The organism is Pontibacillus salipaludis (genome assembly GCF_014642405.1).
Taxonomy (GTDB): domain Bacteria; phylum Bacillota; class Bacilli; order Bacillales; family BH030062; genus Pontibacillus; species Pontibacillus salipaludis.
In genome coordinates this window covers 1-57671 of the sequence record NZ_BMIN01000013.1, presented here as the reverse complement: position 1 = coordinate 57671, position 57671 = coordinate 1, and the positions used below count along the sequence as shown (strand labels likewise).

General features: G+C 40.5%; 52 protein-coding genes and 1 other annotated feature (1 of these 53 running past the window's edge). Of the genes, 49 read left to right on the top strand and 3 right to left on the bottom strand.

Annotated features, from left to right (window positions below; genetic code table 11):
- On the bottom strand, positions 1–964 hold the 5' portion of the coding sequence (locus IEW76_RS14040) for a nucleotidyltransferase (protein ID WP_188654866.1). 254 nt of this gene lie to the left of the window's left edge; the window shows 964 of its 1218 coding nt (coding positions 1–964); it begins with the start codon at positions 962–964; its stop codon lies beyond the left edge, outside the window.
- Positions 965–1220: 256 nt separating this feature from the next.
- On the opposite strand from IEW76_RS14040, the gene IEW76_RS14035 reads away from it, so the two are divergent.
- The 4 genes from IEW76_RS14035 (at position 1221) to IEW76_RS14020 (ending at position 3719) form a co-directional block, all read left to right on the top strand.
- Positions 1221–1733 carry a YceD family protein gene (locus tag IEW76_RS14035; RefSeq protein WP_036780823.1) on the top strand — a complete coding sequence of 171 codons (513 nt, stop codon included), beginning with the start codon at positions 1221–1223 and terminating at the stop codon, positions 1731–1733.
- 48 nt (positions 1734–1781) lie between these two features.
- Positions 1782–1955, top strand: a complete 174-nt coding sequence (gene rpmF, locus IEW76_RS14030) for a 50S ribosomal protein L32 (RefSeq protein ID WP_188654864.1) — start codon at positions 1782–1784, stop codon at positions 1953–1955.
- Positions 1956–2132: 177 nt separating this feature from the next.
- On the top strand, positions 2133–2894 hold the full coding sequence (locus IEW76_RS14025; RefSeq protein WP_188654861.1) for an enoyl-CoA hydratase/isomerase family protein: 762 nt from the start codon (positions 2133–2135) through the stop codon (positions 2892–2894).
- A gap of 345 nt (positions 2895–3239) precedes the next feature.
- Positions 3240–3719 carry an RsfA family transcriptional regulator gene (locus IEW76_RS14020; RefSeq protein WP_188654859.1) on the top strand — a complete coding sequence of 160 codons (480 nt, stop codon included), beginning with the start codon at positions 3240–3242 and terminating at the stop codon, positions 3717–3719.
- A gap of 33 nt (positions 3720–3752) precedes the next feature.
- Here the strand turns inward: IEW76_RS14020 and IEW76_RS14015 are convergent, their stop codons facing one another.
- Positions 3753–4235: an N-acetyltransferase gene (locus tag IEW76_RS14015; RefSeq protein ID WP_188654994.1), complete on the bottom strand. Its 483-nt coding sequence runs from the start codon at positions 4233–4235 to the stop codon at positions 3753–3755.
- A gap of 793 nt (positions 4236–5028) precedes the next feature.
- On the opposite strand from IEW76_RS14015, the gene IEW76_RS14010 reads away from it, so the two are divergent.
- From IEW76_RS14010 to IEW76_RS13795, 44 genes are all read left to right on the top strand, one after another.
- A complete protein-coding gene (locus IEW76_RS14010; protein WP_188654857.1) occupies positions 5029–5919 on the top strand; it encodes a ketopantoate reductase family protein in 891 nt (296 codons plus the stop codon).
- Positions 5910–6299: a DUF3397 domain-containing protein gene (locus tag IEW76_RS14005; protein ID WP_188654856.1), complete on the top strand. Its 390-nt coding sequence runs from the start codon at positions 5910–5912 to the stop codon at positions 6297–6299. The genes IEW76_RS14010 and IEW76_RS14005 overlap by 10 nt, the downstream gene beginning before the upstream one ends.
- 84 nt (positions 6300–6383) lie before the next feature.
- Positions 6384–8009, top strand: coding sequence for a bacillithiol biosynthesis cysteine-adding enzyme BshC (bshC, locus tag IEW76_RS14000; protein ID WP_188654854.1), 1626 nt, complete (start codon positions 6384–6386; stop codon positions 8007–8009).
- A gap of 178 nt (positions 8010–8187) precedes the next feature.
- A complete protein-coding gene (gene mraZ / locus IEW76_RS13995) occupies positions 8188–8619 on the top strand; it encodes a division/cell wall cluster transcriptional repressor MraZ (RefSeq protein ID WP_188654851.1) in 432 nt (143 codons plus the stop codon).
- 46 nt (positions 8620–8665) lie between these two features.
- Positions 8666–9625 (top strand): 16S rRNA (cytosine(1402)-N(4))-methyltransferase RsmH, encoded by a 960-nt coding sequence (gene rsmH, locus IEW76_RS13990; protein WP_188654849.1) that lies wholly within the window; start codon positions 8666–8668, stop codon positions 9623–9625.
- A complete protein-coding gene (ftsL, locus tag IEW76_RS13985; protein WP_188654847.1) occupies positions 9622–10002 on the top strand; it encodes a cell division protein FtsL in 381 nt (126 codons plus the stop codon). Before rsmH ends, ftsL begins: the two co-directional genes overlap by 4 nt.
- Before the next feature lie 15 nt (positions 10003–10017).
- Positions 10018–12288, top strand: coding sequence for a penicillin-binding protein (locus IEW76_RS13980; RefSeq protein WP_188654845.1), 2271 nt, complete (start codon positions 10018–10020; stop codon positions 12286–12288).
- Positions 12289–12372: 84 nt separating this feature from the next.
- The gene (locus IEW76_RS13975; RefSeq protein WP_188654843.1) at positions 12373–14331 is read left to right on the top strand and encodes a stage V sporulation protein D; all 1959 of its coding nucleotides are present in this window, start codon (positions 12373–12375) and stop codon (positions 14329–14331) included.
- A gap of 70 nt (positions 14332–14401) precedes the next feature.
- A complete protein-coding gene (locus IEW76_RS13970) occupies positions 14402–15868 on the top strand; it encodes a UDP-N-acetylmuramoyl-L-alanyl-D-glutamate--2,6-diaminopimelate ligase (protein WP_188654842.1) in 1467 nt (488 codons plus the stop codon).
- 17 nt (positions 15869–15885) lie between these two features.
- Positions 15886–17247, top strand: a complete 1362-nt coding sequence (locus IEW76_RS13965; RefSeq protein ID WP_188654840.1) for a UDP-N-acetylmuramoyl-tripeptide--D-alanyl-D-alanine ligase — start codon at positions 15886–15888, stop codon at positions 17245–17247.
- Between the two features lie 42 nt (positions 17248–17289).
- Positions 17290–18276 (top strand): phospho-N-acetylmuramoyl-pentapeptide-transferase, encoded by a 987-nt coding sequence (gene mraY / locus IEW76_RS13960; protein WP_036778450.1) that lies wholly within the window; start codon positions 17290–17292, stop codon positions 18274–18276.
- Positions 18273–19622, top strand: coding sequence for a UDP-N-acetylmuramoyl-L-alanine--D-glutamate ligase (murD, locus tag IEW76_RS13955; protein ID WP_188654838.1), 1350 nt, complete (start codon positions 18273–18275; stop codon positions 19620–19622). The genes mraY and murD overlap by 4 nt, the downstream gene beginning before the upstream one ends.
- A 64-nt stretch (positions 19623–19686) precedes the next feature.
- Positions 19687–20802 (top strand): stage V sporulation protein E, encoded by a 1116-nt coding sequence (gene spoVE, locus IEW76_RS13950; RefSeq protein ID WP_188654836.1) that lies wholly within the window; start codon positions 19687–19689, stop codon positions 20800–20802.
- A gap of 311 nt (positions 20803–21113) precedes the next feature.
- Positions 21114–22022, top strand: coding sequence for a UDP-N-acetylmuramate dehydrogenase (gene murB / locus IEW76_RS13945; RefSeq protein ID WP_188654834.1), 909 nt, complete (start codon positions 21114–21116; stop codon positions 22020–22022).
- A 117-nt stretch (positions 22023–22139) separates the two neighbouring features.
- The gene (locus IEW76_RS13940; protein ID WP_188654832.1) at positions 22140–22931 is read left to right on the top strand and encodes a cell division protein FtsQ/DivIB; all 792 of its coding nucleotides are present in this window, start codon (positions 22140–22142) and stop codon (positions 22929–22931) included.
- Positions 22915–23616 (top strand): DUF881 domain-containing protein, encoded by a 702-nt coding sequence (locus IEW76_RS13935; protein ID WP_188654830.1) that lies wholly within the window; start codon positions 22915–22917, stop codon positions 23614–23616. Before IEW76_RS13940 ends, IEW76_RS13935 begins: the two co-directional genes overlap by 17 nt.
- Positions 23617–23621: 5 nt before the next feature.
- Positions 23622–24341: a DUF881 domain-containing protein gene (locus tag IEW76_RS13930; RefSeq protein WP_188654828.1), complete on the top strand. Its 720-nt coding sequence runs from the start codon at positions 23622–23624 to the stop codon at positions 24339–24341.
- Positions 24341–24709 carry a small basic family protein gene (locus IEW76_RS13925; protein WP_188654826.1) on the top strand — a complete coding sequence of 123 codons (369 nt, stop codon included), beginning with the start codon at positions 24341–24343 and terminating at the stop codon, positions 24707–24709. The genes IEW76_RS13930 and IEW76_RS13925 overlap by 1 nt, the downstream gene beginning before the upstream one ends.
- Positions 24710–24909: 200 nt before the next feature.
- A complete protein-coding gene (gene ftsA, locus IEW76_RS13920) occupies positions 24910–26199 on the top strand; it encodes a cell division protein FtsA (protein WP_188654824.1) in 1290 nt (429 codons plus the stop codon).
- Between the two features lie 74 nt (positions 26200–26273).
- Positions 26274–27446, top strand: coding sequence for a cell division protein FtsZ (gene ftsZ, locus IEW76_RS13915; RefSeq protein WP_188654822.1), 1173 nt, complete (start codon positions 26274–26276; stop codon positions 27444–27446).
- Between the two features lie 796 nt (positions 27447–28242).
- Positions 28243–29166, top strand: coding sequence for a sigma-E processing peptidase SpoIIGA (gene spoIIGA, locus IEW76_RS13910; protein WP_188654820.1), 924 nt, complete (start codon positions 28243–28245; stop codon positions 29164–29166).
- A gap of 26 nt (positions 29167–29192) precedes the next feature.
- Positions 29193–29912: an RNA polymerase sporulation sigma factor SigE gene (gene sigE, locus IEW76_RS13905; RefSeq protein ID WP_036778497.1), complete on the top strand. Its 720-nt coding sequence runs from the start codon at positions 29193–29195 to the stop codon at positions 29910–29912.
- Positions 29913–30188: 276 nt separating this feature from the next.
- Positions 30189–31010, top strand: coding sequence for an RNA polymerase sporulation sigma factor SigG (gene sigG / locus IEW76_RS13900; protein WP_229721249.1), 822 nt, complete (start codon positions 30189–30191; stop codon positions 31008–31010).
- 228 nt (positions 31011–31238) lie between these two features.
- Complete coding sequence (locus IEW76_RS13895) at positions 31239–31508, top strand: YlmC/YmxH family sporulation protein (RefSeq protein WP_188654818.1); 270 nt, start codon at positions 31239–31241, stop codon at positions 31506–31508.
- Positions 31509–31581: 73 nt separating this feature from the next.
- Complete coding sequence (gene pgeF / locus IEW76_RS13890; protein ID WP_188654816.1) at positions 31582–32391, top strand: peptidoglycan editing factor PgeF; 810 nt, start codon at positions 31582–31584, stop codon at positions 32389–32391.
- 18 nt (positions 32392–32409) lie between these two features.
- Positions 32410–33090: a YggS family pyridoxal phosphate-dependent enzyme gene (locus IEW76_RS13885; protein WP_188654814.1), complete on the top strand. Its 681-nt coding sequence runs from the start codon at positions 32410–32412 to the stop codon at positions 33088–33090.
- Between the two features lie 15 nt (positions 33091–33105).
- Entirely contained in the window at positions 33106–33567 is a 462-nt protein-coding gene (locus IEW76_RS13880) for a cell division protein SepF (protein ID WP_229721244.1), read from the top strand.
- A gap of 8 nt (positions 33568–33575) precedes the next feature.
- Complete coding sequence (locus tag IEW76_RS13875; RefSeq protein ID WP_188654988.1) at positions 33576–33842, top strand: YggT family protein; 267 nt, start codon at positions 33576–33578, stop codon at positions 33840–33842.
- Positions 33843–33954: 112 nt separating this feature from the next.
- On the top strand, positions 33955–34728 hold the full coding sequence (locus IEW76_RS13870) for a YlmH family RNA-binding protein (protein ID WP_188654812.1): 774 nt from the start codon (positions 33955–33957) through the stop codon (positions 34726–34728).
- 150 nt (positions 34729–34878) lie between these two features.
- A complete protein-coding gene (locus tag IEW76_RS13865) occupies positions 34879–35394 on the top strand; it encodes a DivIVA domain-containing protein (protein ID WP_188654810.1) in 516 nt (171 codons plus the stop codon).
- Between the two features lie 49 nt (positions 35395–35443).
- Positions 35444–35676: a binding site (T-box leader), on the top strand.
- An 86-nt stretch (positions 35677–35762) separates the two neighbouring features.
- Positions 35763–38516: an isoleucine--tRNA ligase gene (gene ileS / locus IEW76_RS13860; protein WP_188654808.1), complete on the top strand. Its 2754-nt coding sequence runs from the start codon at positions 35763–35765 to the stop codon at positions 38514–38516.
- Positions 38517–38733: 217 nt separating this feature from the next.
- The gene (gene lspA, locus IEW76_RS13855; protein WP_036778520.1) at positions 38734–39198 is read left to right on the top strand and encodes a signal peptidase II; all 465 of its coding nucleotides are present in this window, start codon (positions 38734–38736) and stop codon (positions 39196–39198) included.
- Positions 39195–40100, top strand: coding sequence for an RluA family pseudouridine synthase (locus IEW76_RS13850; RefSeq protein WP_188654807.1), 906 nt, complete (start codon positions 39195–39197; stop codon positions 40098–40100). The genes lspA and IEW76_RS13850 overlap by 4 nt, the downstream gene beginning before the upstream one ends.
- Before the next feature lie 198 nt (positions 40101–40298).
- Positions 40299–40841: a bifunctional pyr operon transcriptional regulator/uracil phosphoribosyltransferase PyrR gene (gene pyrR / locus IEW76_RS13845; protein WP_188654805.1), complete on the top strand. Its 543-nt coding sequence runs from the start codon at positions 40299–40301 to the stop codon at positions 40839–40841.
- Between the two features lie 159 nt (positions 40842–41000).
- Positions 41001–42380, top strand: a complete 1380-nt coding sequence (locus tag IEW76_RS13840) for a solute carrier family 23 protein (RefSeq protein WP_188654803.1) — start codon at positions 41001–41003, stop codon at positions 42378–42380.
- Positions 42381–42553: 173 nt separating this feature from the next.
- Entirely contained in the window at positions 42554–43480 is a 927-nt protein-coding gene (locus IEW76_RS13835) for an aspartate carbamoyltransferase catalytic subunit (RefSeq protein WP_188654801.1), read from the top strand.
- The gene (gene pyrC / locus IEW76_RS13830; RefSeq protein WP_188654799.1) at positions 43440–44729 is read left to right on the top strand and encodes a dihydroorotase; all 1290 of its coding nucleotides are present in this window, start codon (positions 43440–43442) and stop codon (positions 44727–44729) included. The genes IEW76_RS13835 and pyrC overlap by 41 nt, the downstream gene beginning before the upstream one ends.
- Positions 44707–45813 (top strand): carbamoyl phosphate synthase small subunit, encoded by a 1107-nt coding sequence (locus tag IEW76_RS13825; RefSeq protein ID WP_188654797.1) that lies wholly within the window; start codon positions 44707–44709, stop codon positions 45811–45813. The genes pyrC and IEW76_RS13825 overlap by 23 nt, the downstream gene beginning before the upstream one ends.
- Positions 45792–49004, top strand: a complete 3213-nt coding sequence (gene carB, locus IEW76_RS13820; protein WP_188654796.1) for a carbamoyl-phosphate synthase large subunit — start codon at positions 45792–45794, stop codon at positions 49002–49004. The genes IEW76_RS13825 and carB overlap by 22 nt, the downstream gene beginning before the upstream one ends.
- Entirely contained in the window at positions 48998–49765 is a 768-nt protein-coding gene (locus tag IEW76_RS13815; protein ID WP_188654795.1) for a dihydroorotate dehydrogenase electron transfer subunit, read from the top strand. The genes carB and IEW76_RS13815 overlap by 7 nt, the downstream gene beginning before the upstream one ends.
- Positions 49765–50700, top strand: coding sequence for a dihydroorotate dehydrogenase (locus tag IEW76_RS13810; RefSeq protein WP_188654794.1), 936 nt, complete (start codon positions 49765–49767; stop codon positions 50698–50700). The genes IEW76_RS13815 and IEW76_RS13810 overlap by 1 nt, the downstream gene beginning before the upstream one ends.
- Entirely contained in the window at positions 50672–51388 is a 717-nt protein-coding gene (gene pyrF / locus IEW76_RS13805) for an orotidine-5'-phosphate decarboxylase (RefSeq protein ID WP_188654793.1), read from the top strand. Before IEW76_RS13810 ends, pyrF begins: the two co-directional genes overlap by 29 nt.
- The gene (pyrE, locus tag IEW76_RS13800; RefSeq protein ID WP_188654792.1) at positions 51375–52016 is read left to right on the top strand and encodes an orotate phosphoribosyltransferase; all 642 of its coding nucleotides are present in this window, start codon (positions 51375–51377) and stop codon (positions 52014–52016) included. The genes pyrF and pyrE overlap by 14 nt, the downstream gene beginning before the upstream one ends.
- Before the next feature lie 71 nt (positions 52017–52087).
- Positions 52088–52360: a hypothetical protein gene (locus tag IEW76_RS13795; RefSeq protein WP_188654790.1), complete on the top strand. Its 273-nt coding sequence runs from the start codon at positions 52088–52090 to the stop codon at positions 52358–52360.
- 666 nt (positions 52361–53026) lie between these two features.
- Here the strand turns inward: IEW76_RS13795 and IEW76_RS13790 are convergent.
- Positions 53027–54745 carry an Rqc2 family fibronectin-binding protein gene (locus tag IEW76_RS13790; RefSeq protein ID WP_188654788.1) on the bottom strand — a complete coding sequence of 573 codons (1719 nt, stop codon included), beginning with the start codon at positions 54743–54745 and terminating at the stop codon, positions 53027–53029.
- 92 nt (positions 54746–54837) lie between these two features.
- On the opposite strand from IEW76_RS13790, the gene IEW76_RS13785 reads away from it, so the two are divergent.
- Positions 54838–57498, top strand: a complete 2661-nt coding sequence (locus IEW76_RS13785; RefSeq protein ID WP_188654786.1) for a calcium-translocating P-type ATPase, SERCA-type — start codon at positions 54838–54840, stop codon at positions 57496–57498.
- Positions 57499–57671: the final 173 nt, after the last annotated feature.

The window sequence follows — 57671 nt, the reverse complement described above, 5'->3', positions numbered from 1 at the left end:
GTTCATTTTTCTTTGTGTTGGTTAGAATGTGGGTAATAGTCCGCTGAAGTCGTGTCCATGTATAGCGTTTGGTCTTAAGTAAATTCATCCACTCTTCAAATGTAGTAGCTTCTTGTATTGTATGCTTTAATCGAAATTCAAGTCCTTCTTCAACACCATGAAAGGTTCTGATCTCTTCTGGAGAAAGGGTAGTTAATTTATAGTGTAGCAACGGAAAATACCGCTCCCAGTAATGCCAGCCATTTGCCTTATCTCCATATTCTTTTAATAAATTTACTGAAGCAGGTGGCAAAGATCCTTCAGCTTCTGCAGTCATTTCTTGTTGCTTTAGAATGGATTTCCTTATACTCGTTGCGCTTGCAATTTTATGGGAAATCGTTTCATCGTGATAACCGCTTTTAGTTCGTTGTATGGTCATAGGGATGATTGGCAACTTGTAATCAAGAATGGTTTTAGTGTAACTAAAGCCTAATATATTATTTGGCTGAGTTAAGTCAATGGAGTCCTCTGACAAGCCAATTGCCTTATATGCATGTCGGCTAGCCTCTGGAAAAGAGTACCCTTGGTCTAAAAAATGGTGGAGTGAATCTTTGTAATACTCCTGATGACTATTTAAGTAATCATATGCCTTCGTAAAAGGAGTAATATCGCCTTGTTCGCTTCCGAAGCAGATGGTGTCTATACCGATTTCATGAAGAGTGAATACGGCACCTTTCGCAAATAAATCGCTATTTTGCACTGCAAATGCGTAGGGGAGTTCTAAAACGATATCGACCCCTTGAGACAATGCAATTTGAGCTCGGTGCCACTTGTCTATGATAGCTGGCTCTCCTCTTTGAAGGAAATTTCCACTCATTACTGCAATCATGCAATCAGCTCCAGATGCTTCTTTGGACTGCTTCAGATGATATTGGTGACCGAAGTGAAAAGGGTTATACTCAACAATAAGTCCACACGATTTCATGACGTTAAACCTCTTTCATATAGTATTTTCCGTTCATTTACTTAGTTACTATGATTATAAACTAACGAAATAGGGAAGCGAAATCAATAAAAAGGAGGCATTTTGTATGGTCTTACTTGCGTCACGGGTTAAGTTATGGCATAGTGAGAAGACTATAAAAGCGAAATGATAAAAGGCGATATTGCTGTAAAGAAAAAATGTTGACAAATTGTCTATTTCCTTTTAAAATAACTCTTGTTGCCTTGAGGTGATTAGAATGAAATTTGCTTTACAAAAATTAAAAGCAGCTGATCTAGAACCGGTAACGTTTGATGATCACGTTGACATTTCTGAACTAGAAGAAATGCCTAATGACATCCGATCCATACCTGATGTACATGTAAAGGGTGAAGCTACTCGTAATGGAGATACAGTTACTTTTCGTTTCTCTGTCTCTGGTACAATGACGCTCCCGTGTGCTCGTACATTAGCGGATGTGAAGTATCCGTTTTCCTTTGATGCGGTAGAAGTCTTCTCACTATCTCCTTATCATCAAGAAGGTGAAGATGAGATCCATGAAATTGCTGGAGAAGTTCTTGACTTAACGCCTTATATCAAGGAAAATGTAATATTGGAAGTTCCTTTGCAAGTGTTCGCTGATGACGAGGTGCTAGAGGATGCTCTTTCTGAGGGGCATGGCTGGCAGTTGGTCACAGAGGAGAAGCAAGAAGAAAAGGTTGATCCTCGCCTTGCAAAGCTTCAACAATTTTTAGATGATAACAAAGAGTAAGAGATCCATCACATACAATCTGGATCGTGCATGAAGGAGGTGTAACACATGGCAGTACCAAAGCGTAGAACTTCAAAAAAGGTTAAAAACCAACGTCGTACTCACAAGAAACTTCACGTACCAGGAATGGTAGAATGCCAAAACTGCGGTGAATACACTAAACAACACCATGTTTGCAAATCTTGCGGACAGTACAATGGTAAACAAGTTGTTGAACAATAAACCGTTCAAAAAAAGGGTGTCTCATAGAGGCGCTCTTTTTTTGTGCTCTATAAGGGTTTTCTGAGAGTCAATTCGTGTTATTTTAGCTTCTTATATAAAATATGTACTTGTAAAGTGCACGCTTACTTAAATAGTTTGGTAAAATAAAAGTAGAAATAATAGAAAAGAGGGAACAACATGAGTGAATATGTGAAGTGGGATTTATATGAGCAAGGTTATGGTATGATAACTCTTCACCGTCCTGAGCGACGTAATGCCCTTTCTTTAAATATGATTGAGGAGCTTCAAAGACTTTTAAGGGATGCAAGAGATCTTGATATAAAAGCATTGGTCATTACTGGAGCAGGTGATCAAGCATTTTGCTCAGGAGGAGACCTTAATGATTTTCATGCAGGTTTGTCTTCTCAAGAAGCTTTTAGTGCCCTTTATCCTATGAAAGAAGTGCTTTATGAACTATCTCGTTTTCCGGTACCTACTATAGCTTTATTAAATGGGCACACACGCGGAGGAGGTTGTGAACTAGCGACTGCATGTGATTTTAGATATGCTGCTGAGGGTTCCACAATCGGGTTTGTACAAGGAGATTTAGGGATATCACCTGGCTTTGGTGGTGGTGCGTTGCTGTACCAAAGAATTCACCCTTTAAAGGCTTATGAAATGCTTGTACAGTCCCGCGTTTATGATACCGTAGAGGCGATTCACACAGGGTGGCTACAAGGTACAATTCGTGAAGAGACAATAGCAGAAGATATTGACAATATTCTTCAACCGTTCTTAAGCAAGAATATTGATCAAGTGAAACATTTCAAGCAACAGTATGTGAAGCAACAAATCCCTATATCCATATCAGCTGATATGGATGATGAAGTAAGACGTTGCTCGAATCTGTGGGGAAATGAACAACATAAAGAAGCGGTTCAGGGTTATCAAAGGTCCTGATGATCTTTATTGGATTCACTCTTCGTGTGTTTGTTTAGTGACCTAGACACGGCGAGTAAGCAGCTGTTACAAATTAGTAACAGCTGCTTTTTTGTTCACATGAAGGTGGGATAGCCGAACTTCCTCTAATATCTCTTGGTTAAGCCAGTGTTTTTCATTGATGTCTAGCTCCGGCGGGGAGGGCCTAGCGAGATAAGACATCTCTCCTACAGAGGCTATCGCCTCTTTCGGAGAGCTGTCTTATCCGTACGGCCCTGGTCACCCCGCCTGCGCTTTTCTTAATTCCCTAGTCTATCTCTCCTATTAGTTGCATACATTTTTAGTACACGTGATAGGAGGGATAGAATGAATGCTACGAGGCAGGATGCTTGGACGCAGGATGAGGATGTTTTACTAGCTGAAACGGTTCTCCGTTATATACGGCTTGGGAAAACGCAGTTGGAGGCGTTTGAGGAGGTTGCAAAGAAACTCTCTCGCACTTCGGCTGCTTGTGGGTTTCGTTGGAATGCTACCGTTCGTAAACGATATGCAAAGGGGATTCAGTTAGCGAAAGAAGAAAGAAAAAGAGGCGGGACAGAAAGGGAAGAGGTAGCTTCTGCGGAGGATTCTATCACCTCCACTTTCTCCATAGATGATGCGATCTCTTTTTTAGAAACGATGAGACAAAATGTTTCTGGAAATAAGCCTGAATCTTCACATCAAGATATCTCTACGCTCTATGAAGAAAATCAGAAATTAAAAGATCAAGTAAAAAGGTATCATCAAGCGTGGGAAGAGATGGGGAAACTTTGGCAGTGGGTGCAAATACCGAAAGAAAAAGGCTGATCACCTTAGTGATCAGCCTTTTTTCTATAATTATTATGATGATGGAGTCTTTTCTGTGACTCCTGTAGGGGTCCAAATTAGAGGGTTTTCTCCTAAATCTCGCTCCATATCGTATTTTGCTTTTTGGAACCCCATCTTCTCCCAAAAACCATGAGAGTTAATACGAGGGTTTGTTTTAATCGGTAATTTAAAACTTTTGGCGAAGTCTACAAGTTTCTTGCCATACCCTTTATTTCGGTAATCGGGTAAGACTTCAAGCTTCCATAGTTCCAAGTAATCTTGAGGAGGCTCAAAGTAGTCATCATATCGAGATGAAACTTGATAAAGACTCATTCGGGCTACTAAAGCGTTTCCATAATAAACGCCATAAAATGGTGAAACGCTGTCATTTTCGATTATGTTACTTTGCAGGTCTTCTAGCATGGAGAGTTCTTGATTTCCGTATTCTTTAAATCGTTTAAATTCTTCTAACGTTTTAAAATTAACCACTAGTTTTTGAACTTGTATGGTATCCATCATTATAAAATCCCCCTTAAAACCTTAATTACTCTTCTCTATTATAATATAAAAATTTTCTGAATAAAATGATTGTTGTTCTTTTAGGGGGTAATGTTTTGGGTATGGTGTGATTTAACGCTACGAGTATAAGTAGTAACGTGTTTTATTACTTTAAAGATTTTTAGAGTCTTCAGCCCCCTTATGTGGAAAACACGAGTTGAGATCATGCTTCCGTTTGCTCAAATTGAGAATAAGGTGATTCGGGAAATCACTCGCTTTCCGCGGCGAGCTGGGAAGCCTCCTCGAACGCTTTCGCTCTCTGTGGGGTCTCCCCTAGGCTCCTACTGCCGCAGGAGTCTCGCAATTTCCCGAACCACCTTTACAATATATAGTGGGAACGGAAGCTGGCTAAATAAGAGGGGGGGCTGTGGAGCGTGGAGACTCCTGTAGGACAAAGAGGCTTTAAAAAGAAAGGGGAAGTTCGACTAAAACCCGTCTTGTGACAACGTCAAACGGACCCCACCTCGTGTGGGGCGGTCTGCGGAAAGCGACTCGTTCCCCAGACCCCCCTACTCCTCAATAGTCGTAACGGCGACACTCATAATACACCGTCTCAGCTTCTAGTCTTCAAGATCTCGGCCTTATGCTTGCAAAAATATAATAAAATGATCATCTCCTTTGCCCTATATAAGAAATAAGCTATTTTCTAAGGTCTACATAATAAATTTTTTTGCTAAAATGGGCATATAGGAGGAATTTAACCTCTTATTGTATAAAGATTAAGAATAGATAAACGTAAGAAGGTGGAGTAATGAGAGTAGCAGTAGTTGGGGCAGGGGCAATTGGATTGCTTTATGCAATCAGGACACAAGAAGCAGGACATGAAGTAACCCTTTATGTAAAAAGAGGACAACAAATGGATCTTATCCATAATAAAGGCATCCAATTAGATGATAGATCTAAGGTGTATGATATTCATATGAAAAATTCCATGGATTTAGATGATTCCTTCGATTTAATCATAGTTGCCACTAAGCAAACTCATGTTAAAGAAGTTATAGAGATCGTAAAGAAAAATGATATCTCCACCCCTCTTTTGTTCCTGCAAAATGGAATGGGACATATAGATTGCCTAGATGAAATGGCTAATTCAACAGCGGTTGGAATAGTAGAACATGGAGCAAGGAAGTTGAGTGATCGGACTGTAGCTCATACTGGTGTAGGTGTTACACGAATAGCTGGTATAACGATGAAGCAAGAAGATCTAATCACTTATAAAGAAGAGTTAGACTCTAGTCACTTCCCTTATAAAGTAGAAAATGATTGGTTTGAAGTCATGTCAGATAAGTTAATCATTAATGCAGTTATTAATCCGTTAACATCTGTATTTAAGGTTGCTAATGGAGAGGTTGTGAGCAATCCTAATCTATACCGTATTGCGAAACGTTTATGTGAAGAAGCATGCAATGTGCTTGGTAAGGTCGATGTTGAATATCATTTAAGCAGGGTTAAGAAAGTTGCGCTGCAAACAAGAGAGAATCACTCTTCTATGCTTGAGGACATTAAGAATGGTAGAAACACAGAAATTGAAGGGATTTCAGGTTATTTGTTAAAAAAGGCAAGTTACGAACTCCCTTATACCACATTTGTTTATGAAGGGGTAAAAGCCATGCAACAAATGAACAGGAGGGGATGCGAGTGAATCAAATGTTAGCCTATTTAGCAGCTGTTTTTATTACACTACCAGTACCGCTTACAATAATTATTTATATGATTATGAGAAAAACGGTAAAGAATAAGAAGAAATCATTGCATGTAACAGTAAACAGTATGACTTTGATTTATGTTTTAGCTGTACCAGCAACGTTATTTGTTATTTTTGAGCGCTCTTATATTAGTTATGTTTTCATTCTACTCATACTATTACTGAGTCTTTTTATTTTTCTCCAATGGAAAGTTAAAGAAGAGATTGTATTTAAGAAGGCATTTAAAGGATTTTGGCGCTTTAGTTTTTTACTCTTTGTAAGTTTGCACGTAAGTCTTACAATTTACGGACTAGCCTATCGACTTATGACTTTATGATGCCTTTTGAGTGAAATCCCTTCATCTTTTCGATACAATACGAGGGGAATACATAGATCATATTGAAAAAGGAGAAGGTTATCCATGCGGATCCAACCCATTACGTTACCATCACAGAATAAATTTATCCAACATTATCGTGCTCAGGAGCAGGAGCTATTAAATAAATTTCATTATAACCCATATAATCAAGAAGAATATGAAAGACGTGCGCTAGAATTGGATAGTCGCTCATTCCAGAGAGAAGAGTTGGCTGACCATCTTCAAGTTATTAATAAAAAATGGGGAGCGGGCGAAGCAACATTTTCAAATATCGAGCGATTAAGAAACCCTGAAAGTGTCGTTGTTGTTGGTGGCCAACAAGCAGGTTTGCTGACTGGGCCGTTGTACACGATTCATAAGATGATTTCAATTATTATAATGGCTAAAGAACAAGAAGAGGCCCTTGGGCGTCCTGTACTTCCCGTTTTTTGGGTTGCGGGGGAGGACCATGACTTTGATGAGATCAATCATATTTATATGCCGCAATCTCCAAGAATGAAGAAACATAAAATTCTTCAAAAGCAAATGAAAAAAGAAGCCATATCAGAAATGGAAATGGATGAAGAAGCCATACAATCCTGGCTTGATCGTTTATTTGCTGGTTTACATGAAAGTGAATATACAAATCGTCTCTATGATTTATTTAAGAGCGAATTGAAAAAGTCTACTACCTTTGTTGATCTTTTTGCACGAATTACGCATTCCTTCTTTAGCGAAGAAGGACTTGTTCTAATAGACGCTCAGAATGAAGATCTACGCCGTCTTGAGAGTAGCTATTTCCAAGAAATGATTAAGAAGCAACCTGAAATTAGTGAAGGTGTTGTAAGATCTCTACATCACACGGCGCAGCAAGGTTACGCCGTTAACCTTGAAGCGGAAGTTGATGATGGTCATCTATTTTATAAATGGAACGGGGAACGAACTTTATTAATGAAAGACGAAGAAGGGTATTGGCGAGGTAAGAAAGATGAAGTTTGTTTGAGTGAAGAAGAACTAATGCATATTGCTGAAACGAATCCCCACCTTCTTAGCAATAACGTAGTCACACGTCCTCTTATGCAAGACCTTGTACTTCCTTCTCTTTCCTTTATCGCAGGTCCCGGAGAGGTTGGATATTGGTCAGCGCTTAAGTCAGTATTTGAATCACTTGATATACAAATGCCTCCGGTGATGCCTCGTTTATCTTTGACACTGCTGGATCGTAAAAATGAAAAATGGCTTCGTCGTCATTTAATTGATGTAGAACGAGCAGTGAATGAAGGTGTTACGGAAGATAAAAGTAAATGGATTGCGATGCAGAGTTATCCTCCTATTGAAGAGTTGGCTGATGAAGTGAAACGCGCGATTGAAAGAGCACATCGTCCTCTAAAAGAAAAAGCTCATGAAATTCGTGATGATATTGGTCAACTAGCAGAGAAGAATTTATTCCATTTGTTTAGAGATGTGGAATATCTTCAAGAACGAATGGCTCAAGGCCTAGAAGAAAAGCACAGTAGAGAGTTAGAGGTGTTTGATCAAATTGATTTACGTTTACACCCAGAAGGTGGATTGCAAGAGAGAATATGGAACATCCTTCCTTTCGCGAATGAATATGGTCCTGATCTTCCAAAGCAACTTTTAAGGGGACAATATGATTGGAAGAAAGCTCACCACGTTATCTTTATGTAGAAGCATAAGTTTCTCCTTCTCTTATTAGAAATCCCTAAGACTTTTAAAAAAAATGATTAAAATAAAAAAATCCTGCCCAAAAAGGCAGGATTTTTTTTGTTACCAAAGAATATTTAAGTTAAAGTGGAGGAAAGTGGTGGGATGTGGTACGCTTGTGTGAGAAAGTGGGGCTATCTATATGTTTATGGGAGAATATCAACACAATATAGATACAAAAGGCCGAATCATCGTGCCTTCTAAGTTTCGTGAAGACTTAGGAGAGAAGTTTGTCATTACACGTGGTCTTGATAAATGCGTATTCGCATACCCACTTTCTGAATGGACCGTCATCGAAGAGAAGTTGAAAAAGCTCCCACTAACAAAGAAAGATGCTAGAGCATTTACTCGCTTTTTCTTTTCAGGTGCAGTTGAGTGTGAAGTAGATAAGCAAGGAAGAATTAATATTCCTTCCCCATTAAGGACATATGCAGCACTAGAAAAAGAATGTATTGTTATTGGCGTTTCTAATCGCGTTGAATTTTGGGCTAAAGAAGATTGGGAGACTTATTTTGAGGAATCTGAAGATTCTTTTGCAGAAATCGCTGAGAACATGATGGATTTTGATATTTAGCAAATAATATAACAACCAGAGAATCTAACTGAAAAGGAATGAAAGTATGTTTGACCATATTACAGTATTAAAGGAAGAAACCGTCACTGGATTAAACGTAGAACCGAATGGTATTTATGTCGACTGTACACTCGGTGGTGGGGGACATAGTGAGCGTATAGCATCTCAGCTAAGTGAAGAGGGCCGACTTATTGCTTTTGATCAGGATGAGGTAGCCTTGAGTGCTGCTAAAGAACGTTTAGCTCCCTACGAAGACCGAATTACATTTGTACATGCAAATTTCAGGGAATTGAAACAATCTCTTTTGGACCTTGGAATCGAAGAAGTAGATGGTATTGTTTTTGATTTAGGGGTATCTTCTCCACAGCTTGATGAAGATGAGAGAGGATTTAGTTATCATCAGGATGCACGTTTAGATATGCGCATGAACAGGGAACAGCCACTTAGCGCTTATGAAGTCATTAATGAATGGGATTACAATGACCTTGTCAGAATTTTCTTTAAGTACGGGGAAGAGAAATTCTCTAAACAGATTGCAAGAGGTATTGAGAAAAAACGTGAAGAAGCGCCAATTGAAACCACTACACAACTAGTGGACATTATTAAAGAGGCGATTCCAGCTCCTGCAAGAAGAAAAGGTGGCCATCCAGCTAAGCGTATTTTTCAGGCAGTGCGCATTGCTGTGAATGACGAATTAGGAGCTTTTGAAGACGCTTTAAAACAGGCGGCTGAAATGGTAGCAATGGAGGGTAGAATAGCTGTTATTACCTTCCACTCTTTAGAAGATCGTATATGTAAGCAAACGTTTAAAGAGTGGAGTAGTAATCCGCCTTTACCTAAAAGCATTCCAATCATCCCTGAGGACCAAAAGCCTCCGTTTGAATTAGTGAACCGAAAACCAATCATTCCAAGCGAAGAAGAATTAGAAGAAAATCGAAGAGCTCGATCTGCGAAATTAAGAGTTGCTAAGAAAATACGTCCATGGGAAGGGTGGAATAATGAATGAGTGCAGAAAAAGCGAAACAATTGCACCAACATGAAACAACAGAGCAAAGCCAAAGTCAAAAGCAGGTTAAAGTCCAGGTACATAAAAAGAGATGGATTACACCTGGTGAAAAATTCTTATACACAGTTGTAAGCAGCCTAGCGATCCTTTTTAGTGTGGTCGTCGTTTCATATTCATCATCGATTGATCAGATCAATCGTGATGTGCAACATTTGGACTCAAACATAAACAAGCAGCAGCTTGAGAATGAAAATCTTCAATACCAAATTAAAGAATTATCAAACCCTGAGCGTATTATGGAGATCGCGAAAGAAAACGGTCTTGAAATACGACAATCTAAAGTTAAACAAGCTAAATCCGTTTCCGGTAACGAATAAGGGGACATGAGATTTATGAAGAAAAATCGAACAACTCACCGAGTGGCGAAACTCTACATGCTTGGATTTATGTTGGTCTTCACGATTATATTCGGCCGTTTTGCTTATATTCAGGCGACAGGTGAAATTGAAGGGGTATCACTACAAGATTGGGCTGATCAAAAGCGAACGAGTTCCTATACGATTGAGGCCGATCGAGGGAAGATCCTTGATCGTAACGGAATGACGCTCGCTTATGACCGCCCCACTTATAGTGTTTATGCCATTATTGATGAAGAATATTCAAAAGATTCAAAGGAGCCATTACATGTTGAGAACCCGGAAAAAACGGCTGAACAACTGGCTCCTATTTTAGGTTTAGAAGAGTCTTATATTTATGATCGTTTAACGAAGGAAGGCCCTTTCCAAGTCGAATTTGGAGCAAACGGGCGTTATCTATCTCAAGAAACACGAGAGCAGATAGAGGATCTAGATCTCCCGGGTATTCGCTTTAAACAACAGGCGAAGCGGTACTATCCTAATGGCATGTTCGCATCCCACGTACTTGGTTTCGCACAAAACCAAGGGGAAAGTGAAGAGATCAACGGCATGATGGGAATCGAGGAACAAATGGATGATTATTTGTCTGAGACGAACGGGTCAATTTCCTACAAGCGAGATAAATATAATATGAAACTACTAAACCCAGAAGAAGTTTTTGAGAAACCTGAAGACGGTGCAAATGTCACGCTGACGATCGATCAAAAAATCCAGACATTCCTTGAAGATGCAATGAATCACGTTGTGAAGGAATATAGTCCTGAGAAAATAACTGCCATAGTTATGGATCCTAAGACAGGAGAAGTATTGGCAATGGGGAACAGGCCGAGTTTTAACCCGAACGAAAGACAGGATATTGGCAATTGGTACAACGATGTCATTGCGTCTCCATATGAACCTGGTTCAACCATGAAGATCTTCACATATGCTGCTGCTATGGAAGCAGGTGTGTATAATGGGTCTGATACGTATATGTCCGGGGAGTATGTTTATAATGATCGTGGTGACAAAATCGGTGACCATAACGGTGGTAAGGGCTGGGATGTAATCGATTATGATGAAGGTTTTGAACGATCCTCAAACGTAGCAGCCGCCAAACTAGTCTGGGAACAATTGGGTCCTGAAACGTATATGGACTACTTACAAGCGTTTGGACTTGATCAAAAGACAGGTATTGACCTTCCTGGAGAACAAGCAGGGAAGATTGTTTACAAGTGGGACAGTGAAGTTATTACGACTGCATTTGGACAAGGCTCAACGTTTACACCAATTCAACAAATGAAAGCTGCTACTTCTGTAGCGAATAATGGGAAAATGATGCAGCCTTATGTTGTTTCCCAAGTAACAGATCCTTCTACAGGTGATGTTTTAGAGAAGAAAGAGCCTAAAGTTGCAGGGGAACCCATTAGCGAAAATACTGCAAAAGAGATGCGAGAGTTGATGGGGAATGTTGTGACAGGTGAACATGGTACGGGTGTAAATTTCTATAATCTTGCTAACTATTCGGTTGCAGGTAAGACGGGTACAGCACAGATTCCAAATCCAAACGGAGGAGGGTACTTAGCTGGTCACGGCAATTACTACCTATCTTTCCTTGGTATGGCACCTAAGGAAGAACCTGAGCTTATGATGTATGTCTCAGTGAAACAACCAGACCTTGAACCAACCGAATATGAAGCTGAACCAAGCTCTTATATTTTTAAAACAGTAATGGAGAATAGTCTCCACTATATGAACATCAAACCAACTGAAAACAAAGAAGAGCTTTCTGTAGAATCAAAAACTCTTGAGGATTACACAGGAGAGTCTATTGATAAAGCGAAACAATCCATTACTGAAAATGGTTTAACGCCTATTGTGCTAGGGGATGGAACTGAAGTGAAAGAGATGTTCCCGCATGGAGGAACGAAAGTCATTTCTAATGAGAAGATTTTCTTAGTGACCTCAGACTCAACGAAAATGCCTGATATGTCAGGTTGGGCCCTTCGTGATGTGCTCACATTTGGTGATGTGATGGATGTCGATGTTGATTCAATTGGGAGTGGTTTTGTCCGGAAACAAAGTGTTCCTGCGGGAGCTTCCTTACAAAAAGGAGGATACCTCGTTGTGGAACTAACTGGTCCAAATGAAGAACCTTCAGACAAGTCACTCGAGGAACAAACAGAACGATCTATGCAGGAAAAAGAAGATCTAGAATCCCAAGAAGAAACAGATAATAAAGAAGAAACAACAGATGAAGAACAATAGAGTGTAACAAAGACAGTGTTCTATTCGATTTTCTGAACTCATAAAATGGATACAAGCATACCATGGACGTAAAGGAGATGTACCATGAAACGAGTATCCAATGTGACGTTACGAAAACGATTGGTCACTGTCTTTCTTTTGGCAGGCGTTGTACTAGTTATCATAATAACCCGATTAGGGTATGTACAATTTGTCATGGGAGACCAGTTAATGGACAAGGCAAAAAATTTATGGAGTAGAGATATCCCTTTTGAACCAGAGAGGGGAGATATTTTAGATCGGAACGGAGTTGTATTAGCAGAAAACGTGTCGGCTCCTTCTGTGATGGTAGTTCCAAGACAAATTAAAGAGCCTCAAAACACAGCAGAAAAGCTAGCCAAAGTTCTAGATATGCCGATAGATAAGGCATACGAACATGTAACGAAGGTAAGTATGATCGAACGATTACATCCAGAAGGTCGTAAAATTTCTGAAGAGCAAGCAGATGCTATACGTGCATTGAATTTGGATGGTGTTTACATTGCAGAAGATTTTAAGCGACATTATCCAAAGGGCGAGTATCTTTCCCACGTATTAGGTTTTAGTGGTATTGATAACCAAGGATTAATGGGGCTTGAATTGTATTATGACGAGCAGCTGAAAGGTGAAGAAGGACAGCTTTCTTTCTTCTCTGATGCCAAAGGTGGACGTCTTCCAAATATAGCTGATGTTTACGAACCACCAAAAGACGGGTATAACTTAAAGCTTACCATCGATGATCGGGTGCAAACCATCATTGAACGAGAGCTTGATAATGCGGAAGCGAAATATAATCCAGATGGTGCAATTGCGATTGCTATGGATCCAGATACTGGAGAAATACTAGCGATGTCAAGTCGACCTACGTTTGATCCAGAAGACTATCAAAATGTCCCTCAAGAAGTGTACAACCGTAATCTCCCAATATGGAGTTCTTATGAACCAGGTTCTACTTTTAAAATCATCACACTTGCCTCCTCTTTAGAAGAGGGACTTGTTGATTTAGAAGAGGATCATTTTCATGACAGTGGCTCTATTGAAGTAGATGGAGCGAGACTTCGGTGTTGGAAAAGGGGAGGGCACGGAAGCCAGACCTATTTAGAAGTTGTCCAAAATTCTTGTAACCCAGGGTTTGTAACCTTAGGTCAAGAACTAGGTAAAGAGCGTCTGTTTAGCTATATTAAAGACTTCGGTTTTGGTACAAAGACAGGTATTGATCTTCAAGGTGAAGGGAATGGGATATTGTTCAAAGAAGAACGAGTAGGACCTGTGGAGTTAGCAACGACTGCCTTTGGTCAAGGGGTTTCTGTTACGCCGATCCAACAAGTAACAGCCGTAGCTGCAGCGGTAAATGGTGGGTATTTATATGAACCATACATTGCTAAAGAATGGATTAATCCGATTAACGGAGAGGCAGTGGATCAAACAGAACCGACACTCAAAAAACGCGTCATATCTGAAGATACTTCTGCTAAAGTGAGAGAAGCTCTTGAGAGCGTTGTAGCACTTGGGACAGGTAAAGGTGCCTACGTAGAAGGGTATAGAGTCGGAGGTAAAACAGGAACAGCCCAAAAAGTAGGCCCAGATGGAAAATATATGACAGACAATCATATTGTTTCATTTATTGGCTTTGCACCTGCTGATGATCCGGAACTTGTCGTTTACTTAGCTATTGATAACCCGAAAAATACGGTTCAATTTGGTGGTGTAGTAGCTGCTCCTATAGTAGGGAACATCATGGGGGACAGTCTTCGTGCCATGGGTGTAGAACCTAGAACGGATGGGTTAGAGAAAGAAGTCCAATGGCCAGATCAACCTCTTGTTGAGATTCCAGATTTAATTGGGCTTGAAAAGAAGGAATTAACTCAATATATGGTGAACCTCTCTATTGAAATGAGTGGAACAGGGAATTATATCGTGGATCAAGCTCCAAAAGCAGGAACCAAGGTAGAAGAAGGTTCTAAAATTCGACTATTTTTAGCAGAGGAGGCTCCTCAAAAAGATCATTCTGATCATTCTCACTAAAGAACAATCGCGAACCGGGGTCTTGTCTGCTATAATATACGTTGAAAATCTAATAGTAAGGAGTCCTTACATGAAGTTAAGTCATTTATTACAGACATTACACGTCTATCAAACTACAAAGGACATCAACAACATAACAGTCACTGGAATAGAAATGGATTCAAGACTTGTTGACCCTGGTCATTTATTTATTTGTATAAATGGTTTTACAGTAGATGGGCATGAATTTGCTAAACAAGCCGAGGAGAAAGGGGCTGCTGCAATTGTGGCAGAACGCCCTTTAGACGTATCCGTTCCGGTGATCCTGGTAAGTGATACATCCAAGGCAATGGCTAAATTAGCTAACCTCTACTACCAAAATCCTACACAGCAATTTAGGTTAATTGGGATTACTGGCACAAACGGGAAGACATCTACCTCTTATTTGGTAGAATCTATTTTCAAACACCAGAAACAGAAGACCGGCTTAATCGGAACAATCCAAATGAAAATTGGTGACAAGGAATACGAAGTGAAGAACACTACGCCCGATTCTTTGTTTTTACAGAAGCATTTTGCAGAAATGGTGAATGAAGATGTAGATACAGCTGTTATGGAAGTATCCTCTCATGCCCTTGATTTAGGAAGAGTACATGGAGCGGATTTCGATATTGCTGTATTCACGAATTTAAGTCAGGATCATTTGGACTATCACAAAGATATGGATGATTACTTGCGTGCCAAGTCACTTCTTTTTGCTCAACTTGGAAATGGTTATAATTCTGACGAGCCAAAATTTGGGGTAGTGAATAAAGACGACCCATACTATGAAACATTTTGTAAAAGTACTTCTCAAGAAGTTCTTACATATAGCATCAACCAAGAAGCAGATGTAACAGCAAAAAACGTAAACCTAACCGCTAGCGGTACCACCTTTACCCTATGCACTCCGAATGGAGAGAAGGAAATTCGAAGTCCTTTAATCGGGAAGTTTAGCGTATATAATATGTTAGCGGCTGCAAGTGCTGCATGGGTATCGGGAGTAGAATTGAATACGATTCAAGAAGCGTTATCAGAAACGAGAGGTGTGAGCGGACGCTTTGAGCCTGTTCTAGCTGGTCAAGAGTTTGGCGTCATTGTAGATTACGCCCATACTCCTGATTCTTTAGAGAATGTTTTAGAAACCATTCAATCCTTCGCTAAAGAAAAGATCTACGTCGTTGTAGGTTGTGGGGGAGACAGAGACAGAACAAAAAGACCACTTATGGCTCAAGTAGCTGTTAAGTATGCGACAGAAGCGATCTTTACTTCTGACAACCCTAGAAGTGAAGACCCAGAATCCATTCTTCGGGATATGGAAAGTGGAGTAAAAGAAAATACGTATACTACGATCGTTAACCGAAAAGAAGCAATAAAATTTGCTGTTGATAAAGCCAATGCTGGAGATGTAATTTTAATAGCTGGTAAAGGTCACGAACCGTATCAGGAAGTAAATGGAGTTACACACCATTTTGATGACCGCGAAGTAGCGGCTGAGTGTATTAAGGCCAAACAATAAAGGAGTTATTATTACTAATGAACATGACAACAGAATGGATTCATGATCACTTCCCCTCTTCTAGAGGGGTTGCCTCTGAATCAATTGAAATAAAAAATGTGTTTACCGATACACGTAAAAAAACGAATAAAGGTTTGTTTGTTCCAATACGAGGAGACCGCTTTGATGGCCATGAGTTTTTAAAAGATGCCATTGAAGGAGGGGCTGTTGCTGCATTGTGGGATGAGAAGGTAGATGTACCATCGTATGTTCCTAACGATTTTCCTTTATTCTTTGTGGACGATACGATTATAGGCTTACAGCAATTAGCCCATGTATACAGAAAAGAGGTTAACCCAAAAGTCATAGGTGTAACGGGCTCAAATGGAAAGACAACAACGAAAGATTTTATTGATGCTGTCCTAGCTCCGTCATTCAAAACACACAAGACAGACGGGAACTTCAATAATCATATAGGTCTACCACTTACGATTCTTTCTATGCCGGCTTCAACTGAAGTGCTTGTATTAGAGATGGGCATGAATCACTTTGGAGAAATTGAGAACCTTTCCTTTATTGCCGAACCAGATTTTGCAGTGATCACAAACATAGGCGAATCTCATATTGAGTTTTTAGGGTCAAGAGAGGGAATTGCCCAAGCGAAATCGGAAATCCTTGCAGGACTTCGGGATGGGGGTACACTCTTGTTAGATGGAGATGAACCATTATTGGCTCCTCTTCACACAAGGGAAGGAGTCGTTTCTAGTGGATTTGATCAGAAGAATGAGTGTGTCTTATCAAACATTCATATGAGTGGATCTACTACATCGTTCACTATAAATGATGGAGAGACTTACTCAATCCATTTATTAGGGAAGCATAATGTTAAAAATGCCAGCTTTGCTATTCTAATTGGAAAAGCATTAGGAATGGATCCATCTAAAATCCAGCAGGGTTTGAACGAAATGACATTAACAGGGATGCGTTTTGAGTTAATAGAAGGGAAGAATGGAGCACATATTGTTAATGATGCTTATAATGCTTCCCCGACTTCAATGCGTGCTTCTATAGAGGTTATCAAAGATTTAAATCAATATTCACGCAAGATTCTTATATTAGGCGATATATTTGAATTAGGAGCTCAAAGCGAAGAAATGCATCGGTCTGTAGCTCCATCAATCGATCCATCCATTGATGTTCTTATAACGGTAGGGGATGAATCAGTAGTCATTGCAGAGGAAGTAAAAAAACATCACCCAGATCTAGATGTCTATTCTTATTCATCTAAAGAGGATGTTTCTAAAGTCGTTCAACCCATGTTACAGCAAGATACAATTGTATTATTAAAAGCTTCACGCTTAATGGCTTTTGAAAGTTTTGTAGAAGAATTTACAGATTAAAAGATTTAAGCGGACGGTTTACAGATCTAAAGGAGGAGCACAATGAACGAACAAGTACTATTAATCACTATGGCAATAGCCTTTTTAATTACCGTCCTCATCTCACCTATATTTATACCATTCTTACGTCGTTTGAAATTTGGTCAATCTATTCGAGATGAAGGTCCGAAATCTCACCAGAAGAAATCAGGAACACCTACTATGGGGGGATTAATGATCCTTGTTGCTGTTTCCATTACTACGCTGGTGATGACATCGAAGTTCAACCCAGACCCAATGAACTTTGAAGTGTTTTTATTGTTATTTGTTTTAATTGGCTATGGTCTTCTAGGGTTTCTGGATGATTTTATTAAGGTAGCCATGAAACGTAACCTCGGGTTAACTTCTAAACAAAAAATGGTCGGTCAATTATTTATAGCAGCTGTTTTTTATATTATTTTAAGACGTCACGATTTTCCTACCTATATCGGTATTCCAGGTACAGACTTTCAAGTTGATCTTGGGTGGGGCTATGCTCTTCTCATCGTATTTATGCTTGTAGGCTCATCAAATGCTGTTAATTTAACAGATGGTCTTGATGGTTTATTAGCTGGTACTGCTGCGATTGCATTTGGGGCGTTTGGAATCTTAGCCTGGCACGGTGTTCCTCAGTTTGAGATCGCTGTATTCACACTTGCTATTGTTGGTTCTTTATTAGGATTTCTTGTATTTAATGCCCATCCTGCGAAAGTCTTCATGGGTGATACCGGTTCCCTTGCACTAGGTGGTGCTATTGGAGCCATTGCGATATTAACAAAGTTAGAGATTTTACTTGTCATTATTGGGGGCGTATTCGTTCTCGAAACATTATCCGTTATTATTCAAGTTATTTCTTTCAAAACAACTGGTAAACGTGTGTTCAAAATGAGTCCACTTCACCACCATTATGAACTTATGGGATGGTCAGAATGGCGCGTTGTAACAACGTTTTGGCTTGTTGGGTTATTATTTGCCGCTCTAGGCGTCTATATTGAGGTGTGGATCAATTGAATAAGTTAACATCATTTCCTTATAATCAAGTGCTCGTGCTAGGACTCGCTAAATCAGGAGAAGCAGCCGCTAAACTTCTTAATAGTAGCGGGGTGTCGGTTAGGGTCAATGACCAGAAACCTTTTTCCGAAAACCCTCAAGCTCAATCCCTTTATAATGAAGGGATTGAGGTTGTTACAGGAGGACACCCGCTAAGTGTTTTAGATGGCATAGATTATGTTGTAAAGAATCCTGGTATTCCTTATACCAATCCTATCATTGAAACTGCAGTAGAACGAGGTGTTCCAGTAGTAACTGAGATTGAATTGGCCTATATGCTTCATGAAGGCCAAATTGTGGCTATTACAGGTTCTAATGGAAAGACTACGACTACAACACTTGTCTATGAAATGCTAAGCAATAGCAAAAAACCTGTAGCTCTAGCAGGTAATATCGGAAAAGTATCTTGTGAAGTTGCTCAAAAGACAAGTCCAGAAGAAACCATGGTTATGGAACTATCTTCTTTTCAATTACTCGGAACCGAAACATTCAAGCCCGATGTATCTGTCTTTTTAAATCTGTACGAAGCCCATCTGGATTACCATAAAACGATGGAGCATTACGGACAATCAAAAGCAAAGATCTTTGCTAATCAGACCTCTCAAGATTATGCCGTTTACAATGCTGATCACCAAGAAGTTTGTAAACTTGTTCAACAAACAAAAGCTCAAACCATCCCTTTTTCCCTAATTTCTAAGCAACCTGATGGGATTTGGACAGATGGCACTTCTATCTATTACAAGGATGCATTTATTATAAAGCAAAATGAGATCCTTTTAGAAGGCGATCACAACCTTGAGAATACAATGGCAGCAATCGCTGCTTCCCTTTTGGCAGGTGCCACAGTAGAAGGAATCCGTGAAGTTTTAACGACGTTCACAGGAGTGGAGCATCGACTTCAATACGTGAAAGATGTCAAAGGTCGTCGTTTTTTTAATGACTCAAAAGCAACGAACATATTAGCTGCTCAGAAAGCGCTCAATGCTTTTTCTGAGCCAACAATATGGCTTGCTGGCGGATTAGATCGAGGTCAATCTTTTGAAGAGTTAGATCCTTCAATGGAGCACGTTAAAGCCATGGTTGTGTTCGGTGAAACGGGTGAAAAGCTTCGTGATTTTGGAACTAAAAATGGAATAGAGACTATACTTATGGTCGATAATGTTAAGCAAGCAGCTGAAGAAGCTTATCGTATCTCTGCTGAACAAGATGTTATCCTTCTTTCTCCAGCATGTGCAAGCTGGGATCAATATAAAACTTTTGAAGAAAGAGGAAACATGTTTGTAAGAGCCGTGCATACATTAGAGTAGGGGGCTTGTCTTACAATAATTCATAAGGCCCCCAACGTTCTGCTTGAACCAAGGGGGCCATTTTATGTTGCAAAGTCGGACAAAGCAGTTGCATAAAGCACCAGATTTGTTGCTCATTATAGCGATTTTCTCATTACTATTAATAGGCGTTATCATGGTCTATAGTGCTTCCGCTATTTGGGCAACCTATAAATTTGATGATTCTTTTTTCTTTGCAAAGCGTCAATTATTGTTTGCAGGTGCAGGAATCGTAGCAATGTTTGGATTTATGAATGTTCCTTATCTCACATGGAGAAATAGTTCTAAAACACTTTTAATTGTATGCTTTATACTACTTATAGCTGTTTTAATTCCTGGAATTGGGATGGTCAGGGGTGGAGCGAGAAGTTGGATTGGAGTAGGGGCATTCAGTATTCAGCCATCTGAATTTATGAAACTTGGTTTAATCATCTTCTTGGCTAGGTATCTGGCTGATCATCAAAAGAAGATTACTTCTTTCACAAAGGGATTTCTCCCGTCTTTATCACTTGTGATGGTAGCCTTCGGTTTCATTATGCTGCAGCCAGACCTTGGAACTGGAGTAGTACTAGTTGGGACTTGTATGCTAATGATTTTTGTTTCTGGAGCCCGAATTGCTCATTTTGTGGGATTAGGTGTACTAGGTTTAGCAGGGTTTGCAGGTCTTATTATTTCTGCACCATACCGCATGCAGCGTATAACTGCTTTCTTGAATCCTTGGGAAGACCCTCTTGGGGCTGGGTTTCAAATTATACAATCGTTATATGCCATTGGTCCCGGTGGACTAATGGGGCTTGGGCTCGGACAGAGTTTACAGAAATTCTATTACCTCCCGGAACCTCAAACTGATTTTATTTTTGCTATACTAGCCGAAGAACTTGGATTTATTGGGGGAACTTTAGTTTTGTTATTGTTTTTCCTCCTTCTGTGGCGTGGCATAAGGGTAGCTTTAAGCGCACCAGACACTTTCGGTAGCTTACTGGCATTAGGAATTGTGGGAATGATTACAATTCAAGTTATGATTAATATTAGTGTAGTAACGGGGTTAATGCCAGTAACTGGTATCACTTTGCCATTCTTAAGCTATGGAGGTTCTTCATTAACCTTAACACTCTGCTCTGTTGGAATTTTACTAAATATTAGTCGTTACGCTAAACTCTAGAATGAAAGCCATCCAAAAGGGTGGCTTTTTTCTATATTTGATGCAATCTCATAGGAACTATATTAGTAAAGTTAAATCATAAGAGAATTTTTCTTTATACTTTATAAAATGTTCTTTATCCACTATACCCTTAGTACACCCAACGACCCCCAATTTATAGGGGTTCGAGCCGAAATGTGTATTGTTCATAATTTTTCTCTAGAACTGTCACATCTGCTGGATAATGATGTAGAATGAATAGTAACCTAACATTTATGAATAGCTAGTGTGAGAAAGCGGTGATGGAGTCAGTCGTTGTAAGGGGGAAAAGGATGAAAGAAATACGAACCATTTTAGAAAAACAAGCTGCAGGAAAAGTGGCACTACAAGAACCTTTAAGTAAACATACAACGATTAAAATTGGTGGTCCAGCTGATTTATTCATAGAGCCATATTCAGTAGAGGGTTTACAGTATACATTAGATGTCTTGCAGGAACATGGTGTTCCTTATCGTGTTATTGGCCGTGGTTCTAATTTACTAATTCCTGATGAGGGGATCAGAGGGGCCGTTATAAAGCTAGGAACGAATTTCGATATGTTACATGAACTTGAGGGAAACAAGATTCGAGTGACTGCAGGTTATCCAATCATTAAGTTAGCAACGATAATGAGTCGTAAAGGGCTTGGAGGCTTGACGTTTGCAGGAGGAATACCAGGTAGCATAGGTGGAGCTGTTTACATGAACGCTGGTGCACATGGTGCAGATATTTCTCATATTGTAACGAGGGCACGTGTATTAACTGAAGATGGACAATTGAAATGGCTAACTAAAGATGAATTGAAATTCTCTTATCGTACATCGGTTTTACAAACTGAAAATCCGGGTATATGTGTAGAGGCTGAATTTCAATTAGAACCGGGAAACAAGGAAGTATTAATGTCTGAGATGAAGAACTACAAAGATTACCGTCGAGAAACGCAACCTTGGAGTGACCCTTGTGCTGGAAGTATATTCAGAAATCCTCTTCCAAAATACGCAGGAAAGCTTATCGAAGAAGCTGGTTTGAAAGGTTATCAAATAGGTGGAGCTAAAATTTCGGAGTTGCACGGGAATTTTATCGTCAATGCTCGAGATGCTTCATATGACGACGTTATAGCATTAATTTGTCACATTCAAAAAGCAATTGCTGATAAGTATTATGTAGACCTGCATAAAGAAGTAGAAATTGTTGGCACATAGATACAGAAAAATCACGAAAAATCAAGTGATTTGTGATATAATTTTCCTATGCATAATAGCGGCATCTAGTATGCCGTTTCCTTATGTAATTGAAAACACCGGGCAGGGGAATTTTCCATGGCTGAAAAGAAGATCGTTTCTATTGAAGATCGGATACCGAAACTAAAAGAATCCAGAAGAAAGAAGTCGAATCGACGCTTGATTATGTACTTGTCTTTTTTCTTTTTGCTTATTGCGATCATCATTTACTTACAATCTTCCTTGAGTGAAGTAAAGTCTGTTGAGGTTTCAGGGAACGATCATGTTGATCGGGACACGATTCTCTCATTAAGTGGGTTAACTCCAGGAGAAGATAATTACTGGAAAGTAGATGGAAAAGCTTTAGCCAAAAAGATTGAACAACATGAAGAAATAAGTGCGGTTCAAATTGACAAGCATTTCCCTTCCACTGTTGAAATGAAGATTGAGGAATACCAAAGAGTAGGGTACGTAGAAAGAGAAGGTTCCTATTACCCGATCTTAGAAACGGGTAAGGAATTGACGGATCAGAAATTGAAGAACCCTCATGGTGATGCTCCTTTATTACTTGGCTTCGAGCGTCAATCTTATTTAGAAGAAATGACAAGAGAACTACAACAGTTACCTTCTAGTGTTACTCAGTTAATTTCGGAGGTACAGTGGACACCAAGTGATAAAAATCCTTACAAGATTCATTTATACATGAACGATGGATTTGAAGTGGAGGCTTCGATTCGGAATTTTTCTCAAAACATGCGATCATATCCTTCTATTATCGCACAACTAGAACCAGGACAAAGAGGGATTATTCATATCGATGTTGGTGCTTATTTCGAAGAATATCCACAACAAGAGAAAGAAGGGGAAGAGAGCGATGAGGCTAACCGGTAGACACGTCATTTTCTCCCTTGTGTTATTCGTTTCAGGATTCCTGGTTGCGTTTAGTTACCAACAAACCAATCAGGGTCCTCAAGTCTACCAGCTTACTGACAAACAACTTGAGAAAGATTATTATTACAGGCAACAACTGATCAACATTGAAAAAGAAAATCAATCTATTCGTGAAGATATCGAAAAGAAGAAGTCTGAGATTCAGAAGATGGAAGATCAATTGGCCAATCAAGAACAAACAGTAAGTGACTATGTGCAAGACAAAAAAACACTTCAAAAATTAACAGGGGAACTTCCAGTAAAAGGTGCAGGTGTTGAAATTCAGCTAAAAGATGCAGATTACATACCGTCAGAAGAAAATGTCAATCAATATATTGTGCACGATAGTCACATTCATAAAGTTGTAAACGAATTGCTATCAGCAGGAGCAAATGCTATTGCTATTAATGGGCAGAGGCTTTATCGAGATTCATATATAGCCTGTGTAGGTCCAGTCGTTTCTGTTGATGGTGTTCAACATCCTGCGCCGTTTGTCATTACGGCAATCGGAAATCCTGATGTTCTAATGCCTAGCTTAACGTTAAAAGGTGGAGTAGTTAATCAACTACTAAATGATAATGTAGAAGTTTCCACTCAGAAGAAAGATATCATCAATATGGATGCTCGCCTTACAGGAGAAAGGTGATTGAAATGAATATTCGTAGTAAAATCATTTTCTCCTTCGTATTTGCTTTAGTCGGTTTTATGATCGCCATACAATTTCAGACAACCCAAGAACCTAAAGTTAGGGATACTCGAGATCTATGGGAAGTTAGAACCGAATTACAGAAGCAACAAAAGACACAGCAAGAATTGTTAGCTAAAGAGCGAGAGTTAAATAAGATGATTGCTCAATATGAAGGTCAGTCAAACTTTGAGAAGGTAGAAACGCTTAATAAATCTCTTAATAATTTAAAGTTGAAAGCTGGCCTTACAGAAGTAAAAGGGGCTGGATTAATGCTTACAGTAGAGCCAATATTTCAGGATTTAGAATATGCGGAAACCTATCCTACTGTATCTCCATCCCTGCTACACCAGCTAATTAATGAATTAAATACGTATGGTGCTAAAGATATTTCCATTGGGCAGGAAAGAATCACTAATCTTTCCCCTATTCGTGACGTAAATGGGACAACTTACGTGAATAACCATCCGGTTCCTCCGCTCCCTATAAAAATCAAAGTTTTAGCTGAGGATCCAGAGAAACTGCTTAATTATATGGAAGTAAGTGATTCACTCGAAATGTTTGTAATTGAGAATTTATCTGTATCAATGGAAATAAGGAAGAAATTGACGCTACCAGAGTATGAACAAACTCCTGACCTTCAATATCTTGAAACGGAAGATGCTACAGAAACAGGTGAAACTTAATGTGGTTACCGATATTGTTTTTAATTGTAGGCATTAGTTTAGGTTTTATATCTGACATTAGAGTTCCTGAAGAGTATGCAAACTATCTGTCTATAGCCGTACTAGCAGCATTTGATACATTACTTGGAGGAATCAGAGCACATTTGGAAAAGAAGTTTGACCAAGCCGTTTTTGTATCTGGTTTCTTCTTTAATGTTATATTAGCAGCCTTCTTAGCTTTTCTAGGGGTCCAACTAGGTGTCGATTTATATTTAGCTGCTGTATTTGCATTTGGAGTAAGGTTATTTCAAAATATAGCTATTATCCGACGTTATATAGTAGACCGTAGGAGTAATAAGAAGGAAATTGAAAAAAACGAAAGAAAATAAAAGGAAAATATCTTATTTTTGTTGAATAAGGTAAATAGTTTCTGATGGTCCATATTGAAACCGATGGGTATGATTCATTTCGAACTTTCTTTACAAAAAGATTAAATTAAAAGAAGTAGTGTGAAATGAATTGCGATTAAAGAGAACATTCGGTAATATGTGAACTAATCAGATGCCTTAGTTTAGGAGGTGCCTTGGATTTGAACAACAATGATATACTTGTCAGCCTTGATATAGGTACATCAAAAATCAAAGTAATCATAGGCGAAGTAATGAATGATTCGTTAAATATTATAGGTGTTGGCACAGCAGCCTCTAATGGGATGAAAAAAGGTGCCATTGTAGACATAGATCAAACGGTCCAATCCATACGAAATGCTGTAGAACAGGCAGAAAGAATGGTAGGGATGCAAATTAACCGGGTGGTTGTGGGTATTAATGGTAGCCACATACAACTTCAGCCATGTCATGGTGTTGTAGCTGTGCAAAGCGAAAACCGTGAAATTGGAAATGAAGATATTGCTCGTGTAATTGATGCGGCTCAGGTTATTTCCGTACCACCAGAACGTGAAATTGTAGACGTTATTCCTAAGCAATTTATTGTGGATGGATTAGATGAAATTACAGACCCGCGTGGTATGATTGGTGTTCGCCTTGAAATGGAAGGCACCATTATAACTTGTTCAAAAACGGTTCTACATAACATCTTGAAGTGCGTAGAACGCGCTAACTTAGAAGTTCTCGATATATGTTTACAACCGTTAGCTTCTGGGGCTGTTGCTTTATCGAAAGATGAGAAAAACCTGGGTGTTGCTCTTCTTGATATTGGTGGCGGTTGCACGACCATTTCTGTTTTTGAACAAGGGTTCTTGCAAGATACAAGTGTTATCTCATTAGGTGGCGATAACGTCACAAAAGACTTGTCAATTGGTATGAGAACGTCCACGGAGGAAGCTGAGGATGTTAAACTAAATTACGGCCATGCCTTTTTCGATGATGCTCAAGAAGAGGAAACATTTGAGGTGTCCATCATAGGCAGTGACCGGAAACAATCATTTAATCAGTTACAGATATCTGATATGATTGAAGCACGATTAGAAGAGATTTATGCATACGCTGAGCGCGAACTAAGACGCATGGGTTATCGTGAATTGCCAGGTGGATATGTCTTAACTGGTGGATTAGTAGGGATGCCAGGTTGTGCAGATTTAGCTCAGGATTGCTTCCAAACAAACGTTAGAATTGCAATACCTGATTATATCGGGGTACGCGAACCGCAATTTACTTCAGGTGTAGGTATATTGCAATTTGCCTATCATAATGCGAAAATACAAGGCAAAGAACTTTTCCCTTCGGTTACTGTAGAAGAAACAGAACAACCGAAAGTAAAGAAACAAAAGAAACAACCAAGTCAGTCTGATCATCAACCCGAACCAAAGAAACAAAAAGAATCTAAAGTTGCAAATTTGATAAAATATTTCTTCGATTAAACATCCATCCTATCGAAGTTTAAATCGTACTAGATACAGAATCTTGGAATCTTGCAAAGTGGGAGGAACGGAAAATGTTAGAGTTTGATACGAGCACGGACCAATTAGCCACCATTAAAGTTATTGGTGTAGGTGGAGGCGGTAGTAACGCTGTAAACCGAATGATTGAGCATGGGGTACAAGGTGTTGAGTTTATTGCGGTCAACACCGATGCACAAGCATTAAACTTATCTAAAGCAGAAGTGAAAATGCAAATTGGTAATAAATTAACACGAGGGTTAGGCGCAGGAGCGAATCCAGAAGTTGGTCGCAAAGCAGCTGAAGAAAGTAAAGAACAGTTAGAGGAAGCCTTGCAAGGTGCTGATATGGTCTTCGTTACAGCAGGAATGGGTGGCGGTACTGGTACTGGTGCTGCTCCTGTCATTGCACAAGTAGCAAAGGAATTGGGTGCCTTAACAGTTGGTGTTGTTACACGCCCATTCACTTTCGAAGGTCGTAAACGTTCTACACAAGCAACAGGAGGAATTGACTCATTAAAGAGTAACGTAGACACTCTTATTGTTATTCCAAATGATCGCCTTCTAGAGATCGTGGACAAAAATACACCTATGTTAGAAGCATTCCGAGAAGCGGATAACGTACTACGACAAGGTGTACAAGGTATCTCAGACTTAATTGCTGTACCTGGTCTCATAAACGTAGACTTTGCCGACGTAAAAACGATTATGGCTGATAAAGGGTCTGCCCTTATGGGAATTGGTATTGCTACAGGAGAAAGTCGAGCCGCAGAAGCTGCGAAGAAAGCTATTTCCTCACCATTACTTGAAACATCAATTGATGGTGCTCATGGTGTTCTTATGAACATTACTGGTGGAGCTAACCTAAGTCTTTATGAAGTACAAGAAGCAGCCGACATTGTAACTTCTGCAGCGGATCAAGAAGTAAACGTAATCTTTGGTTCTGTAATCAATGAGAATCTAAAAGATGAAATTGTAGTAACTGTCATCGCGACTGGATTTGATGAAAGTCAATTGCAAGGAAATAAACCACAGGCACGCCCAGGTTTAAATAATCAGCAACCTCAACAACAAGAGAAGAAACGTCCTGAGCCACGTCGAGAAGCCCCTGCTTCAAGCCAACCTCAGCAACAACAATCTTCTCACGGGTATAATAAGCCTCAACAAGAAGAGGATACGCTTGATATCCCAACATTCTTAAGAAACCGTAACCGAAACAGAAGACAATAACGAAAGAAGCCTACAGCATTTTGCTGTAGGCTTTTTATTTTTATCAGGCTTTCTAATAGTATTTGATGTCTTCCATATAAGCCCCCTTTTAAGGAAGACTTGAAGCTGAGACAGAGATGGCTTGCGCTAGATGGGGAGGGGTTTCCGTCAGCTTTAAAGTAGCGTAAGGCGGGCCTGGAAATCACTCGCTTTCCGCGGGCGAGCTGTCGAGCCTCCTCGGGGAAACCACCCTGCGGGGTCTCGTCTACCTCTTTCTCCCGCAGGAGTCTCGCAATTTCCAGGCCCACCTTCACCAAATCGGAAGAGACGGAAACTCGCCACATTTGGGAGAAAGGGGGCTTAAGAGCAACTATAATAAGTGGGGCCGTTCATCTAATTCACGTTAGGGCAGGCTTGGGGACTGCGAGACTCCCGTGGGCAGAAGAGCCTAGGTGAGACCCCGGAAGCCGGCGTGCCGGCTGAGGAGGCTCACCAGCTCCCCACAGGAAAGCGAGTGGTTTCCAGGCCCACCTTATGCTCAATTGAAGTTAACGAAAACATTCTCTCAGCTTCGAGTATTCAACAATCCTGCCCTATTCTTGAATACACACATGATAATAGTTTAGTATTACTTTCTTCAAATAGTGTAAAAAGTATTAAATAGATGTATGTTTCTCATCCTCAGAAACCTTCCGACAAAACCTGCTTAAATCTATAAAAATAAGTTTCAACTTCCTCTCATAATGTGACAGACTTCTTTATCTATCTCTTCTATACTAAATTTCAACAGAAGAAATTCCTAAGAGAAAGGGATGAAATGTTGACCATTTATTTGGATGCTGTTTGGCTTCTGAACTTTTTCCTAGACTGGATGATCTTACTTCTTACGCATAGTTTATCCAAGTCACGAAGCCCCAGGTATCGATTAGCTCTAGGTGCAGTTGTGGCTTCGTTGTTAGTTCCGCTGAACTTATTCTATCCATCTTCCTTATGGGCTACCCCAGCTGGAAAAGGCCTTTTCTCATTACTCATTATATTCACTTCTTTTGGCTACCGGAATATACGGCTATTTGCCAGAAGGCTCTTCTTATTCTATTTTGTGACGTTTTCGATTGGTGGGGGACTGTTTGGACTCTATTACTTTTTAAATGAGCAGATCTTTGTGTCGAGCGGGGTTATTGTTACGTATCAAACAGGATTTGGAGACGGAATTAGCTGGTTGTTTGTCCTAATTGGTTTCCCTATCGTCTGGATCTTCTCTAAACGAAGAATGGACCAGCTTGTTGTACAAAAGATTAAGTATGATGAAATTCTTCCTGTTTCCATCTCAGTCAATAACCACGTCCAACAACTTATGTCCTTTGTAGATAGTGGAAATCAGCTTGTTGATCCAATTACGAAGCAGCCTGTCATTATATGTGATGAGGCAGTTATGAAAGGGTGGTTTAAAGAAGAGGAATGGGAGAATATCCATCAAGTTCAACAAACCCTGAATTTTGAACTTATCCCTGAGGGGTGGACGGATAAATTTCGAATTGTGCCTTATCAGGGTGTAGGAGGTACGAGTCAGTTTATGCTTGTATTAAAGCCGGACTGGATTCGCCTTACAATTAAAGATAATCCAATTACGGTAGATCGTGTCCTAATTGGGATTCAATTTGGACAACTTTCACCAGACGAAAGCTATCAATGTTTGTTACACCCACATTTACTAAAGTCAATTGCTGTTGACTCTGCATAAATGTTTTACAAAAGGGGAGGAGAACTATGAGGAAGTGGAAGCTTAAAGTTCAATTATGGTGGTATAAGCTTTTATACAAATTAGGCTGGAAAACAGATGAAGTCTACTACATTGGTGGGAACGAGGCTCTTCCGCCACCGCTTAGTAAAGAAGAAGAAGCAGAGCTATTACAAAAACTCACAAAAGGGGATCAAGCTGCGAGAGCTATCTTAATTGAACGAAACTTAAGGTTAGTGGTTTATATAGCTCGCAAGTTCGAGAATACAGGCATTAACATTGAAGACTTAATTAGTATTGGTACCATAGGCCTTATTAAAGCAGTAAATACATTTAACCCTGAAAAGAAAATTAAATTAGCTACGTATGCTTCCAGGTGTATAGAAAATGAAATTCTTATGTACTTAAGAAGAAATAATAAGATTCGAAGTGAAGTTTCTTTTGATGAGCCGCTAAACATTGACTGGGATGGAAATGAATTACTGTTATCAGACGTTTTGGGAACGGATGAGGATATTATTACAAAAGATTTAGAAGCAAGCGTTGATAAGAAATTGTTGCTAAAAGCTTTAGAACAACTAAATGATCGCGAAAAGCAGATTATGGGATTGCGATTTGGTTTAGTTGGAGAAGAAGAGCGTACTCAAAAAGATGTTGCTGATATGTTAGGGATATCACAATCTTACATCTCAAGATTAGAAAAGAAAATTATTCGACGTTTGAAGAAAGAGTTTAATAAAATGGTGTAAAACATAGTGTGCGAGGCGGAAATCATTCATTTTCGTCTCTTTTTTGTGAACTTTGTTTACCACTCAGTGATTATATGGATATAAATCTACATTTATTCCATCAAAACCAAACATAAGTTATCAACTCAAAAGGTCAAGAGAGAGAAGACTCATAAATTTTATTTTTATATAAAAGGATAAGCTTTTCACTCTTTTCATCAGTGATTGAATGCTAATTTCAGTTTTAGGTATCCATACACGAAAAGACACGCATGCATAAATTTCCCTTCCCAGGAGATACTGTTTTTTGACAGCAGCTCCACTGAGGAGGGTATAGATTTGACACGACATAAAGTTGAAATTTGCGGAGTCGATACATCAAAATTACCGGTACTTAAAAATGATGAAATGCGTAAGTTGTTTACGCAAATGCAAGCAGGAGACGAAAGTGCCAGAGAAGTGTTGGTAAATGGGAACTTACGTCTTGTGCTGAGTGTTATTCAGCGCTTTAATAATCGAGGAGAATACGTGGATGACCTTTTCCAAGTTGGTTGTATTGGACTAATGAAATCCATTGATAATTTTGATTTGGGTCAAAATGTAAAATTCTCAACCTATGCTGTACCAATGATTATTGGAGAAATTAGACGTTACTTAAGAGACAATAACCCTATTCGCGTTTCTCGTTCATTGAGAGATATTGCTTATAAAGCTTTACAAGTACGAGAGAAGCTAATGGGGAAGACGTCTAAAGAACCAACACCAATGGAGATTGCTGAGGAAATGGGTGTTCCCCATTCCGATGTTGTATTCGCTCTTGATGCAATTCAAGATCCAGTTTCATTATTCGAACCCATTTATAATGATGGTGGGGATCCGATATTTGTTATGGATCAATTAAGTGATGAGAAAAACAAGGATTCAATTTGGATTGACGAGATTGCCTTACAAGAGGGTATGAGAAGGTTAAATGACCGAGAGAAAATGATTTTGAATAAGCGTTTTTTCCAAGGAAAAACGCAAATGGAAGTTGCCGATGAAATTGGGATCTCCCAGGCTCAAGTCTCTCGCTTAGAAAAAGCAGCAATTAAAGAAATGAACAAACAAATGTATGATTAATGGATGGGTCTAAGCACGTATGAAACGTGCTTAGACCTTTTCTATTGATTCTAATAAAGGAGGTAGTAAATTCAAATTAGAATAAGGGGGGGATTTCAAGCTTATTTTTTAACACGCCACTATAGCCTTAAGTCCATTATTATATAGTTCCTCTTCGATAATGAATATATATTCTGGTGAAGATTAAAACATCTTGAGCATAAAATAGCTACAAAGGTGGTGTCATTTATGGTGACGATTTCTGAGTTACAAGTAAAAGAAATTATTTCTGTTGAGAATGGTCAAAAAATTGGTCACATGACGGACCTAGAAATCGATGTGGACAGAGGGAAGCTCCTTGCTATTGTAGTAGGGACAAAAGGAAAGATGATGGGGTTATTTGGTAAAGATGAGGAATTGGTTATTCCTTGGTCTTCCATCTTAACTATAGGTGAAGATGTCATACTCGTAAAAAATGTGACACGTCCTGAATTATATCCTCCTGAAAAGCCAGAATAAGCGGATTCACTCAAGAATTTTCCTACAGAATGTGATAAAATATACGAAACCATTATTTTTGGAGGTAAGAAGCATGGAGAGCTTTCATCATACACATCCTTCTTATATGGAATTAACGAAGTGGACATATCCTCATCCTGACTTGACTGTAGGACTTACAACGCGTATAGGCGGGACTGGGGAGCCTCCGTTCGATTCGTTCAACCTTGCCTGGCACGTTCCTGATCAACAAGATACGATTAGGAGAAATAGAGAAACGCTGGCACAATTATTAGATTTTCCACTCGAATCCTGGGTAGGTGGGGAACAAGTCCATAAGACAGAAATTAAACGTGTTACAAAGAAAGATTTAGGGAAGGGTGCTACTTCAAGGGAAACAGCCATTCCTGATTGTGATGGCCTTATTACCAACGAACCTAACCTTTTACTTACTGCCTTTTATGCTGATTGCGTACCATTATTTTTCTTTGACCCAGTTAATAACTGGATTGGTATTGCTCATGCTGGTTGGCGAGGAACCGTCGCCAGTATGGGACCTAAGATGGTTGATGCTTTAGAAAAGCATGGTGCGGATAAAAGGCACATTCGGGTCGCAGTAGGCCCCTCTATAGGTGGGGATGCATACGAAGTAGATGATGCTGTGGTAGATCAAATTCCTAATCAATTTCGCTCTGAACCGACAGTAATTGAGCAAGGAAGTGGAAAGTATTTATTATCGCTTCAGCAGATGCATAAGGAATTACTTATGCAAGCAGGTATTAAAGAAGATCACATTGAAGTATCAGAATATTGTACATATCAAAATAGCCATTTATTCTTTTCCCATAGAAGGGATGAGGGCAAGACCGGTAGAATGTTAGGATTTATCGGGTTTAAAAAGTAAGAAAGGAGACATTTTTTCGTGGACATCAAGAAAAATGTCGAGACTGTGACTGATGAGATTCAAAAAGCCTGTGAGAGAAGCGGGAGAGAATTTTCAGAGGTTACGGTTATTGCAGTAACCAAATACGTATCTATCGAACGAGCTCAAGAAGCAGTAAATGCTGGCATTATACATTTAGGTGAGAACCGAGCAGAAGGGTTACAGGAAAAGTATAATTCCATCGGACCAAAAGCAAAATGGCATTTTATTGGATCTTTACAATCTAGGAAAGTTAAGAATGTAATCGACACCATAACAACGATTCATTCTTTAGACAGATTATCGTTAGCTAAAGAGATTCATAAGCGTGCTAAACAAAAAATTTCCTGTTTCGTGCAAGTTAATGTTAGTGGAGAAGAATCTAAGCATGGGCTACCTCCTGATGAAGTTCTTACATTTATTGAGCGTTTGTCAGACTATGACAATATTGTGGTAGAAGGACTTATGACAATGGCCCCTCATATTGAAGATGAGGAGCGCTTAAGAACTACTTTCCGAAAACTTCGTGAATTAAAAGAAGAAGTTGAACAGAAAAATTGGGCCCATGCTCCATGTCATGGGTTATCAATGGGGATGAGTAACGATTTTCAGATTGCCATTGAAGAAGGCGCGACCCATGTACGCATTGGCTCAAAGTTAGTCGGTCGTGAGGATCAATAAAAGAGGTGAATAATCATGGGATTCATGAAAAGTGTTAAGAAAATTTTCGCTTTAGAAGATGAATATGAATATGAATACGAATATGTGGATGATGAAGAGGAAGAAATGGACCAGAGAAGTCATCCAAAGCAACGAGAAGCACAGACAAAAGAAGAGAAAAAGCAAAACGTAGTTAGTTTAAAAAGTGTACAACCTGCTTCTAAAGTTGTCCTACTAGAGCCAAGAACGTATAATGAAGCACAAGAGATTGCTGACAATCTAGTCAATCGTAAAGCAGTTGTCATTAATTTGCAGCGAGTCGATCATCATCAGGCAAAACGTATTGTAGATTTTTTAAGTGGAACCGTTTATGCTATAGGTGGGGATATGCAAAAGCTAGGCTCACAAACCTTTTTGTGCACGCCTGATAATGTAGATGTTTCTGGCAATATTTCAGAAATGTTTGCTAGTGATGACGAATACGAGAAAAGGTGGTAGACAATTTGATAGGGATTATTTTTGAATTTTTAAGCTTTGCGCTTTCAGCATATTTTTATGCGCTTATCGGTTACATCTTAATGTCCTGGTTCCCAGGTGCACGAGATTCTTCGATTGGTCGATTTTTAAGTGCGATTTGCGAGCCGTATCTGGAGCCGTTCCGAAAGATTATTCCACCACTTGGAATGATTGATATTTCGCCTATCGTAGCGATTTTTGCTTTAAATATTGCTCAGCTGTACGGATTACCAGTGTTGTATAATATTTTAGTATAATCCATAAGAAATGAACTGATTATGGGATGTCTATAGGGAACTTTCCTCTTAATGATTAGGGAGGAAGTTCTTACTAGACATCCTTATTTTATAGATCAAGTAGGTGAATGTGATGGACATTTATCAGCATTTCCGTAAAGAGGAACAACCCTTTATCGATCAAGTGCTATCATGGCAGGACGAAGTGGCTTCTCGCTATGAAAGGAAAGTAAGTGACTTCCTTGACCCAAGAGAGCAGTACATATTCCGTTCTATCATCGGCCATAATGAAGATTTTGTATTAAAGGAATTTGGAGGATATGAAGCAGCAGAACGGAAACGTCTTATATTAGCTCCCTTCTATGAAAATCCGGAGGAAGAAGCGTTTGGTGTGACCTTACTAGAAGCCAGTTATCCAAGTAAGTTCGTTACACTTGAGCATAGAGATGTGCTTGGGGCGTTTATGTCTCTAGGTATTAAACGTAATAAGTTAGGAGACTTAATCGTAACGGATACACAAATTCAAATTCTTCTAGCAAGTGAAATTGCTGATTACGTTAAGATGAATTTGACAGGTATTAAAAAAGCTGGGGTTTCGTTTGAAGAACGCCCCTTTGGAGAAGTTCTCGAAACACATGAAGCTTGGCAAGAGCAATCTGGAACTGTATCATCTCTACGTTTAGATGTTATGGTGAAAGAGATCTACAACATTTCTAGACAAAAAGCTGCTTTATTTATTGATAAGGGAGCTGTTAAGGTGAATTTTCGTACAGTAGAAGATCCTTCTTTTTCGTTAGAAGCAGGAGACCTTATCTCACTAAGAGGGAAAGGTCGTAGTGTTGTGAAAGAAATTGAAGGTAAAACTAAAAAAGATAAATGGCGAATAGTGACGGCTGTGTTAAAATAATAAAGTATAGAGGGCAAAAAGATAATTCTCTCTTTTTTCGATAAATTTACATGAATACTTGTGGAAATGAGAAGGATTTAGTGAGGTTTTGTCGAATTTATAGCTTACTGAAGAAATGTGTATATTTATTTATAAAAGGAGGTGGCCCTAGTGGCACTTACACCATTAGACATCCATAACAAAGAGTTTACGCGTGGGTTTAGAGGATATGATGAAGACGAGGTCAATGAATTTCTTGATCAGGTCATTAAAGACTATGAATCAGTTATTCGTGAAAAGAAGAACTTAGAGGAGAAAGTTAGCCAGCTTGAAGAAAAGCTTGGTCACTTTAGTAATATAGAAGAAACGTTGAATAAATCGATTCTTGTAGCTCAGGAGACAGCAGAAGAAGTTAAGGGGCATGCAAACAAAGAATCCAAGCTTATTTTAAAAGAAGCTGAGAAAAATGCTGATCGTATCATAAATGAAGCATTATCGAAATCTCGCCGAATCTCATTAGAAGTTGAAGAACTGAAAAAACAAGCTAAAGTGTTCCGAACACGTCTAAAAATGATGGTAGAAGCACAGCTTGACATGTTAGAAACTGATGACTGGGATGAACTGTTTAATGAGGAGATTGAAGAAGAAACAGAATATGAAAAAGAGCTAGCCGAAAATAACTCTTGACGCTTAAGCTATTTTTACATATAATTCATTAACAGAACTACATCAATATACACATATGATGACAGGGACAGTACGAAATAGATAATCTGAGAAAGCGAATCAGGGATGGTGGAAGCCTGAGTCAGATGTTATTTTGGAAGATCACCCTCGAGTACCTCTATTGATCTTATTTGTAAATAGAGGCGTTTCATTCACGTTACGAATGCTAGAGTGGATTATCTTAAGACGCCATATGTCTTTTAATCTATAAGGGTGGTACCGCGAGACCTTCTCGTCCCTTCTGGGATGAGAGGGTCTTTTTTGTTTTTTTTAAGGTATCAGTCTATAGCAATTTGACTATGCTGAACTTATGAAGGAGGAACGGTTTAATGAACTATAAAGATACCTTGCTCATGCCTAAAACGGAGTTTCCTATGCGAGGGAACCTTCCGAATCGTGAGCCTAAAATGCAACAACAATGGGAAGACATGAACATTTATGAAAAAGTACAAGAGCGTACAGAAGGACGCCCGCTATTCGTACTTCATGATGGCCCTCCATATGCCAATGGTGACCTTCACATGGGTCACGCGCTAAATAAAGTATTGAAAGACTTTATTGTTCGTTATAAATCTATGGCAGGATTTCATGCGCCTTACGTCCCGGGTTGGGATACACATGGACTTCCGATTGAGCAGGCACTAGCGAAAAAGAAAGTAAACCGTAAGAAGATGACGGTCGCGGAATTTCGTGAAAAATGTGCTGAATATGCCTTAAAACAAGTTGATAACCAGCGTTATCAATTCAAGCAACTTGGTGTACGCGGTGACTGGGAAAACCCTTATATCACATTAAACAAAGATTATGAAGCTGCCCAAATTGAAGTCTTTGGAACAATGGCAAACAAAGGGTACATTTATAAAGGTAAAAAACCAGTCTACTGGAGTCCTTCCTCTGAATCCGCATTAGCTGAAGCGGAAATTGAGTATCAAGACAAGCGCTCTGCTTCCATTTACGTTGGGTTTGATGTTAAAGAAACCAACGGCGTTTTAGATGGAGATGAAACGTTTGTTATCTGGACGACTACACCTTGGACGATTCCGGCTAACCAAGGTATTGCCGTTCATCCTGAATTAAACTATGTAAAAGTGAAAGTAGATAGCGGTAACTATATCATTGCTGAGAAATTAATTGATGAAGTTGCAGAAGCTCTTGAGTGGTCAAATCCTGAAATCGTTAAGACATACAAGGGAAGCGAACTTGAGCGTGTAGAAGCACAGCATCCCCTGTATGAACGCACATCTCTTGTCGTACTTGGTGATCACGTCACAACAGATGCTGGTACTGGTTGTGTTCACACAGCACCAGGGCACGGGGAAGATGACTTCTGGGTAGGTAAACAATACGGACTTGAAGTTCTTTGCCCGGTTGACGAGAAAGGTTACTTCACAGATGAAGCACCAGGATATGAAGGTATGTTCTATGATGCAGCGAATAAAGATATCACAGAAAAATTAAAAGAAGTAGGTGCTTTGTTAGACCTAACGTTTATCACACACTCTTATCCACATGACTGGCGTACGAAGAAGCCAACAATCTTCCGTGCAACAAGCCAGTGGTTCGCTTCTATCAAAGATTTCCGTGAAGATATTCTAGAAGAAATCAAACAAACGAAGTGGACTCCAGGATGGGGCGAAACGCGTCTATATAACATGGTTCGTGATCGTGAAGACTGGTGTATCTCTCGTCAACGTGCATGGGGTGTTCCTATTCCTGTATTTTATGGTGAAGACAATACTCCAATTATTACAGAAGAAACCATCCAGCATGTGTCAGACTTGTTCCGTGAACATGGTTCAAACGTTTGGTTTGAGCGTGAAGCGAAAGACTTGCTTCCTGAAGGCTTCACATCAGAGCACAGCCCTAATGGAACGTTTACGAAAGAACAAGACATCATGGACGTCTGGTTCGACAGTGGTTCTTCTCACCAGGCTGTTCTTCATGAACGTGAGGAACTAGCCCGTCCGGCAGACCTTTACCTAGAAGGTTCTGACCAGTATCGTGGTTGGTTCAACTCTTCTCTTTCTACAGCTGTTGCTGTAACAGGAAAAGCGCCATTTAAAGGTATTTTAAGCCATGGTTTTGCACTTGATGGTCAAGGTCGTAAGATGAGTAAATCTGTAGGGAATGTAGTTGTTCCAGATAAAGTAATGAAGCAGCTTGGTGCAGATATCCTTCGTCTGTGGGTAGCTAGTGCAGATTATCAATCAGACGTACGTATATCAGATGATATCTTGAAACAAGTATCAGAAGTTTACCGTAAGATCCGTAATACATTCCGTTTCTTGCTAGGGAACTTACATGACTTTGATCCAAAGACAAATTACGTGGAGCAAGAGAATCTTCAAGAAGTGGATCGCTATATGTTCTTGCGCTTACAAGAGCTAACAAGCACAGTGCGTAAGGCCTATGATGAATATGAGTTCTCTACTATCTATCATGCGGTTCATAATTTCTGTACGATTGATCTGAGCTCATTCTACTTGGACTTTGCAAAAGATATCCTTTACATTGAAGCAAAAGACGATGCCCGTCGTCGTAGTATTCAAACCGTTTATTATGAAATGGTTAAATCACTTACGAAGCTTCTATCGCCAATCCTTTCTCACACAGCAGATGAAGTTTATCAACACATTCCTGGTGTAGAAGAGGCGAGTGTTCAATTAACGGACCTTCCGGAAGTTCAAGAAGTTAAGGATCATGAAGCTCTTAAGGCGAAGTGGGATCACTTCATGGACGTTCGCGACGATGTCTTAAAAGCATTAGAAGAAGCGCGTGCTGACAAAGTTATTGGTAAATCTTTAGAAGCACACGTAACGGTTGTTCCTAAAGATGAACAAACAAAACAGCTTCTAGAAAATGTTGACCATTTAGAACAGCTATTGATTGTATCGGGAGCTACAGTTGCTGAAACAGCATCAGAAGCCAAAGAATATGATCACGTATCCGTTCTTGTGAAAGCTCATCCAGGTGAGAAATGCCAGCGTTGCTGGGTAGTTTCAGAAGAAATCGGCGAAAGCGAAGCTCATCCAGAACTTTGTCCACGCTGTGCTTCTGTTGTCGAAGAACATTACAAAGCATAAGAATCCGTTTACTGCCTGTCTTCGCCGTTTGGCGGAGGCAGGTTTTTCATTAGCGTTGATATTATTATTTTTTAGGTGTTTACTGAATTTTTAGTGGACTTTTTTAAGGCTTAATATGAGGGTTCGTGCCATACTAGAATTATGATTTTCGCGCACGTTCTCAAGAAGTGTGGTAAAATGCTAAAGGAATAGTTTGTGTAGAACGGAGGAACATGTTTTGTGGTATTACGTTTTGGCGATCGTGATCATACTTATTGATCAACTGACGAAATGGATTATTGATACACAAATGAAATTGCTAGAAAGTATCCCTGTAATTGAAGATGTTTTTTATATTACGTCTCACCGTAACAAAGGAGCAGCGTGGGGGATGCTAGAAGGACAGTTTTGGTTTTTCTATATCATTACAACATTCGTGATCGTTTTTGTGATCTATTACATTCAAAAGTATACGAAAGATAACCCATTGCTTGGTATTTCTCTTGGGCTTATCTTAGGCGGTGCTGTTGGGAATTTTATCGACCGTATCTTTAGAAAAGAAGTCGTAGATTTCCTGGATGTTTACATTGGTAGCTATGATTTTCCGATTTTTAACGTAGCTGATTCTGCGCTAGTAGTCGGAGTGGGACTTGTCTTTATAGCTACAATTTTAGATGAACGGAAGAAAGGAAGCGCAAAATGAGTTTAAACACCCACCACGTAACGCAAGAAGAACATAATGAGAGATTAGATAAAGTATTAACTGCTTTAAACGAAGATGCATCCCGTGCTCAAGTACAAGCATGGGTGAAAGATCAATTCGTAACGGTTAACGGTGCAAATCAGAAGAGTAACTATAAATGTCAAGAAGGGGATGTCCTATCCTGGGATATTCCGGAGCCAGAACCAATGGAAGTATTACCTGAGGACATTCCTGTAAACGTCGTATATGAGGACGAAGATGTGATTGTGGTAAATAAACCGAAAGGGATGGTCGTTCATCCTTCAGCGGGTCATAGTGGAGGCACACTTGTTAACGCTCTTCTCCATCATTGTCAAGATTTATCGGGGATTAATGGAGTTATGAGACCAGGTATTGTTCATCGTATCGATAAAGATACAAGTGGACTTATAATGGTTGCGAAGAACGATAAAGCTCATACATCTTTAGCAGAACAGCTTTCGAACAAAACAGTGGAACGTAAGTATGTAGCCTTAGTTCAAGGTGTGATTCACCACGAATATGGAACCATTGATGCTCCAATCGGGCGTGACCCGAAAGATCGCCAGAAACAAGGTGTTGTGGAAGGTGGTAAAAATGCTGTCACTCACTTTAAAGTGTTAGACCGCTTTGAGGAACATACACTTGTTGAGTGCGTTCTAGAAACAGGGCGTACTCACCAAATTCGTGTCCACATGAATTATATCGAGCACCCAATTATTGGCGACCCTAAGTATGGACCTCGTCGGACACTTGATTTAAATGGTCAAGCCCTTCACGCGAAAGAGCTTGGATTTGAGCATCCTTCTACAGGAGAATGGCTTCACTTTGATTCTGAACTCCCAGAAGAGCTGAAACAAGTTTTAGAGCATTTGTCTTTATAAAGGTTGACGAATTTAATGTCCTATGGAATAATAGGGAACTAGAATAAAGACCTTTAAAACAGTCCCGTGAGGCTGAGAAGGGTACGGATGAGTGAGACAGACATGTCCTTAGTTGGGTATACGTCTATCTAGATCCCCTTCTACCACGGTAGAAGGGGATTTTTTCGTACCTCGTGAAAACAGGAGGGAATAGACAGCATGGAGAAGAAAGCACTCGTATTAGATGAAGCTGCGATAAGACGCGGACTTACAAGAGTCGCCCACGAAATCCTTGAGAAGAATAAAGGGGTAGAGGGTCTTGTACTTGTTGGAATAAAAACAAGAGGCATTCCATTAGCAAAACGTTTAGCAGATAAAATCTCGCAAATTGAAGGGGTCGAAGTGCCAATTGGTGAAGTAGACATCACGCTTTACAGAGATGATCTTACGAAATCCGAGGATAAAGAAGATCCTACAATTAAAGGAACCCACGTTGAAACGGACCTTAGAGGAAAGAAAGTTATTCTTGTCGATGATGTTCTTTACACTGGAAGAACGGTTCGAGCAGCTATGGACGCAATCATGGACTATGGCCGACCAGCCCAAGTTCAACTCGCTGTTCTAGTGGATAGAGGGCACCGTGAATTACCAATACGAGCGGATTATGTAGGCAAAAATGTGCCAACATCCCAAGAAGAAGTTATCGGAGTTCAGTTGTTGGAATCAGATGAAGTAGATGAAGTAAGCATTTATACGAAGTAAAATAGAAGACCTTTAAATGAAGTCCTGTGAGGCTTGGAAGGTCGCAATGAATAGGCAACGTGTATCTGTAGGACACGTCTACCTCTTTGCGAGCTTTCGCAAAGAGGTTTTTTTATGGGCTTTAGATCAACGCATGTTCATTTAAGAGGAGGATTATGGATGAAGAAGAATCAAGTGAATTTAGGAGTACGAGAAGTGCCGAACTTACCTAAATGGATTGCTTTAAGTTTACAACATTTGTTTGCCATGTTTGGGGCTACAATTTTAGTACCATTTTTAACTGGATTGTCGCCAGCCGTTGCCCTAGTATCGAGCGGGGTGGGGACACTCGCGTATCTAGCGATTACAAAAGGAAGAATACCTGCTTATCTTGGTTCAAGTTTTGCATTTATACCTCCTATCATAGCTGCTGATCAAGCAGCAGGGGTTCCAGGAATTATGCTTGGCAGCTTTATGGCCGGTCTGGTATACGGAGGAGTTTCCATGCTCATTAAGCTTTTCGGAACAAAATGGATTATGAAGATCTTGCCACCCGTTGTAGTAGGGCCTGTCATCATCGTAATCGGACTAGGATTAGCGTCTACTGCAGTTGATATGGCCATGAACGACAGTGAGGGAAATTACTCACTAAGCTATATGTCAATCGCAGCGGTTACACTAGCTTTAACCATAATTGCTTCCTTATTCTTTAAAGGATTTATGAATATCATCCCAGTTCTATTCGGGATAACAGGTGGTTATCTGTTCGCATTAACACAAGGTGTAGTTGACACTAGTGGTATACAAGCTGAATGGAATGAGATCACTTCCGCAACAGGAGTTTGGAGCTTTTTAGGAAGTGTGTTCCAGTTACCTGACTTCACATTGCCATTTAGAGATTTCTCACCAGGGTCTGTACCTATTGCGGAGATCGCTTTAATCATGGTACCCATTGCATTTGTGACCATTGCTGAGCATATCGGGGATCAAATGGTTCTTTCGAAAGTCGTTGGTCAAAACTTTCTAGACAAGCCAGGCCTTCATCGCTCAATCGCAGGTGACGGTTTAGCTACAATGATTGCTTCTTTCTTAGGTGGACCACCGAATACGACGTATGGAGAGAACATTGGAGTCTTGGCAATTACGAAAGTATTTAGCGTCTTTGTCATAGGTGGAGCGGCCGTAACGGCCATTTTCTTCGGATTTATTGGCATCGTTACAGAAGTAATTGGTGCAGTTCCTTCAGCGGTTATGGGGGGTGTATCGATTCTACTGTTTGGAATCATCGCATCAAGCGGATTGCGGATGCTAATTGACAATAATATTGATCTTGGGGATAAGCGAAATTTAATCATATCCTCAGTCATCTTAGTCATAGGGGTAGGGGGAGCCAAACTTCAATTCGATGGATTTGCTGTCTCCTCCATGGCATTGGCTACGCTAGTGGGAGTATTCTTAAACCTTGTTCTGCCAGGAAAAGAATCCGCATATGGAAATGGAAACATGTTCAAAACTGAAGATCAAACACAAGCTGAAAAGTCAGATGACTCAGCTGCTTGAATCGACATCAACACTTTTTAAAGAAGTCCAGAGAGGTTTCAAAGGGTGAAAAGGTTCGATCTGTGTTTCGTGCGCTTTTTTATGAAAATCACGGACCCAGTCTAACCAGCATCCTTATCACAGGATGCTGGTTTTTTTATGCCTTTTCTAAAAATAAGAAAGGGGAGAGTAGCATGAAACACATTCTCACAATGAATGATTTCACAAACGAAGAGATTTATAGCTTGCTAAAACAAGCGAAAGCAATGAAAGATGGGAAGGTTCAGACTTTTCGAATTAAACCAACTTTCGTAGCAAACTTATTCTTTGAACCTAGTACAAGAACAAAGATGAGCTTTGAAGTGGCAGAGAAGCGACTAGGATTAGATGTTCTTGATTTTTCACCAGAAAGTTCGAGTGTGCAGAAGGGGGAAACCCTTTACGACACTGTTAGAACAGCCGAATCTCTAGGTGCTTCTGCAGTGGTTATCCGTCATCCTAAAGAAGAGTTTTATCAAGAGCTCGTTAAAGGAGTATCCATCCCGATCTTAAACGGTGGGGATGGAAAAGGGGAGCACCCTTCGCAGTGTTTATTGGACCTTTACACCATCTATGAAGAGTTTGGAACGTTTAAAGATGTGCATGTAGTTATCTCAGGAGACATCAAACATAGTCGTGTAGCGCGGTCAAACGCTTATTCACTTAGTCGTTTAGGGGCAAAGGTAAGCTTATCGGGTCCAAAAGAATGGAAAGACAATACACTTGATTTCCCTTATTTAGAAATAGATGAGGCGGTGCAACATGCTGATGCTCTTATGCTATTAAGAATTCAAAACGAGCGGCACGATCAAAAAGGAAGTCAGTCACAATACTTACAACAATACGGACTAACATTAGATCGGGAACAGAAAATGAAATCACACAGTATCATCTTGCATCCAGCACCAGTGAACAGGGGTGTAGAAATAGAGAGTGAATTAGTTGAAGGAGAACGTTCACGCATTTTCACTCAAATGGAAAATGGGGTTTATGTGCGAATGGCTATGCTACAAGCGGCATTACAAGAAGGGGGTAAAAAAGATGCGTACACTACTAAAAAATGTGCACAACTTACACAATAATGAATGGACCAACCTAATCGTTGAAGGTAAGACCATTAAAGGGTTTACTTCAGAAGAACCGGCAGTGGACAGAATCATTGATGGAGAGGGGCGCGTGGTAGTTCCTGGATTTGTAGACGTCCACATCCATCTTAGGGAACCAGGAGCGGAAGCGAAAGAAACGATAGAGACTGGTACAAATGCAGCTGCTCGTGGAGGATTCACGACAGTTTGTGCGATGCCAAACACCAGACCTGTACCAGATAGTGAAGAAAATTTAAAAGCACTTCAAGAGAAGATTAGAACGAAAGCAAGTGTCCGAGTCTTACCTTACGCATCAATTACAACAAGGCAGCTTGGACAAGAGTTAACGGACATGTTGGTTTTAAAGGAGCAAGGAGCATTTGCCTTTACTGATGATGGTGTAGGTGTTCAGTCTGCTGGAATGATGCTTGAAGCAATGAAGCTAGCCGCTTCCTTGAATATGGCTGTGGTTGCTCATTGTGAAGATAATTCTCTCATTCAAGACGGTGTCATGCATCAGGGAGAGAGAAATAAAGAGCTCGGCCTTCCAGGTATCCCATCAATCTGTGAATCGGTTCAAATTGCTCGTGATGTGTTACTCGCAGAAGCTACAGGGTGTCACTATCATGTGTGTCACGTAAGCACGAAGGAGTCGGTACGTGTGATTCGGGACGCCAAAAGGGCAGGTATTCCTGTGACAGCTGAAGTTACCCCCCATCACCTTTTGTTAACCGAAGATGATATTCCAGGGGATAATGCCATGTATAAGATGAATCCCCCACTTCGAGCACAAGAAGATCAACTTGCACTTATTGAGGGGTTAGAGGATGGGACGATTGATTTCATCGCAACCGATCATGCTCCTCATACACAAGAAGAAAAAGAAGGCGGGTTCTTAAGTGCTCCCTTCGGTATCGTAGGTCTTGAGACGGCATTCTCACTATTATATACCCATTTTGTCAAAAAAGGACGCTGGACTTTGCAACAACTTGTAGACTGGATGAGCTATAAGCCAGCAACGGTGTTTGGGTTGCCGTACGGCACACTTTTTGAGGGTGCACCTGCTGATTTGGTTCTGTTAGACCTTGAGACAACAGCGAAGATAAACACCCAAGATTTTGTTTCAAAAGGTAAGAATACACCTTTTAATGGCTGGAACATAACAGGCATGCCTGTTCTAACAATGGTAGATGGAGAAGTGATTTGGAAAGGGGTAGAAGCACATGAAACGACAACTCATTCTTGAAGACGGAACAGTGTTTATTGGAGAAGCTCTTGGAAGTGATAACCTTACAAGCGGTGAGGTGGTGTTTAATACGGGGATGACAGGTTACCAGGAAATCCTTTCTGATCCATCTTATTGCGGGCAAATCGTCACATTAACGTATCCCTTAATAGGAAACTACGGAATTAATAGAGAAGATTTCGAAACCATTAACCCCTTCGTAAGTGGACTTGTTGTAAAAGAAGCATGCTCTCATCCGAGCAATTTTCGCTCTGAAGATACATTAGATGCTTACTTACGTGGTAGGGACATTCCGGCAATCAGTGGTATTGACACTCGAATGTTAACAAAAAAGATCCGTCAGTTTGGGACAATGAAAGGGGCTTTTGCTTCGATCGACCAATCCCCTGACGACGTATTAGCAAGACTGAGAAATGAGGATTTTCCTACAGATCAGGTGCAACGTGTTTCAACCATTAAGCCATATGTGGTGCCAGGTCGGGGAGAGCGTATAGTATTAGTTGATTACGGTATGAAACATGGGATCTTAAGAGAATTCACAAAACGTAACTGTCACGTAACGGTTGTTCCATACAGCACTACTGCAGAAGAGATTTTAAAACTAAAGCCAGACGGTGTCATGCTTTCAAATGGACCAGGAGATCCAAAAGATGTACCAGAAGCTGTAGAGATGGTTCAGGGATTGATAGGGAAACTTCCTTTGTTTGGAATATGCCTAGGACATCAACTCTTTGCTCTAGCGTGCGGGGCAGATACGGTTAAGATGAAGTTTGGTCATCGAGGTTCGAACCATCCGGTAAAAGATATAGCAACCGGTCGAGTCTATATGACAAGTCAAAATCACGGATATGCTGTAGAAGAAGCTTCGGTTAAGGCTACAGATTTACAAATTAGTCAATACGCTTTAAACGATGGGAGTGTTGAAGGGCTTTACCATCCCAAATATGCAGCCTTTTCTGTACAATACCATCCAGAGAGTGCACCGGGGCCAGAAGATTCAAACGGATTATTTGATGAATTCCTATCTATTGTAAAACGTGAAAAGAGAAGGGAGCGAGTTGTATGCCAAAGCGTACAGATATAAACAAAATACTAGTGATTGGATCAGGTCCAATCATAATAGGTCAAGCAGCAGAGTTCGATTATTCAGGTACGCAGGCATGCCAATCGTTAAGAGAGGAAGGCTATGAAGTCATTCTTGCAAACTCAAATCCTGCTACCATTATGACAGATGAAACGATAGCGGATGAAGTATATATGGAGCCTTTGACCGTAGAATTCCTGGCGAAAATCATTCGTAAAGAAAAGCCAGACGCCCTTCTGCCAACGCTAGGGGGCCAAACTGGCTTGAACATGGCTGTTCAGCTTGAAGAGGCTGGCATTCTAAGAGATTTTAATGTTGAGTTACTAGGAACATCGCTTGAAGCCATCCAGAAAGCCGAAGATCGTGAGAAATTCCGTTCCTTAATGTATGAGTTAAATGAGCCCGTACCAGAGAGCACTATTGTAAGTACGGTTGATGATGCACTCCATTTTGCAGAAGAAATCGGTTATCCGGTTATTGTACGCCCCGCATACACTATGGGAGGTGCAGGTGGAGGCATGTGTTACTCAAGGCAAGACCTTGAAACCATTGCTCATTCTGGCCTTCAGCTATCACCTGTCAACCAGTGCTTGATCGAAAAAAATATAGCAGGCTTTAAAGAAATAGAATATGAAGTGATGCGTGACCATAACGACCACGCCATTGTGGTGTGTAACATGGAAAACGTTGATGCGGTCGGAATTCATACAGGTGATTCAATCGTAGTAGCTCCGAGTCAGACGCTCAGTGACCGGGAGTACCAAATGCTTCGGAATGTTTCGTTGAAAATTATTAGAGCCTTAGAGATCGAAGGGGGCTGTAACGTTCAGCTAGCGCTAGATCCAAACAGCTTTGACTATTACATCATAGAGGTCAATCCAAGGGTAAGTCGTTCATCAGCTCTTGCTTCAAAAGCGACAGGTTATCCAATCGCCAAAATTGCTGCTAAAATTGCCGTTGGACTTACTCTTGATGAAATTAAGAACCCAGTGACAGAAACGTCTTATGCCCTATTTGAACCAGCATTAGACTATGTGGTATCTAAAATCCCACGATGGCCGTTTGATAAATTTATAAAAGGACACCGTATTCTCGGTACGCAAATGAAAGCAACAGGAGAAGTAATGGCTATTGGACGTAACTTTGAAGAATCTATGCTTAAAGCGGTGCGCTCGCTAGAAATTGGAACTGAAGAGTTGTACTTAAAAGAGATTACAAATCTACCTCAAGAAGAAATGATAGAACGTCTTATAAAAGCGGACGATGAGCGACTGTTTATCATCGGAGAAGCTTTACGCCGAGGAATGACCACTGAAGAGATCGTTCACCACACCAAAATCGATCCGTTCTTTGTGGAGAAGTTTGAAGGAATTATTCAGCTAGAGAAGCAATTAGAAGATAGTCCATGGGACAAAGATCTTCTTAAAATTGCCAAAGAAAAAGGCTTTTCAGACACTGCGTTGGCACGCTTATGGAATGTAAATGAAGATGAAGTATATACGTACCGCACGAATGAAAGCATTGTACCAGTATATAAGATGGTAGATACATGTGCAGCTGAATTTGAATCCACCACACCATATTTCTACAGCTCATATGAAACAGAAAATGAATCCGTTCGATCAGACCGAGAGAAGATCCTTGTCCTGGGATCTGGACCGATTCGGATTGGGCAGGGAGTTGAATTTGACTACGCAACTGTTCATTCAGTACTGGCACTAAAAGAAGCAGGATATGAAGCTATTATCATGAATAACAATCCTGAGACCGTTTCGACAGATTTCAGTATTTCCGACAAGCTTTACTTTGAACCGCTAACACTAGAAGATGTCATGCATGTAGTCGAATTAGAAAAACCAATGGGTGTAATCGTTCAGTTTGGAGGGCAGACGGCTATAAATCTAGCAGACGGATTAGCTAGAAGGGGTGTCAATATTCTAGGAACCTCCTTAGAAGCGATTGATCGCTCAGAGGATCGAGATAAATTTGAATATACCCTTTCTAAACTTGGTATTCCACAACCAAAGGGAATTTGTGCCACAACAGCGGAGGAAGCGATGCAGGCATCTGAAACGCTTGGATTCCCACTAGTTGTGCGCCCATCGTACGTCCTTGGGGGGCGTGCAATGGAAATCGTGTACGACCAGTCCGAATTAGAACGCTATATTGAAGAAGCTGTAAAAGTACACAAAGATCACCCTGTCTTAATTGATACGTATATGACTGGGATTGAGATTGAAGTTGACGCCATCAGTGATGGAGAAACTGTCGTTATACCAGGCGTGATGGAACATATTGAGCGAGCAGGTGTTCACTCTGGCGACTCCATTGCAGTCTATCCAACACAACGTATAAGCGAAGAAATTAAACAAAAATGTGTAGAATATACCACAAGAATTGCACGAGAACTCGGTATTGTGGGCTTGATCAATATTCAGCTTGTACTTCATAACGACGAAGTATATGTACTCGAAGTAAACCCAAGAGCAAGTCGTACAGTACCTTTCTTAAGTAAAATTACCGGCGTAACAATGGCAAAGCTAGCCACAGAACTCATCGTAGGAGCTCGTTTAAAAGAGCTTGGCTATTCCGATGGGGTTTTACCTGAACCAAATGAAGTGTTTGTGAAAGTACCAGTCTTCTCGTTCGAGAAGCTTCGAAGTGTAGACACATACCTTGGACCTGAAATGAAATCAACCGGTGAAGTGCTTGGACGGGACGTGACCCTTGAGAAAGCACTATATAAAGGGTTAACAGCATCAGGAATTGAAGTCCCTCGTAATGGAGCTGTCTTAATGACAGTAGCAGACAAAGATAAAGAAGAGCTTTTAGAACTTGCAACTCGCTTCCATCAGCTCGGGTTTGAACTATATGCCACTGAAGGTACTGGATCAACGCTTGAGGAAGAAGGGCTTCCTGTGACAAAAGTCGCGAAAATTGGCTCAGAGGAACAAACGGTCCTGGATGTAGTCCAAAAAGGGCAGGTTCACATGGTTATAAACACGCTAACAACAGGCAAGCAACCGCGAAAAGATGGATTCCGTATTCGTCGTGAAGCGGTAGAGCATGGCCTTCCTTGTATGACATCTCTGGATACTGCATCAGCAATACTAAGAGTTATTGAATCAATGACCTTTACAGCACAGTCCATGCCAAAGACGTCGCAGCAAAAGGTGAATGTCCTATGCTAAAGAAAGATGATATGCACATACTCCAAAATAAAATGATTGCTGATAACACATTCGAAATGAAACTTACTGGTCGCTTCGTCAACTTGATGAAGCAACCAGGTCAGTTTCTTCATATTAAGGTTGGGGATGGAACTTCTCATGTTTTAAGGAGGCCATTGTCTATTGCGAATGTGGATCATCACATCGTCACGGTTATTTATAAAATCGTTGGCAAAGGTACAAAATGGCTTTCGGAAAGGAAAATAGGCGAAACGGTTGATGTTATTGGCCCTCGTGGAAGAGGTTTTCCAATAGAGGAAATTCGTAATGAGCATATTGTTCTGATCGGAGGTGGTGTAGGTGTACCTCCATTATACTATCTGGGCCGAAAGCTTGTTCAACAAGGGAACACCGTCACTTCTATCCTCGGTTTTCAAGGGCGAGATGGGGTCTTTTATGAAGATGCATTCCGTCAGTTGGGGGAAACGTTGATTACTACTGATGATGGGAGTCACGGCTATAAAGGACGCGTAACGGACTTAATCGGTGAGCTTGATCAGGATGTAACACAGTACTTCTCATGCGGGCCTAAGCCTATGCTCAAAGGAGTCTCTGAGACATTTACGATTCCTGGTTTTATCTCCCTTGAAGAACGAATGGGGTGTGGAGTTGGCGCGTGTTTTGCTTGCGTGTGTGAAACAACTGACCCTGAAGATTCGAAAGGATATAGGAAAATCTGTCAAGATGGTCCTGTATTCCGTGCTGGAGAGGTGGTGTTGTAATGGACTTACGTGTGTCTTTGCCTGGCTTAGAGTTAAAAAACCCAATATTGCCTGCATCTGGCTGTTTTGGGTTTGGACGAGAATTTAGTGAATTTTATGATTTAAATGAGCTTGGTGCCATTACTATTAAGGCAGCTACTGGTGAGGGGAGGTATGGGAATCCAACTCCTCGTGTTGCTGAAACATCAGGAGGAATGCTAAACGCAATTGGACTTCAAAACCCTGGTGTCAAACGCATTATAGAAGAGGAACTCAAGTTTCTCGAACAATATGACACTCCGGTACTTGCCAATGTAGCTGGAAGTACGGAAGAGGAATATGTGGAAGTTGCTAGAGCACTTGGTGCCCATCATAGGGTAAATGCTCTTGAACTGAATATCTCTTGTCCAAATGTGAAAGAAGGCGGGATTCAATTTGGAACAGATCCTACGCTAGCGGCTTCTTTAACAAGAGCTGTGAAGAGCGTTAGTGAAGTTCCGGTTTACGTAAAACTGTCCCCGAATACAGGCGATATCGTAGAGATGGCAAAGGCAGTAGAAGAGGCTGGCGCAGATGGTTTATCTATGATTAACACTCTTGTCGGGATGAAGTTAGATCTAGCGACAGGGCGTCCTATACTTGCAAATGGGACAGGTGGTTTATCAGGTCCTTCTATTAAACCTGTAGCCATTCGCATGGTCTATCAAGTGAGTCAGGCGGTTTCCATTCCTGTAATCGGTATGGGCGGGGTTACGTGTGTAGAGGATGTACTGGAATTTTTATTAGCAGGAGCAAGTGCAGTCGCAGTAGGGACGGCTAATTTCCAAAATCCTATGATTTGTCCTGAATTAATCGAACAACTCCCTGATCTTCTTGAGAGCTACGGCTATGATTCTATTCATGCGTGCATTGGAAGGAGCTTTAGACATGAAGAAACCTCTTTATCTGGCACTTGATTTTCCATCTGGAAGTGATGCAGTTCGTTTTATCCGTGAGCACGAACTTGAAGGTATACCGGTAAAGATAGGCATGGAGTTGTACTATAAAGAAGGTGCTGAAATCGTGAAGTTTTTAAAAGAACAAGGGCATCCGGTTTTCCTTGATTTAAAGCTTCATGATATACCGAACACGGTTAGATCGGCTATGAGAAACCTCGCTTCGTTGAACGTGGACGTTGTAAATGTCCATGCAGCAGGGGGGAGCGAAATGATTCGAGCAGCCAAAGATGGTCTACTAGAAGGAACGGGTGATGGGATAAATCCCCCGTTGCTTTTAGCAGTCACTCAATTGACTTCTACAACAGAACGAATGTTACAAGAAGAATTGGGGATCTCCATGAACTTGGAAGAGTCTGTGGTCCGTTACGCTCAAATGTCTTATGATGCTGGAGCAGATGGTGTAGTCTGTTCTGCACATGAAGTGAGAGCAATACGCCAAGAATTGCCCGATTCTTTCCATCTCCTTTGTCCAGGCATTCGATTAGAAAATAATAGCTATCATGAACAAAAACGTGTGGTGACACCAAGTCGAGCGAGAGAACTTGGTGTGGATTCTATCGTTGTCGGCAGAGGAGTTACTAAAGCAGTCGAACCACAAAAGATGTATCAATTATTCGAAAAGGAGTGGTCGTATGTTAACCGATAAACAAATTGCAAAGCGATTATTTGAAATAGAGGCACTACAATTTAGCGCGGATCAACCTTTTAAGTGGACATCTGGTATTCTATCTCCGGTCTATTGTGATAATAGGCTTGTAATGAGTGATGTCTCGTTAAGAAGAGAGATTGCTCAATCTTTAGCAGAACGAATCCGAGTGAATTATCCCGAAGTCGAAGTAATAGCAGGTTGCGCTACAGCAGGTATACCTCACGCTGCATGGGTAGCAGAAATACTTGGACTCCCAATGGTCTATGTACGTGATAAAGCAAAAGGTCATGGGAAAGAGAATCAAATCGAAGGTAAAGTGAAGTCCGGACAAAAGTCTGTTGTAATAGAAGACCTTATATCTACCGGGAAAAGTTCAATCGCTTCTGCAAAAGCCTTACAAGAAGCGGGTGTTGAAGTCCACGGAGTGCTGGCGCTATTTTCATATGAACTAAAAAAAGCAGAAGAAGCCTTTAAGGAAGCTTCTTTACAGTTTCAATCACTAACAACATTCCCTACACTGTTAGAGGTTATGAAAGAACAAAAGAAAGTCACAACAGAGAATTACGATCGCTTAAAAGAATGGAATCAAGATCCAGAAGCCTTTTCATATAATTACCAAGCCTAATGGCATTGCTAGCAAGAACCTTCCGTTGTACAATCATGGCAAATGTACAAACGTATGAAGGTCGTGAGTTCATGTCTTTTAAAAAACAAGCCACAGTAATGATAGGGAACGCAGTGCTTGGAGTATTCACATGCTACTTATATCTTTATTTTTGGATATTCGTATCAATGGCCGCTCCTATTATAAATTTAAAAGCCTTTCTTAGTCTTATTATATCTCTCACCTTATTTGGAGTGCTTAATGCCTCATTAATTGGGAGAGATCAAAAAATAGAGTGGCTCTATGCTAGTTTCACTTACCTGGGTGCCATCGTACTATTTGTGGCGATCTTCTGGTTATTTTAATATATAGTAGCTAAAAGGGCTTTAGTAAGGCCAACTTAGCTGAACACTCGAAGCTGAGAGAATGTTTCCGTTAGCTTTAGTTCAGTGTAAGGTGGGCCTGGAAACCACTCGCTTTCCTGTGGGGAGCTGGTGAGTCTCCTCAACCGGCAAAGCCGGTCTCCGGGGTCTCACCTAGGCTCTTCTGCCCACGGGAGTCTCGCAGTTTCCAGGCCCACCTTTCCATATTTAGAGGAACGGAAACAGGCCATATGCAGATTCAAGTGTACACCATAACGATCAAGCAGCGGGTCCGTTTGATAAAATATAGCAAGGGGTGTCTGGGGAACGGGGAGACTCCTGCAGGAGAAAGAGGTCGACGAGACCCCGGAGCGAGCGTAGTGAGCGAGGAGGCTCTAAACAGAAAGGAGAAGTTCGACTAAAACCGTCACGTCCTGTGACAACGTCGAACGACCCCACGTCGTGTGGGGCCGCCTGCGGAAAGCGAGTCGTTCCCCAGACACCCCTAGCACTCAATAAACGTAACGGTCCCACACACTAGGGTGTCTCAGTTTCGAGTCTTCAAGAATTCTGCTCTAATCTATAACAAACCTGATAAAAGATAAAAACATTATACTTTAATAGATCCAAAACAAAAACTCGATCTTGCTAGGGCAAGATCGAGTTTTTTTAATCTTTTGGTACGTTGTTTTTAAGGTCGCGAATGGCAGCTTCTTCAGGGGTTACAAATAGCGTTTTCTGGTTGTCGTAAGTTACAAAACCAGGTTTTGCGCCGTTTGGTTTTTTCACATGACGAATTAACGTATAGTCGACTGGGACCGATGAAGATGCTTTTGATTTACTGAAATAAGCGGCAAGTAAAGCTGCTTCTTGCAGGGTTTCTTCACTTGGTTCTTCACTACGGATGACTACGTGTGAGCCAGGAATGTCTTTAGTGTGTAACCAATAATCATTTCGATTTGCCATACGTGTTGTTACATATTCATTTTGCTTATTGTTCTTCCCGACCAGAATTGTCGTACCATCCGTTGATACATACGTTTCAGGCTTAGGTGCTTGAGGTTTCTTTTTCTTCTTCTGCTGTGGTTTTGCCTTCATATAGCCTTCTTCTCGTAATTCTTCTCGAATCTCTTCGACGTCTTCTTCGCGAGCTGATTCAATTTGTTGGATCAGTTGATCGAAATAAGCGATCTCTTCTTCTGCTTTTTGAATCTCTTTCTGGACAATCTCTTTCGACTTTTTCATCTTAGAATACGTTGCGAAGTAGCTCTGCGCATTTTCGCTTGGTGTCTTATTAGGGTTTAATTCAATGGTACGTTCGCCCTGGTCCGGATCGTAATAATCGACAACCGTAACTGTTTTATCCCCTTGTTTAACAAGATGCATATGAGCAGTTAGTAATTCGCCTTGTCGCTGATATTCATCAGCTTGTTCAGCTTTTTGAAGGGTTTCTTCGTGTTTCTTAATTTTACGGATGTTCTTTTCTCGTTCGTTTTTCATGAAGCGAGCTAAATCACCCGCTTGCTGTTTGACGCGGTCTCGTTCTGCTTTACCACTATAGTAAGCATCAAGAAGTTCGCTCACTGTGTTATACGTCTCTTTTTCAGCCTCCATTGATTCAAGTGGAAGAACATAGAAATGTTCTTTCTTTCCTCTTAGTAACTGAGGCGTGTAGTCATGATGAATGAGTTGAGACTGGACACGGCTGAACGTCTCTTGATAGGTGGTAGCAGAGCCTAAGCGAGCACGATAGCTGATCTCAGTAGCAATCATAGGTGAAAAGCCCATGAGAATGCTCATGATTTGTTTGTCCATACGACCTGAATTAAAGTCTAGTTTCTTGACAAAATCTTCAGGATTTAATGTGATGGGATTCGTTTTTCCTTGATCAGGGGGCCTTCGGTATGAATGACCCGGCAGTACTGTTCGGTAACTGCTTTGAGAGGGAGACACGTGTTTTATACTATCTAAGATCATGTCTCGCTCCTGATCAACTAAAATAATATTACTATGCTTACCCATGATTTCCATCACTAGGGTTTTAGTTCTTTCATCACCAATTTCGTCTTTTCCACGGACTTTTATTTGGATAACGCGCTCCATTTCAAGCTGCTCGATGGATTCAATAAATCCACCGACTAAGTGCTTGCGGAGTAGCATACAAAACATTGGCGGTTCTTTTGGATTTTGATACGTATCTTTTGTCACGTGCATTCGAGCGTAGGAAGGGTGTGCTGAGAGCAAGACATTGTGATTCTTCCCTTGGCTTCGAACAGTGACAATAAGTTCGGTTTGCGTTGGTTGATAGATCTTCATAATTCGTCCGGGAGTTAACGAATCCATTAATTCGTGTGTGACTGCCCGGGTGACAACGCCATCAAAAGACATGGTAATCACCTCACAATATACCGATTATAGCATTTTTTTGGACGAGTCTGAATAGATATACTATAGACTCTCAGGTTCAGGAGGAATGTTACGTGAATTGGTATCAATATAATTTAGAGAATCTAGCACGTAAACTAGATGTAAATATGGATTTGGGCCTTTCTTCTAAGCAAGCAGAGGAGCGTCTAAAGAAACTAGGCTATAATGAGCTAGAAGAAGGAAAGTCAGTTAGCCTACTGTTATTATTCTTCCGCCAATTTCAAGATTTTATGGTAATTGTTCTTTTGGCTGCAACGCTTATTTCTGGTTTGCTTGGAGAGTACGTGGACGCAATTGCCATAATGGCAATTGTATTTTTGAATGCTGTTCTTGGGTTTTTCCAGGAACAAAAGGCTGAGAAATCACTAGCAAAGCTTAAGGAGTTGTCAGCTCCTCAAGCAGAAGTTTTGAGGTCTGGGATCTGGGAAAAGGTGCATTCACGTGAACTCGTAGTAGGAGATATTGTAAAGGTTACAAGCGGGGACCGAGTTAGCGCTGATCTTCGCCTACTCACTGTATCAGGACTTGAAGTAGAAGAATCTTCTTTAACAGGAGAATCACTTCCTGTCTTAAAACAGACGAAAGAATTGAAAGAAGGAAACGTTGAATTAGGTGATCAAGTTAACATGGTTTTCTCAGGTACCCTTGTTACAAGGGGGAGTGGGGTTGGAGTGGTTGTAGGAACGGGGATGAAGACAGCCATGGGGCAAATTGCATCTTTACTTGTCCAAACAAGTCGTATGCCTACTCCCCTTGAAAGAAAGCTAGCTGAATTAGGAAAGATTTTAATTGTGACTGCTCTTCTATTAACTGCATTTGTAGTCATTGCAGGTGTTTATCGTGGTCATCCTTTGTATGAAATGTTTTTAGCTGGTGTATCTTTGGCGGTAGCGGCGATCCCAGAAGGGTTACCAGCAATTGTAACAGTGGCTTTGTCGCTTGGTGTTCAGCGTATGATTAAGAAAAAGGCTATAGTAAGGAAGCTATCGGCTGTTGAGACATTAGGCTGTGCTTCTGTAATCTGTTCTGACAAGACCGGAACAATGACAGAAAACCAAATGACTGTGAAGCAAGTAAGTACAATCGATGAACACTTCTACGTAACGGGAGAAGGCTATGACCCATATGGAGCATTCTTTGATGGAAGAAATCAGGAAGTAAAACTAGGAGACATTCCGGCAATAAGTCGCATGCTTCTTTATGGATCTTTATGCAATCATGCTCGAGTTGTGAACAAGGAAGATCGTTATGTTGTAGATGGGGATCCAACTGAGGGCGCTTTACGAGTTGCAGGGTGGAAAGCCGGGGTTACAGAAGAAAGCTTGGCCGAATGGGAAATAACGTATGAAATCCCTTTTGACTCAGATCGTAAGCGCATGTCTGTAGTTGTAGAACATAGAAGTGGAGAACGCTTGATTATTGTTAAAGGTGCACCAGATGTTTTGTTACCAAGGAGTACATCGGTCTACTCATCTGAGGGCCAACGACCATTAATGCAAAAGGATGCCCAGGTAGTGGAATCAAAGATTGGTAATATGGCTGATCAAGCATTACGTACCATTGCAATTTGTTATAAGCCACTTAAAAAAGGGCAATCTTACAACGATTTCGAATTGGAAAAGGATTTAACTTTTATAGGTGTTACAGGTATTATTGATCCTCCGAGAAAAGAAGTGAAGCGAGCAATTGAAGAGTGTCATCAAGCGGGGATCAAGACTGTCATGATTACAGGTGATCACGCGAAGACTGCTAGAGCCATTGCAAGGGACTTAGAGTTAATGCCAGAAAATGGACAGGTTGTAGAAGGTTCAAAACTTTCGGCAATGAATGACGATCAATTAGAGGCAATAATAGATGAAACGTACGTCTTTGCCCGTGTTACCCCTCAACATAAATTGCGAATTGTACAGGCTTTTCAAAAGCAAGGGCACGTAGTAGCTATGACAGGGGATGGCGTTAATGATGCACCTGCCATTAAGGCAAGTGACATAGGGATTTCAATGGGACAAAGTGGAACAGATGTCGCAAAAGAGGCGTCCTCACTAGTCCTTCTTGATGATAACTTTGCTACAATCCGGTCAGCTATACAAGAAGGACGAAATATCTACGAGAATATACGGAAATTCATTCGGTATTTATTAGCCTCCAATGTTGGTGAGATATTGGTCATGCTTTTTGCAATGCTACTTGCTTTACCTTTACCTTTAGTACCGGTCCAAATTCTGTGGGTGAACCTTGTGACGGATGGATTACCAGCCATGGCACTCGGGCTTGATCGTTCAGAGGGAGACGTAATGAAGCGATCCCCTAGAAGTCCAAAAGAGGGAATATTCGCCAGAGGGTTAGGATTTAAAATTATCTCAAGAGGGTTTATGATTGGGATCGTTACTCTTATAGCCTTTATTATGGCATACCAAGGGGATCCTGAAAGATTGTTATATGCCCAGACCATTGCCTTTAGTACGTTAGTAGTTGCACAGCTCATCCACGTATTTGATTGTCGGAGTGAGCGATCTGTATTTGCCAGAAATCCTTTTTCAAACCTTTATTTAATAGGTGCTGTCTTATCTTCACTCCTATTAATGTTAGTAGTCATTTACTATGATCCTCTTCATCCAATATTCCATACCATGGATGTGCCATTACGAGATTGGATCTTTATCACAGGATTAGGTGCCGTTCCAACGTTTCTGTGGGGATTTTCTAAGAAATAAAAGTACTACATTTAAAAGCATCCTTCAAATGAAGGATGCTTTTTGTTGTGTGCCCGACATGGGCGCAAGCTTTAGGGTTAGAGTCCCGAACGGTGAAGGTCGTTGTAGCCGTTAGCCAAGGGCAAGGGTGTCCGGGGTGACCCGGAATCTGAAGGAAGCCGGAGGCAAATTTC

Coding starts and splice junctions, on each gene's coding strand:
- mraZ (WP_188654851.1), top strand. CDS start 8,188: ATGTTTATGGGAGAATATCAACACAATATAGATACAAAAGGCCGAATC.
- IEW76_RS14025 (WP_188654861.1), top strand. CDS start 2,133: ATGAGTGAATATGTGAAGTGGGATTTATATGAGCAAGGTTATGGTATG.
- pgeF (WP_188654816.1), top strand. CDS start 31,582: ATGGAGAGCTTTCATCATACACATCCTTCTTATATGGAATTAACGAAG.
- IEW76_RS13980 (WP_188654845.1), top strand. CDS start 10,018: ATGAAGAAAAATCGAACAACTCACCGAGTGGCGAAACTCTACATGCTT.
- IEW76_RS13850 (WP_188654807.1), top strand. CDS start 39,195: ATGAGTTTAAACACCCACCACGTAACGCAAGAAGAACATAATGAGAGA.
- IEW76_RS13930 (WP_188654828.1), top strand. CDS start 23,622: ATGAATATTCGTAGTAAAATCATTTTCTCCTTCGTATTTGCTTTAGTC.
- IEW76_RS14020 (WP_188654859.1), top strand. CDS start 3,240: ATGAATGCTACGAGGCAGGATGCTTGGACGCAGGATGAGGATGTTTTA.
- IEW76_RS14035 (WP_036780823.1), top strand. CDS start 1,221: ATGAAATTTGCTTTACAAAAATTAAAAGCAGCTGATCTAGAACCGGTA.
- sigE (WP_036778497.1), top strand. CDS start 29,193: ATGAGGAAGTGGAAGCTTAAAGTTCAATTATGGTGGTATAAGCTTTTA.
- IEW76_RS14005 (WP_188654856.1), top strand. CDS start 5,910: ATGCGAGTGAATCAAATGTTAGCCTATTTAGCAGCTGTTTTTATTACA.
- IEW76_RS13870 (WP_188654812.1), top strand. CDS start 33,955: ATGGACATTTATCAGCATTTCCGTAAAGAGGAACAACCCTTTATCGAT.
- IEW76_RS13970 (WP_188654842.1), top strand. CDS start 14,402: ATGAAGTTAAGTCATTTATTACAGACATTACACGTCTATCAAACTACA.
- ileS (WP_188654808.1), top strand. CDS start 35,763: ATGAACTATAAAGATACCTTGCTCATGCCTAAAACGGAGTTTCCTATG.
- IEW76_RS13925 (WP_188654826.1), top strand. CDS start 24,341: ATGTGGTTACCGATATTGTTTTTAATTGTAGGCATTAGTTTAGGTTTT.
- murB (WP_188654834.1), top strand. CDS start 21,114: ATGAAAGAAATACGAACCATTTTAGAAAAACAAGCTGCAGGAAAAGTG.
- IEW76_RS13935 (WP_188654830.1), top strand. CDS start 22,915: ATGAGGCTAACCGGTAGACACGTCATTTTCTCCCTTGTGTTATTCGTT.
- IEW76_RS13835 (WP_188654801.1), top strand. CDS start 42,554: ATGAAACACATTCTCACAATGAATGATTTCACAAACGAAGAGATTTAT.
- IEW76_RS13975 (WP_188654843.1), top strand. CDS start 12,373: ATGAAACGAGTATCCAATGTGACGTTACGAAAACGATTGGTCACTGTC.
- IEW76_RS14010 (WP_188654857.1), top strand. CDS start 5,029: ATGAGAGTAGCAGTAGTTGGGGCAGGGGCAATTGGATTGCTTTATGCA.
- IEW76_RS13940 (WP_188654832.1), top strand. CDS start 22,140: ATGGCTGAAAAGAAGATCGTTTCTATTGAAGATCGGATACCGAAACTA.
- pyrF (WP_188654793.1), top strand. CDS start 50,672: ATGAAGAAACCTCTTTATCTGGCACTTGATTTTCCATCTGGAAGTGAT.
- IEW76_RS13965 (WP_188654840.1), top strand. CDS start 15,886: ATGAACATGACAACAGAATGGATTCATGATCACTTCCCCTCTTCTAGA.
- IEW76_RS13825 (WP_188654797.1), top strand. CDS start 44,707: ATGAAACGACAACTCATTCTTGAAGACGGAACAGTGTTTATTGGAGAA.
- IEW76_RS14015 (WP_188654994.1), bottom strand. CDS start 4,235: ATGGATACCATACAAGTTCAAAAACTAGTGGTTAATTTTAAAACGTTA.
- carB (WP_188654796.1), top strand. CDS start 45,792: ATGCCAAAGCGTACAGATATAAACAAAATACTAGTGATTGGATCAGGT.
- pyrR (WP_188654805.1), top strand. CDS start 40,299: ATGGAGAAGAAAGCACTCGTATTAGATGAAGCTGCGATAAGACGCGGA.
- rsmH (WP_188654849.1), top strand. CDS start 8,666: ATGTTTGACCATATTACAGTATTAAAGGAAGAAACCGTCACTGGATTA.
- IEW76_RS13895 (WP_188654818.1), top strand. CDS start 31,239: ATGGTGACGATTTCTGAGTTACAAGTAAAAGAAATTATTTCTGTTGAG.
- IEW76_RS13795 (WP_188654790.1), top strand. CDS start 52,088: ATGTCTTTTAAAAAACAAGCCACAGTAATGATAGGGAACGCAGTGCTT.
- IEW76_RS13815 (WP_188654795.1), top strand. CDS start 48,998: ATGCTAAAGAAAGATGATATGCACATACTCCAAAATAAAATGATTGCT.
- bshC (WP_188654854.1), top strand. CDS start 6,384: ATGCGGATCCAACCCATTACGTTACCATCACAGAATAAATTTATCCAA.
- pyrC (WP_188654799.1), top strand. CDS start 43,440: ATGCGTACACTACTAAAAAATGTGCACAACTTACACAATAATGAATGG.
- IEW76_RS13840 (WP_188654803.1), top strand. CDS start 41,001: ATGAAGAAGAATCAAGTGAATTTAGGAGTACGAGAAGTGCCGAACTTA.
- IEW76_RS13810 (WP_188654794.1), top strand. CDS start 49,765: ATGGACTTACGTGTGTCTTTGCCTGGCTTAGAGTTAAAAAACCCAATA.
- pyrE (WP_188654792.1), top strand. CDS start 51,375: ATGTTAACCGATAAACAAATTGCAAAGCGATTATTTGAAATAGAGGCA.
- IEW76_RS13790 (WP_188654788.1), bottom strand. CDS start 54,745: ATGTCTTTTGATGGCGTTGTCACCCGGGCAGTCACACACGAATTAATG.
- ftsL (WP_188654847.1), top strand. CDS start 9,622: ATGAGTGCAGAAAAAGCGAAACAATTGCACCAACATGAAACAACAGAG.
- spoIIGA (WP_188654820.1), top strand. CDS start 28,243: ATGTTGACCATTTATTTGGATGCTGTTTGGCTTCTGAACTTTTTCCTA.
- ftsZ (WP_188654822.1), top strand. CDS start 26,274: ATGTTAGAGTTTGATACGAGCACGGACCAATTAGCCACCATTAAAGTT.
- IEW76_RS13880 (WP_229721244.1), top strand. CDS start 33,106: ATGGGATTCATGAAAAGTGTTAAGAAAATTTTCGCTTTAGAAGATGAA.
- mraY (WP_036778450.1), top strand. CDS start 17,290: ATGAACGAACAAGTACTATTAATCACTATGGCAATAGCCTTTTTAATT.
- spoVE (WP_188654836.1), top strand. CDS start 19,687: ATGTTGCAAAGTCGGACAAAGCAGTTGCATAAAGCACCAGATTTGTTG.
- rpmF (WP_188654864.1), top strand. CDS start 1,782: ATGGCAGTACCAAAGCGTAGAACTTCAAAAAAGGTTAAAAACCAACGT.